Below are 57,671 nucleotides of genomic sequence, written 5' to 3'. Positions count from 1 at the left end.
TTCTCGCACTTTTCCATGGGTAACAATCTCTCTTATTATTTTTAATGTTTTAGTGTTTTTTTATCAAATTTCACTTGGACCTTATGTAGAAAAATTTGTTTTTATTTATGGTGTAGTCCCAAAAAGATATTTTCTCTATTCTAGTTTAAATTACTTTTTTGATAAATATATACCTCTTTTTACCTCTATGTTTCTGCATGGTGGTTGGTTTCATTTAATTGGTAATATGTGGTATTTATGGATTTTTGGTGATAATGTAGAAGATGCAGTAGGACATAAACGCTTTTTGATATTTTATATACTTTGTGGAATTGGTGCTGCTTTATGTCATATTTATACCCATCCTCATTCTACTATTCCTACTATTGGTGCAAGTGGAGCAGTTTCTGGTGTAATGGGAGCTTATTATGTGCTTTTTCCATATTCTCGAATAATTACCCTTGTTCCTGTTTTCCTTTTCCTTACATTAATAGAGATACCAGCAGTATTTTTCTTATTTTTCTGGTTTATGATTCAATTTTTTAAAGGTACTTTTGCTATTCTTACTCCAGGTATTTTTTATGAAGGAGTAGCTTGGTGGGCACATATTGGTGGTTTTATTTGTGGGATTATTTTAGTATTTTTCTTTAGAAAAAAACGTCGTCGCTGGTTTCCTGACGAATTCAAACCATGGTAGGAGACAAAAATGGGTTTTGGTTTTTTTGATTTACTTTGGATATTTTTTATGGTTTCTGCTATTACTCCTATCATTCAAAGAAAAATGCTTGAAGCCGCTCGTTTAAAATTGCTCCGTCAGCTTGAGAAGAAAAGAAGCAGTCGTGTAATTGCTATGATTCACAGACAAGAAACTATGAGTCTGCTTGGTTTTCCAATTGTTAAATATATTGATATCCAAGATTCAGAAGAAATCTTAAGAGCCATCCGGATGACAGACGCCAATATTCCGATTGATCTCATCCTTCATACTCCAGGTGGATTAGTATTAGCTGCTGAACAAATAGCATTTGCTTTAAAAGCACATAAGGCTAAAGTTACTGTGTTTATACCTCATTATGCCATGTCAGGAGGTACACTTATTGCTTTGGCAGCTGATGAAATTATTATGGACCCTTATGCAGTATTAGGTCCGGTTGATCCTCAATTAGGACAATATCCAGCAGCTTCTATTCTTAAAGTTTTAGAACAAAAAAATTTAAATGATATTGATGATGAAACATTAATTTTGGCTGATATTTCAAATAAGGCAATTAAACAGGTAAAAAAATGTATAAAAAATATCTTGATGGGAAAGATGCCAGAGAAAAAGGCAGAAGAGATTGCGGATTTACTTTCAAGAGGAGAATGGACACATGATTATCCTATTACTTATGAAGAAGCAAAGGAATTAGGTCTGCCTGTCTCTACAAATATGCCAGTAGAAATCTATCAACTTATGAGCCTTTATCCTCAACCTGTACAAAGACGACCTTCTGTTCAATATATACCTGTTCCATATAAAGGTGAAAATCAAAAGAGTAAGGTTAAATAAAAACTTCTCCTTTAATAGCTGCTCTTGTATAATCATTTATTGTTTTTATATAGACTCTAAAAGAAATTCTACAAAATGGATCCAAATTTTTATTAAACAATATTCTTTTTCTCCTTTCCGGATTACTAAAGAATTTATAATTACACCAAGCAGCTAATTTCCCCAATTCTTCTCTTGTTAAATATTTTGTCCTTATCACAGGATGAAAAAAGTCCCATTTGCTTAAATCCCTTTCTTCAATATAAGGTTCAATCTCAGAATACATAGGGATACCTGGTAATGGTGTTAACATTTGAAGAGAAGAGATATCTGGGTCAATTTTATCTAACCTTTCAAATCTCTTTTTAATAGTCTCTTCATCATCATCTGGAAACCCTACCATCCAAGAAATTAAAGTCCCAATATGATTTTCCCTACATTTTGCTACTACTTCTTCTACTTCTTCCACCGTAATCCCTTTCCCAATCTTTTTTAATGTCTTTTCATCTGTTACCTCAAGACCAAATAGACATTGAATAAACCCCGATTTTTTTAAATCTTTAAGTAAATCCTTATCTCTTAAAAAATAAGGCGCTCTTCCCATAAAGAAATATTTTACCTTAAGTCCTCGCTTAAATATCTCTTCTATTAATCCCTCAATCCTTGAACGATAAACATTAAAATCCTCATCCATCATTACTATATATTTCACACCAAATCTTTTTTCTAAAAACTCTAATTCATCTGCCACCCTTTTAGCAGATCTTATGCGATAATGCATCCAATCTTTATTCCCTCTTGGATCATAATTTGTCCAACCTACACAAAAACGACATCCATTTGGACAACCTCTAGAATGATAAGTCTCCATATATTTATACCTTTCCATTGGGAATAAATCATATGCTGGAAGTGGTAAGTCATCTAAATTTTCATATAAAGGGCGATAAGGGGTAACTTTTACTTCATCTTTATCCCAATAAGCAAGCCCTTTTATCGAAGGGATATCTGGCTCTTTCTTACTCAATTCTTTAGCTAATTCAGGCATAGTGACTTCTGTTTCTCCATAAATAATAAAATCAAATTCTTTTGTTTCTTTTAATATTTGGGGAGCATTTGCTCCATAAAAGAATCCACCTACACATATCTTTATATTTTTATTTAATTTTTTAATCAAACTAGCTGTCCTTTTATAACGGGGATGAGTAGCTGCCACACCATTTGTCTGTAAGGCATCTCCCATATAGACCAAGTCAGGCTCTATTTCTTTAATCACATCAAGCATCTTTCTTTCATCCATATCTAATGCCTTGCAATCCAATACCTTTATCTCTATCTCTGGATACCATTCTCTAAGATTTGCTGCCAACTGTGCATGATTTACATTAATAGCAACATGCTTTCCCCAACAAACCCAACTCCCAAGAGGAGGTTGTAAAAATAAGACTCTCATTTTTTCACCCCTTAAAAATTATGTTCTGTTCTTGCAATAATCTCATCCTGAACAGTAGGTGATAAATCTACAAAATAGGCACTAAATCCTGCCACTCTGATTAATAAATCTCTATACCTTTCAGGATACTTTTTTGCCTTTAATAATGTTTCTTTATCAATGACATTAAACTGGATATGATAACCACCTAAATCAGAATAGGTCTTAACAAGACTTAAAAATTTTCTCATTCCCTCTGCTGATTTAAAAATAGAAGGATTCAATTTTATATTAAAAAGCGTAGCTACTGCAGGAGAAGTATTTGCCTTTGTTGCTGATTTTATAAGTGCTGTTGGTCCATTTTTATCTGTACCAGGGTAGGCAGATAAAGAACCATCTGCAAAAGGAGTATAGGCTAAACGCCCATCAGGTGTAGCCCCACAGCCTATTCCATGAAAATAATGGGCAGTCACACCAAGATAAGCAGGGGCTATAGGATGATTAAAGGCATTTTTTTCTTTCATTACAATCTTGCTAATTTCTTTAAATAAATCCCCAAGCATATCATCCACTTCATCAATATCATTCCCATACTTAGGCACTTCTAAACAAATTTTTCTTATTTTACGGTATTCTCCTTCAAAATTTTTCTCTAATGCCTCTTTAAGTTCCTTCATGCTAATCTTTTTTTCTTCATATACTAACTTTTTCACAGCATAAAGTGAATTTACTGTTGTTACCATTCCTACGGGATATGTAGCAAAAAATTGATTATATCTTGCCCCACCACTATGAAGATCCTTTCCTTTAATAATACAATCAGAAATCAAACTTGAGTTAAATAGACAAGGGACAAAGTATGGTCTTATAGCTACCTGACTAATTTTAAAATAACTTACAATAATATGATGGATAAATTCAAATTGTTTAAAAAATGCATTTATAAAATCATTAAAGCTTAAAAATGTTTCAACATCTCCTGTTTCTATACCTATCTTTTTTCCAGTCTTTCTATGAATGCCATTTGTAAAGACCAATTCAAGGCAATGGGGAAGACTAATAAAACAGCCAGCAAATAGGGATGTTTTTCCAGGTATACCCATCTCTACACATCCAATAGGGGCAAACTCAATTACATCTTCTAATGGCACCCCATATAAAGGCAAAACAGAATATGCATAATTCTCACAAAAAATAGCAGGCTTTCCTCCACCTGTAGCAATATCTTCAGCGCATTTAAATAAAAACACTTCATTTATGCAGTCATGATACCTAAGAGAAAGTGTTGGTTGTGGTAATTTTAAGGCTGTATCAACCTCTACGATAAGATGAGATAATTCATTACTTGCATCCCTACCTTTATTATCTCTTCCTCCTATAGTGACATTTTGGAAATTGCTTGTTTGGGTAATGGCTGCTATGGAATACTTTGTTATCCAATGGATGGTATTAAATTTAAGCCATAAACAAGCCAATAATTCGGCTGCCTTTTCCCTTGTAATTTCTCCTTCATCTATGCTTTTTTTATAAAAAGGATATAAATATTGATCCATCCTACCTAAAGAATAACCAAATGAGTTATTTTCTATCTCTACACATAAGTGGATAAACCATAGTGATTGCAAGGCTTCATAAAATGAATTGGCTGGATTTTCAGGCACTTTTGAACAAATCTCTGCAATCTTCTCCAATTCTTTTTTTCTTTCTTTATTTTTTTCATTTTTCACCATTTCTCTCGCTAATTCAGCATGTCTTTTGGCAAAATTAATCACTGCTTCACAAGCAATGATACAGGCATCCCAGAAATAATGCTTATTTAAATCCTCTGTGGTATTTAAAGGTGTTTTTTCTTTCATTTGCTTTATTTCTGAAATAATACCCTTTAATCCCTTATTTAATACTTTTTTAAAATCTACTATTTGACGTCCATGTGCAGAGGGTCTGTCACCTGCAGTGATCCTTGAGATAAAAAGATTTTGCAAAAGATTCCATTTCTCAGAGAAAAAAGTTAATTGCCTATCAAATAAAGTTTTCCCTTTCCAAAATTCAATATCTTTCAATACAGTCTCTTTATCTCCAACTGGAACAAACTTACCTTCTCTTGAAGCAAATTTATCCCATTCTTCCTCTATCCAATCACAGCTATATTCTGGATAAAATGCACCTCCAGAAAGATACTTTGTCGGTGCTCCTACAATGAGTTCATCATCAAAAATCCTTATGCTTTTTTCTTTTAATACCTTATAAAATGCCTTTGCTCGCCTTATATAAATCTGCTCACCATCAGATTGCCGCCAATATTCAGTAAAAATATGATCCCTTTCCCAATCCCCATGAACAGGTGTTTTTCTGATTTTTTCTTTTATCCTTTTTATCCTTTCTGTTAAAATAGCCTCTATGGGAACAATATGCTTTATGTAAGGAAGCCTTATATTATTATGCATTTTAATCCTTTTTCTTCAAAAATTGTTTTTATCTCCTCAAGGGATTTTTTATTAGGTGATTTAATCTTTAAAGGATAATTTATCCCAAGTCTTTCATATTTTCTTATACCTAATCTATGATAAGGAAGGAGATTTACCTCTTTCCCTCCAATTTCTTTTAAAAATCTTGCTGTGGCTTCAATATTTTCTTTTTCATCGTTATATCCTGGGATAATAGGTATTCTAAAAATAGTTGGCACTTTGGCACTTAATAAATTTTTTGCATTATTTAAAATAATCTCATTAGAAACACCTGTTAATTTTTTATGTTTTTCAGGATCAATATGTTTAATGTCATATAGAACCAAGTCGGTATATTCTAAAATCCTTTTTAAAAAATCCCATGATGTATAACCACATGTATCTAATGTGGTGTGGATGCCTTTTTCTTTACAATTTTTAAAAAACTCTAAAATAAATTCAAACTGTTTTGTTGGCTCTCCCCCAGATAAAGTTACCCCACCATTAGAATTGCGATAAAATAAACTATCTTTTTCTACTTCTTGCATTAATTCTTCTATAGTAACAAATCTTCCCACTAATTTAATTGCTTCTTCTTCACATGCATCTATACAAGAATAATTTTTACATCTTTTACACATACGCCGATTAATGTCAATAAATCCATCTTGAAAAATACTAATAGCACCATTTAAACAGGCATCCACACATTTATAGCATTTATTACATTTATTTTTATCATAAAGAATCTCAGGCACAGGTTTTTGCCCTTCTGGATTAGCACACCATATACACTTTAAAGGACATCCTTTCATAAACACAGTTGTTCTAATACCTGGACCATCTTGGATAGAATAACGTTGAATGTTGAAAATCAATCCTTTCATTTTAACAATCTTTTTATATTCTCTCCTAATATCTTTTTCTTTTCTTCTTCAGAAATATTTAATCTTTTTATAGCCTTGATTGAATTGGATATATCAGGATTACCTGGGTAATCGCTCCCCCATAAAATATGATCTGTCCCTACCATCTCAATCGTGCACATAAGGGCAGAATGAGATGTAGTCCCACTTGTATCTACAATGAGTTTTTTTAAATATTCACTAGGCATAGCAAAGATGTCTTTAACTATATTTCTCTTTCTAAGCATTTTATATATGATATCAAACCTCTCTTTGATAAAGGGCATTACCCCTCCTAAATGGGCAAAGATAAATTTTAAATCTTTAAACTTTTTAAATATGCCTGCTACTATCAACTTTCCAATGCACATTGTAGTATCAAACACAAATTCAATGACAGGGGTAAGTAAAGGGTCTTTTATTCTTTCATAACCTATGGGATTTATAATCTGGGGATGAACAAAAATAGGCATGTTTAATGCCTCTAATCTTTCATAAAGAGGATAAAACCTCTCATCATCTAAATATATGCCATCAAAGCTTGTTGCTAAAGAAATAGCTTTAAATCCTAATTTTTTAATACGTTCAAATTCTTCAATCATTTCTTTTTTATCTATAGGCAGAATAGCTGCCCCAATAAATCTTTCAGGGTATTTATTTATTATTTCAGCGATAGCATCATTATAAACTCTAGCTACTTCTTTAAAACCCAACTTTTTATAGGCATCAGTAGTAGGATAAATAAGAAGTGCTTTATCAATCTTGAATTTATCCATTACTTCTATTTGTTTTTCAATATCTCCCCAAATATTTGAGAAAAAATGGGCATTTTCAATAATTTTTTTTGGTAGCCAGTGGGTGTGGGCGTCAAATATCATTTTTTTGGATGCTCCTGCTTATATGGAATGACAGGTTTTGTCCAAGGTGTACGCTGATTAATCACTGAAATCTCCAAAGGACAGACATTTGCCGGTACAGAAAGCGCAAACTTCACTGCATCCTCTATTGCTTTTGTGCCCATAAGACGAGATTTATCCACAGAAATGTCCTTTAATCCTTGGGTTAAAGCTGTATCTGTTACACCAGGTAAAATTGATGTCACTTTTATATTAAAATCCCTTAATTCCCAAAAAAGTCCCTTTCCAAAAGCCCTTAATGCCTGTTTAAGCGAGGTATAGACAATAAAGTTTCTTGGTGGGGGGTCTACTAAGGTGGAGCCAGAGACAATGTTTATAATAGCTCCAGCTTTATTTTTTATAAAATGATTAATAATTAAACGTGTAAGCATTACTGGACCAAAATAATTCGTATATATAAGCCTTGGGATGTCTTCTAATGGTTGTTCTTGAAATGGATATTGACTGCTAATACCAGCACTATTGATTAATGCATCTATCTTTTTAAATTCTTTAATCGCCACATTTACCAGATTTTCTAAATCAGCTTGTTTTGTAATATCACAGGGTACAGGCAATGTCTTTATCTTATATTTTTTAGAAAATTCATTTGCTATTTTTTCAAGCATTTCTTTATTACGGGCAGCAATCACTAAATTCATCCCCTCTTTTGCCAATGTTTCTGCAATCGCCTTACCAATCCCACCAGTTGCCCCTATGATAATAACTGTTTTCCCCTTTAATCCATTCATTTCTTTGCCTCTTTCTCTATCACTTCTTTAAATATCTTTAAATTTTCCCTTGAATGTTTATTAATAAATTCTTCAACCTGTTTATCATTAAATTTTGCCCCCTCTTCCATAGAAAAGTCTTGAATCCAAGTCATAAGTATCCCTTCAGGCATAGGGGTATAAAGCCAAATAATCTTCATGTATTTAAAAGGAAATAGAGGCTCTACTCTCTGGGCATAAGTAAAGTAATAATCTTTAAATAAGAGGCGAAAGGATTGCCAGGAATTTCCTCTATTATCAGTTAATTGAAATGTAATTTTATTCCCTTCCCTTTTTAATATCTTTGCCTCCTTGTATTCACCACCAAATAATTCTGTCCACCTTTCAATGTCATTTGAAATATCAAATACCAAATCATAAGGTGCTTTAATTAAAATAGAATTTACTGTGTGTCCCATTTTTTCCTCCTTTTTATTCAATAATCGCTACAGCCCTTACCCAGGCTGCACTTGCATTTTTTATCTTTATAGGAAAACAAACTACTTTAAAACCATAAGGTTTTGGAATCTTATCTAAATTAGCCAATCTCTCTATATGACAATATTCTTTTTCCCTTCCATAAAAATGGGCAGGCCAAAGATAACTGTTATCCTTTGTTTTTAAAAAATCTCTTATCATCACATGAAAAGGACGGTCAAAACTAAAGGCATCAATCCCAATAACCTTTACATTAAATCCTAAAATATAAGCGACTGCTTCTTTACTCATTCCTGGAAAATGGGAAAAATATTTTTTTGTCCCAAAAAATCTATCTGCCCCTGTACGAATTAACACAATGTCAAAGGGTTTTATTTCATATCCTATTTTTTTAATTGCCTCTTTTATATCTTCTTTTGTAATAAATTCTCCTGGTCTTTTATGAGAAAGGTCTAAAACAACACCATTACCATAACACCATTCTAAGGGAATTTCCTCTATCCTTTTTGCCCTCTTTCCTTGAGTTTTAGGGCCAAAATGATATGGGGCATCAAGATGAGTCCCTGTATGCACTGTTGCCTTTACTTGTTCTAAAGCTAAAAAAGCACCATCTTTAAAAGAAGAATGTGTAATCCTTTCTTTACCTAAAATATAATTTAAAATGCCCTTTATTCCTTTGGAAAGAGCCCATCTCAAACCAAATCGATCCCCACCCCTTTTATGCCCCCATCTCTTTATCTCTACTTTAAGAGGCTCAAAAACACTATCATCTATAGGGAGACTTAAATCTATAATCTTCATTTGATTCTATTCTTCACAATATTTACAACATCACTTACACAATGTCTTTTTTTAATCTCACCATCTTCAATATTAATCTTAAACTCCTTCTCTAATGCTACAGTAAGCTCTACTATTTCTGTAGAATCCATCCCAAGATCATCATTTAGATTTGCTTCTAAATTAACCTCTTCTGGTTTCATGTCAAACAATTTAACAAACAATTTCTTTACCCTTTCTTCGATATTTCCCATAATTTCACCCCCTTTCTATAGTTAAAACAGCATTTATACCTCCTCTACCCCTTGAGATAATAAGTGCCCTTTTAACCTCTTTAGGGCGACTTTTATTAGGCACATAATCCAAATCACATTCTGGATCTTTTGTTTGATAATTTATGGTTGGAGGGATAATACCCTCTTGCATAGCCAAAAGGGCAATAATTACATCAACAGCACCAGCAGCCCCAAGCAGATAACCAAACATAGTCTTTGGCGCACTAACAGGTATCTTTTTTCCAAAAACCTCTTTTATTGCCCTTGTTTCACTTATATCCCCTAACTTTGTTCCCACTCCATCAGCACAGATATAATCAATGTCTGTAGGCTTATAACCTGCCATATCTAAAGCAGCCTTTATTGCCTTTATAAGCCCTTTGCCATTTGGATCTGGCATGATACGGTCAACACCATCACAAAAACTTCCATAACCTGTAATAAATCCATAGATATTTGCTCCTCTTTTTAAGGCATGTTCTACATCTTCTAAGACCAAAATTCCTGCCCCCTCACCTACAACAAAACCATCCCTCTCTTTATCAAATGGACGATAAAGACCTTTTGAAAGTGAACCTTCTGTGCTACAACAAAGTAAAGCATAAGGAGTAACTGGTGCCTCTGTGCCACCAGCAAAGGCAATATTTAATTTTTTATTCTCAATAACCTTTGCTGCATAACCAATAGCCATTAAGGCACTTGCCCTATCTGCAACTACTGTTTTGCTATATCCTTTTATCCCATAAAAAATAGAGATCTGACCTTGAGGGGCAGCTGGAAACCAGGCACTAGCTAGATATGGACTTACACCATCCCTTCCTTCTACATAGAGGTCACGTAATTCTGTCTCAGCATAAAGCCATCCTCCTAAGGCATTCCCTATAAAGATACCTATATTATAAGGATCTTCTTTGGCTAAATTTAAAGATGCATCTTTTATTGCTTGCTCTGTAGCAATTAAGGCAAAGATAGAAAACTTATCTATCTTTTTTAAAAGACGACGAGGGATAGGATTTGTATTTAAATTCTCAATCTGACCTGCTACCTGTGAGGGATATTTTGAGGCATCAAACCTTGTAATAGGAGAAATAAAGGATTTTCCTGCTTTAACATTTTGCCAAAAATCTTCTTTACAAACACCAGGAGGAGCAACAATGCCTATTCCTGTAATCGCTACTTTCATCTTGAGTTCCATCTGCTCAATATCATAGAAGAATGAATGCCAGAGAAACCACTACTAGTTTTAAGAATATGATTGACCCTTTTTTCTCTTGCTTTATTTGCAATATAATCCAAATCACATACTGGATCAGGCACTTCTTGATTTATCGTAGGTGGTAAAATGTCTCTTTCAAAGACCAAGGCACAGGCGACAAGCTCTATACTATTGGCAGCAGCTAAAGGATGACCAATCATAGATTTAAGAGAACTTATAGGAATTTTATAAGCATTTTTACCAAAGACCTTTTTATAGGCATTTGTTTCAAAGACATCATTTTGTTTAGTAGAACTTCCATGGGCATTTATATAATCAATTGATTCAGGAGGTAATTTTGCGTCTTTTAAAGTAAAATTTATACAAGCAGCCATAGCATCACCATCTTCTGGTAAATCTGTCATATGATAGGCATTACAACAGGTGCCAAAACCAGTGATTTCACAATAGATATGTGCACCTCGCTTTAAGGCATGATTTAACTCCTCTAATATTAAAATGCCGCATCCTTCTGAGAGCACAAATCCATCCCTTTCCTTATCAAATGGTCTTGAAGCCTTCTCAGGTTCATCATTTCTAGAAGAAATGACATTTAAAACATCAAAAGCAGCAAAGGTAATAGGGCAAAGTGGTGCTTCTGCTGCCCCTGTAATCATAATATCTGCCTCTCCATTTTGAATGGCTTCATAAGCAAAACCTACAGCATCTGTGCCTGCTGTACATCCAGTAGAAACTGTTGTGCAAATACCCTTTAACTTGTAACGTGATGCTATTTCGCTTGAGGGAGTATTAAACATAGAGGCATCATAAAGGAATGGTCTTGCTTTCCTTGGATCAATAGGTTCCTTTCCAAAATTTGTTACCCTTAAAAATTCTTCTTCCATATATCTTGTGCCACAGATAGCATTGGCTAAACAAACTCCAATCCTTTCTTTTTCCTCTTTATTTAAAAGCAGCTTTGCATCTTCTATAGCCATCTCTACACAAGCTACAGCAAATTGCACATAGCGATCCATCCTTTCTACTTCTTCTTTGGTAAGCCCAAAGTAAAATGGGTCAAAATCTTTTATCTGAGCCGCAATCTGGGAATGAAATTGAGAGACATCAAAATCAGTTACCTTTCTTATTGCTGATTTGCCATAGACCATACCTTCAAAGAATGCCTCTTTACCAATACCATTGGGGGAAAGAACACCTATCCCTGTAACAACCACTCGTTTTTTCATAATTATTCCACCCTCCTTACCTTGAACCTAATATTTGCATTATCTGGACAGGTTACCCTGGCATTGGCATTTTCATCTTCAAATGGGAATTTTGCCCCAAAATTTAAGGCAAAAAGCACAGGGAAAAGGGCATTATAAGCCCCTCCACAAAAATCCTTTGGTGTTCTAAGTCCAATGACTTCGATTTCATCCCCTACTTTATAACCATAAAAACACTTTCCCCTTACTTCTTCTATGCTAATAATCATCTTCTTTGGTTTTGGTCCAGATTGTTCTTTTTTTTCCCTTATTTCTATTTCGCCTGTTTCAGTCAGCACCTGAGTAAAAAACTCTACCCTTCCTCCATCAGGACAACTTGTATGGATAGAACGAGGATTTTCTTCAAATGGAAATTCTGCCCCAAAGGTTAATGCATAAAGACAGGGGAATATGACTGTTGCTGCACCTTGACAAAAACCTTCAGGAGTTTTAGTAAAATCTTCAAAGATAAATTTATCTCCTACTTTATAACCCCGATAACATTCTCCCCTTACCTTTGTTACTGTCACTAAAAATTGCGGAAACTTTAATTCCATCTTTACCTCCTAAATTCATTTAAAATTTCTTCTGACTTAAAAAATTCACCTCTTTTTTCTACTGCATGCACCATCTCTACTACTTTTTTATTTAAAGGTGCGTCTATCCCTATCTTTTCACTCAAAGAGGCTATCTCTCCATTGATATAATCAATCTCTGAAGGTCTTTTTCTCTTTATGCTTTGAAGGATTGAGCCATAAAGTGGTTCTTTACTTAAATTTTTCATAATGTTTGAGAATATTCTTGCTGATTCTTCTAATGGCATATTTGTCAATGCATAAAGCCTTTCTAAAGGGAAATCTGGTAGAGATTTTAATTTGATTCCTGCCTTATCAATTACTGTTAATGCTTCTTTTAAAAGACGAATACTTAATTTACAAATCTCTAAGTCAGAAAATGTCTCTTGCATGCTCTTTCCGATTAAGGCAGGAAGACAATTATTTAGGTTTAAAAAGAGTTTTAACCATTTCATTTCTTTTATTTCTTCTGTAATATGGATAGAAAATGCCTTATTTAAAAGATTTGCTAATTTTTCCACTTCTTCATCATTTTTAGAAAATGCCTTACCAATAATCCAATCTCCTTCAAAGTTATGTAAAATCTTTCCTGGAGAAAGATATGTTGCCCCAAACATAACAACACTTCCGATAATCTTTTCTTTTGGGATATAGTTTGAAAGAATTTCTTCTGCCCTTACACCATTTTGTACTGTAAGGATGGGGATATTTTTTGGGATATCGTTTAAGACTGAAGGGATATCTTGTGTTTTAATAGCCAAAATAATAAAGTCTGCATTATTTTTTAATTTATCTTCAACATTAATTGGAATAACCAATTTTCCTCTTACCCCTTCTATAAAAAGCCCATTTTCTTTAATCGCTAAAACATCCTTTTTCTTACCAATTAAGGTAATATCAATCCCTTCTTTACTAAGATAACCAGCGACTAAACCGCCTATTGCCCCTGCACCAATAATAGCTATTTTCATTGACTTAAACCCAAACGTTTTATTGTCTCTTCTAAAGGCTTACCTTCTTTATCAAAGCCACGGAGCTGATAATATTCATCTAGCATTTGCTCAAATTTTTCTTTATCTAGCCTTAATCCATTTAAGGGTTCAAAATACCTTTGTGGTGGAAAATCATCTTTTCTTCTTATTCCCTCGCGCACAATAAACATCCTTTCTAAGGTGACAATTCTTTCTCCTATTTCAAAGATTTCTTCAGGTGTTAAATCAAGACCAGTAGCATAGTGAATAAGTTTTGAGAAAAATTCAAAATTAAACAGACCAGGACGACAATGAAAGGCAATAAGTTTACAGAGTCCTAAAGCATCAAATAAAGAAAGATATGTTTCCCACCACCAAATAACCCTACCCTTCCCTTCATAACTATGTGGATTAGCAGAGACATACCCACCATAAATGGCTTTTAATTGTTCTTCAGAAAGACCATAGGCCTCCCAAGTAGGGCGACTTCTTAAATGGTCAGAGCCCCTTGAAGCAACAGCATTTCCTAGGGCATAGGCAGGAAGATATCTTAAATCTACAGGGTCTGATTGAGGTAAATATTTTGTCCAGATAAGATATTTAGCTGTTCCTTCACCTAATTTTTTTATAGCTTCCTTTGCACCATCTGCTAAAAGATTGCCAAATCCATCTCTATGGGCAATCTGATGGATTAACTCTATAATAGCTTCTTCATTTCCCCAATCAAGCTTTAGCCCATTTGTTAATTTTTCATCAATGACACCCTTTTTAAATAATTCAATAGACCAGGCAATAAGATTTGATGTTGAACTGGCATCTAGACCATAGCGATTTATTAAATTATTTATATAAAGGATTGTTTCTAATCTTTTTATGCCCAAAACCGGACCAAAACTTGCTAAGATAGTATATTCTGGCCCTTCATTGCTTATTTTTTCTGTTTTGTATCTATGCTGACAGGTTACTGGACAGGAAAAACAGCCTGCCTTCCCTTTGTAATATTTTTCTTTTAATACCTCAGGTGAGATATCTTTATTATCAAATTTCATAGAAAGCCCATTATGGACTCTTCCCATACCAATCTTTTGATTAATCAGTTTAAAAAGATGGGCAGTGCCAAATTCACTGAGTACATTGACTAAAGGCTCTTCTTTTAGCCTTTTTTGAAGAAATTTTAATAAATCATTAAATCCATTCTCATCCTTTGGCTTTATTGATTTTTTACCATTTACCACAATTGCCTTTATCTTTTTTGCTCCCATAAGACAGCCAAGTCCTGTCCTTCCAGCAGCATTTTTTTTCCTATTAATGATGCAGGCAAAGCGCACCAAATTTTCACCAGCAATACCAATAGAAATAGATTGGCTTGAAGGGCCATAGCGTTTTTTTAAAATGGTATTAGTTTCTATAGTGTCTTTTCCCCATAAATCTTTGGCATCCTTTACTTCAATGCCTTTGTCATCCAAATAAATATATACAGGTTCTTTAGCTGCACCTATAATGAACAAATAATCAATTCCTGTCTTTTTCATAAAGGCACCAAAATTGCCTCCTATGTTTGCATCTCCTAAAAGACCTGTCTCAGGTGATTTTCCAGAAATATTGCATCTAGAAGCACCTATGCCCTTTAATCCAGTTAAAAGTCCTAAACCAATGATAAGGGGATTTTTTGGTGAAAAGGGATTTATTTCAGGTGTAACCTGATTATAAAGCAAATAAATGTTTATTCCACGTCCACCCAAAAACTTTTTGGTTATTTCTAAAGGGATTTCTACAATCTCGGTATCTAATCTATCTAAATTCAAATAGGCAATCCTTTGTGGTAACATTTTTTTCTCCTAAACCAATATTTCTCCTTTTGTAGCAGCCCCTTCAAAACGCCTAAGATTATCTATCTGATCCTTAAAACACAGTTTAGCTAAAGGATCATAATTACTCTCCATAATCCGCTTAATCCTTTTAGGATTGCTAAAAAACTGCTTTATTCCCCAGGCAGCTAAACGTCCTATATCTTCTATAGATAAATACTTTGTAGGCATAACAGGATGCTGAAAATCCCATAGTTTTAAATCTATATGATTGGGGTCAATCCATCCTCTTTTAACAGCGCTTTTCCAGATAGGTGAGCCAGGAGGTGGTGTAACAAAACCTATCCAGATAATGTCTGGGTCAATTTCATCAGCAAAGGCACATCTCCTTTTAATTACCTCTTCATTATCATCTTCAAACCCAACAAGTAATGTGCCTACAGTAGCAATGTCATTTTCCCTTAAAATATCAATGGTTTCTTTTACCTGAGAAGTGGTTATTTTTTTACCAATTTTCTTCAGTTCTTCATCACTTGCCACTTCTATTCCTACCAAACCCATAAAAAGACCTGCTTCTTTCATCAAAGGGATAAGCTCCTTTTGCCTTACCCAATCTCTTGCTATGCCAAGCATTACCCATTTTATGGAAAGGTTTCTTTTTAAAATCTCATCGCATGTCTCTTTTAGTCTATTTAAATCCACATTATAGGTATCATCCTGAATAACTACTACCTTTACGCCATATTGTTTTTCTAACACTTCTAATTCATCTACTACCTTTTTGGCAGACTTAGCCCGCCAAGTAACAAAGTCCTTTGGTGTGCGTGGATCAAATTGGCTCCATTCATAACAAAAAGAGCAGGCATTAGGGCAACCACGGGAGGTGATGATTTCTACAAAGGGTTTCCAATAGGTATGCCCCACATATTTATCCATGGGGAAGAGATCATAGGCAGGAAGAGGCAGTGTATCTAAATCTTTAATCAATTCACGATGAGGCCCAAGCACTATCTTTCCATCTTTTCTAAAAGCAAGACCAGGGATATTTTCTAAATCCTTACGTCCACTATCTAAGGCAAGGAGCAATTCTTCTACAGTAAGCTCTGCCTCACCTACATATACAAAATCTATCCATGGATTCTGTTCAAGGGTTTCTTTAAAATATCCAGAATACCAAAGACCACCAACAACAATCTTTGTCTTTGGACAAGTTTCCTTTATCAAGCGTGCAGTTTCATTGAAATACCACATCACCGCAAATCCACCATAGGAATGCACCATATCTCCTAGAATCACAATATCAGGTTTATTTTTCTTTACCTCTTTAAGCATTTCTTCAGTACTCATATCTAAAGCACGTGCATCTAATACTTTTATTTCACCAATATTTTTTTCTCTTAAATATGCACCAAGCTGAGCATAAAGCTGATTTGGCGCCTTATGTATCCCATGAGAAGCCCAAGCACCTACACGTGGCATCACAAATAATATCCTCATTCATGCCTCCATAAAAATTTATTAATAAAAATTTACTAATAAAGTTTAAATAGTAAATTTTTTCTAAATTGTCAAGAGAAATTTTATGAGGAGACAAAATGTTTATTAACAGGATCCTTATTTATTTTTTTACACTAAAGTACATTTCTCTTTGCTACATAGGCTTTGAAAGCGTATGAAGAAGGAAAAACAGAAATTTTGGACTTAGATAAATTATGATATCAAGAACTACGAAAGATTTTTAATTTTGGATAGGTTCTCATAATGATTATGAAAAAATTATCAAAAGAGTTAGGAGTCAACTATAAGCACCACAACCTTACCCACAATTGGGATGCTATTTTTGGTGCTATAAAAAGAACATACTGAGAATAAGTTTGATGAATTTTCCTCAAATTCAATGCAGCTAAAGCTTCTTTTTTATCATCCGTATTACCCACTTTGTATCATTTAAGGATTGAGAAGATTTAATCCAAATTTTACATATTTTTTAAACTCTTTATCACCTGAAACTAGTGTCATTTTCCGAAGAATAGCTTGCCATATCAGCATTCTATCAAATGGATCTTTATGTAATCGTGGAAGTTTATGGAAAGAGGAGGCTTCTCTAGGAGCGTGTTATCAATAAGTTGTATATTTTTTCAGATAATCTTTCCGGGTTAAAAAGAGACCATAAAACAGTGTGTGTATCAAGAAGATATTTCATGAAATCAGTTCTTCATCAGATATATCAAAATCTGACTTAATAATACATTTCCCTTTATTTTTTAAGATACCAAGCTTCCTTTCTGCTTTTTCTGTAGGAACAAACGGCTCTATTAGAATTATCTCCCCTGGTCTTTCTAAATACAAATAACCTTTTTTTCTTAACCAGTTTCTTAGCTGATGGGTTGTACCCATAGGAAAACCTTTTCTTCTTGCGTACTCTTTTAATGGTATTAACCTAGCTTTATTATCTTTATCTTTTATAGCAACAAAATGGGAATTACGCACAATTTACTCCTTTTAATTATAACAAGTTTGTTAACAAAATAATATAAATTTCCCATTAAATCAAGATATTAAATTAAATTTGTTATGTATTCTGTAAAATTTGAAGTTTTTGGTGGTTTTTAATTTTCATACCACATCCTTTATGTCTCACATAAAAATTTGTAAAAAAGCGTTAAAAAATAAGGCATTACTCCAAAATATTGATTAACTAAATTAATTATTTTTTAATAATTTGACTAAATTCTTGCATTCTTTTATTATTAAAGAATAAATATAGAGGTAAATTAAGATGATGTGGTTTGAATTTTCAAAAAAATTTCCTGAAATGATGGAAGAAAAAGGTTGGGCATTATATAATTATGAGAGTGGACTTTTTTCTTTAAAATACATGGAAGAAACAATTTCTCGTGGTAAAGTAAGGCTTTTGGAAATAAAAAAAAGATATCTTGTTCTTCCTTATGCTGAATCAGATTTATTAACAGATATTCTTTTTCTTATAAAAAAAACAGCAGAACCTCCTTGTTATCGACAACCACAAACTTCTCTTATATATCCAATTGATTCTTTAAGAGTTGTTACTCCTGGCATTATGCAAATTCTTATTGATTTTAGACTTTTTTCTTTATTTAATCCTGATTGGAAAGGGTCACTTCCCTTAGTAACTTTGCCATTTTTTATGTTAAAAGAAAAAGAAATAAAAGAAAGATTCAATTCCTGGGCTCCCAAATTTCCTTTAAAATAGTTATAAATTAATTTAAAGTTTTGTCCGGTATTTTATGCGCTGGAATACTTCAGACTTACAGGCTCTATAAACCCATTTTCCTACTGCACGAGCCATGTCAATAGCGCATTCATTTTCCTCATAACTAGGAAAATCCCTATCAAAAAAAGCCTTTATTTTTTCATTTGGGACAGAAAATTTACCATCTATACTATAGATATTTTTTATCTCTGGGTCTAAAAGGGAAATACCTGCACAGGCAACTGGTGTTGCTCCTAAGGCTTTTAAAATATGAAGTGGACCAAATAAGGCTCCTTCCAATCCAATAGCAGCTGCGACAGTTAAATTTCCTATTGCCTTCCCTGAAAAGGGATTGTTCTTTGCAGCTTTGATTTTTAAACCTGTTGCCTTTGCCCTTTCAAGTTCATGGAAAGGTCTTGTTCTTTGAAGTAGATTAATAATAATGGCAGGTGTTTGATATGCATAAACAGGATAAGAAAAGATTATGCCCTCTGCTTCATCTATCTTAGCAAAGATTTCTTTTGCATCGTCTTTTGGATCTTCAAGCAAAGGACATAATTTGCCACAAATGCAGAAATTACATGCTAAGCATGGTTTTATGCGATAATTTATAAGCCTAATTAATTCTGTTTCTGCCCCTAATTCTTCAGCGGCTTCAAGTGCCCTTTTTAAAAACCACTCACTTGCTGATTTTATATTCCCTCTCTTGTTTGTTCCACATATTCCTAATATTTTCATTTCTAATTTCCTTAACTTGCTTTCTCTTTAGCAATGATATTTGCTACTTTTTTTGCAGTATAAACACAGGATTCAAGATTTGGGAAACGATAAAAGTCTCCTATAACAAAGGCATTTTTTACATTGGTGACCACATCTACAATTTTTCCTCCTGGTGGCATGACTCCAATGGCAGGTGACCAACCAAGACGTTCAATAATTTTATATTCCTTAAACACTGCACTTAGATCTGCATCACGGCGGTAAAGAAGAACAGCACAAATAGAACGACCATCTGGCAAATGCTGCATTTCACCACCATGAATACCATGCTTATTGTCTACTTTAGGAAAGATAATTAATTCATATGAACGATATTGTGGACAAACAGCTTCTATAATATATCCTACTGTCTTAGCGGCCGGGACTTTAAAATCTATCTCTGGCATAATGTTTTTTACTGTTCTTTGGCCTGTAGCAAAGACACAATACTCATAATAACCTTCAAATTCAGCTACTTTCTTTTCTTTTCTTTTTACTTTTACCATAAAACCTTTTCCTTGCTCATAACGCACTTCAGTTATATGCGTATTTACTTGTACACTATCTCCTAATCTTTTCTTTAATTGCATGGCTACCTCACCCATGCCTTTTATTGGTGTAAAGGTAGGGGTAATAGAATAGGCAATAGAAAATAATCCTTTATCTGCTGCTAGCTCATGGGGTTCAACGTATTGAAAGCTGGCATAAAGTTGGGCAAGATAATTTATCATTTTATCAGTAAATTTCATTTTTTTACAAAAATCATAAAGAGACATATCATGCCATTTAAGAAGGCGTTCATCAGGGGCAGTATAATCAAAGTTAAGTGTTTGTACTAATTGCTGTAATTCCCCCCATAATTTGATTTCTTCTAAACTAAACAATCCACTTTCCAGCAATCCTTCTTTATTTAAACGAATAATTTTATCACCAATTTGCACAACAAACTTAGATTTTTCCATTTCTCTATAAGGAACCCCCAATTCATGAATTAGGGAAGTAAAACATGGATTGAGTTTTTTAGAAAACATTAAAGCTGCCCGATTAATGTAAACTCCATCAATTTTTAAAGTAGAAAATCTACCTCCTACTTCTTTTTTTCTTTCATATACAACAACATCCAAACCTTGTTTTTTAAGGAAGTAAGCACAAGATAGACCTGCAATTCCCCCACCTATAACTGCAATAGACATTATTTCTCCTTTAATAAAATTTTAATATTAAGTTTTTATCATAGAGTCAAGTTAAATGTCAAGACATTTATTAATTTAGTGAAGAGGGGTGTAAGATAGGATAAGATATTTTTTGTCTCATTAGTGCTTTGTAACTGCAGCAGATGAAATGTCATATTCTTGTGAGATTGATACTTGTTTTTCAGCCTCAGTCATAGGTAAACTAGCTAACATAAAATCAATATCTTCAAGAGTTAACCAGATACCAAAATAGCCACCAAATGCAATAAAAAATAAATTTGTTCCGTTTTCTTGAGCATCTTTTTTAATCTTTTGTAAAGCTCTTACAAAAGTGATTTTTTCAGCTTTACCGTGTAAATAAAAAGTAAATCGCCCTTCAGCCATTGTTAGAGCATAGTCTTCATCCCCTCTATCTGTCCTACATCTAATACGCCATCGGTCATTTTCTGCAATTAGCATTTTTAGCCTCCTTAAAGTTATTCTATTATAAATTTCGGAATTATTTAAAAATTTGTCCGATTGTATAAAATTTACAATCTTGACAATCAACAATACATTCCTTAAAAATTGGCTGTGTTAAAACGGCTTTTCCTTATAGATGGTAGTTCCTATATTTATCGTGCTTATCATGCAATTACCCCTCTTTCTACTTCAAAAGGTTTTCCTACACATGCCATTTATGGTGTTACAAATATGCTTTTAAAGATAATGCGAGAAAAAGAGCCAGATTATATTGCAGTAGTATTTGATGCCAAAGGCCCGACTTTTAGGCATAAAGAAAGTCCTACTTATAAAGCCAATCGTCCACCAATGCCAGATGATTTAACTCAACAGATTCCTTATATTAAAAAGATTATTAAAGCCTTTGGTATTCCTTCCTTAGAAAAAGAAGGTTATGAGGCAGATGATTTAATGGCTACTCTCTGCCAGCGATTTTCCAATAAAAATATAGAGATTATTCTTGTCTCTGGAGATAAAGATTTAAGACAACTTCTCTCTGATAAAGTAAGACTCTGGGATTCTATGCAGGACAAGGTTTTGGAAAAAAGAGATATTCTTGCCCAATATAAATTACCTCCTGCCCGCCTTAAAGAAATAATGGCTATTACTGGTGATAAAATTGATAATATCCCTGGAGTACCTGGTGTAGGAGAAAAAACAGCAATTAAATTACTTCAAGATTTTGGTTCATTAGAAAATCTTTTAAATAATCTTGATAAAGTTAAACCTCAACGTTTGCGTGAAAACCTTAAATCACACAAAGAACAGATTTTAAAAAATTTAAAACTTGTTAGTTTAGATGCATCTGTGCCGCTAGAAGTGAAACTTGAGGATTTACGTCCAGGTCCTAAAGATTTTGAAACTTTAAAAAAATTATTTGAAGAACTTGAATTTCGTAAATTTTTGAAAGAACTCTATCAACCTCTTTCTAAGGTAAATTATAATTATATCCTTAAAAAAGAAGATTTAGAAGAGTTAGTTGAGAAACTAAAAAAAGCAAAAGAAATCATTTTTAATCTAAAAACAACAAATAAAAGTATTGTTGGTTTTTCTTTTTCTTATCAACTAGGAGAAGCTTGGTATATTCCTGTGGGACATTTTTATTTGCTTGTTCCCAAACAGTTGTCTTTAGAATATGTGCTAGAGAAAATAAAACCAGTATTAGAAAATGAAAAAATATTAAAAATCGGACAAGATATAAAATATAGTATTTTAGTTTTACGTCAACATGGCATTAAACTTAAAGGCATCTCTTTTGATACCATGATAGCAGCCTATGTACTTAATCCTGGACAGAGTAATTATAATTTAGAGGAACTTGCCCAAATTTACCTTAAAATAAGAAAAAAAGATTTTAAAGAAATTATTCGAGAGGGTCGTAAAGAAATTCCTTTTTCTCAAGTAAAGATTGATGTTGCAAGTGATTATGCATGTGAAGAAGCAGATGTAATTTTGAGGTTAAAACCTATTTTAGAAAAAAAATTAAAAGAATCTAATCAAGAAGAGCTTTTTAAGCAGATTGAAATGCCTCTTTTATCTGTACTTGCTGATATGGAATGGTGGGGAGTAAAAATAGATGTAACTTATTTAAATCATCTTTCTCGCATTTTTACTGATAAATTGCGGAATATAGAAAGGCATATTTTTGAATTAGCTGGAGAGGAATTTAATATTAATTCACCTACCCAATTAAGACATATTCTTTTTGAAAAACTTAAATTACCAAGAATAAAGAAAACAAGAGGTAAAACCGCTTATTCTACTGATGCTGAAGTATTAAGTGAACTTGCCTTTATTCATCCTTTACCTAAAGAAATTCTTAATTATAGAACTATAATGAAACTTAAATCAAGTTATGTAGATGCTTTGCCTCACTTAATTGATCCTAAGACAGGTCGTATTCATACTTCTTATAATCAAGCAGTAACAGTGACAGGGCGTTTAAGTAGTAGTGAACCAAATTTACAAAATATTCCAACTAGAGGAGAAGAAGGAAAAAGTATAAGGAAGGCATTTATTCCTGAATCAGGCTGGTTTTATTTAGCAGCAGATTATTCACAAATTGAACTGCGCATACTTGCTCATTTATCTGAAGATAAAGCATTACTTGATGCTTTTTATCATGATAAGGACATTCATACTCATACTGCGGTTGAAATTTTTAAAGTAGCTCCTGAGGCAGTTACAGAAGATATGCGAAGACAGGCAAAGGTGATTAATTTTGGAATTATTTATGGTATGAGTCCTTATGGACTTTCAAGAGAATTGGGAATAGATGTAGGTTTGGCGAAGGTATATATAGAAGAATACTTTAAACGTTATTCAGGAGTTCAAAGATACATTGAACATACATTAGAACAAACAAGAAAAAAAGGCTATGTAGAAACATTATTTAAACGTAAAAGATTTATTCCAGAAATAAATAGTCGAAATAGCACAATGCGTAAGGCAGGAGAAAGAATAGCTATTAATACTCCTATTCAAGGCACTGCTGCTGAGATTATTAAATTGGCTATGATTAAAATTTGGAGACTTATAAAAGAAAAAAAATTAAAAACAAAAATGATTATGCAAGTTCATGATGAATTAATTTTTGAGATACCACCAGAGGAAGTAGAACAATTTTCTTCTTTATTAAAAGAAACTATGGAAGGTGTTGTCAATTTGAAAGTACCTTTAAAAGTCAATATAAAAATAGGAAAAAATTGGGCAGATGTAAGTTAAGGATTTTTTATAAAAAGCATAATTTCATCTTCTTCTGTAAGTCCCATTACTTCTCTAATTACTGCCTTTAAATAAACAGGATCATTTTTAAGACGATCAATTCGTTTTTTTAAAATTTCATTCTCCTTTATTAACTGTTGGTTTTTTTGATAGATTTCTTTTTGAGTTTGTTTTAAACGATAAAAGTCAAGGTAACCATTTTTACCAAAAATGAGCCATATTAAAGAGATAATAAAAATAATAATTAATACTAAAATTTCTTTTTTCATTTTTTTTCCTATAACATAAATTCAGTTGAATTGGAAGTATTATGTAATTTTTTATTACTTGACAAGCTAAAAAGTGATTATAGAATTTTGTTATGATTGGTATATCAACAGTATGGCGATCAAAAATTATTGAAAATGGCAAAGAGCTTTTAAAGGCATTATCATCATTACCATTTTCTGCTCTTGAGCTTGATTTTCGTATTTCAGAAAGTGCTTTTAAAGAGATAAAAAAGCAGCTTAAAAAGAACTGGCAAGTCTTAAGTATTCATAATTATTTTCCAAGACCTGACTCTATTCCTCTATCAAAAGCTTCAGGGGATATGTTTTTACTTACACATCTAGACAAAGAAGAAAGACTTTTAGCTATAAAAGCTACTATTAAAAGCATAGAAATTGCTAGTGATTTAGAAGCTCAGGCAGTAGTAATTCATTTAGGTAAAATAGAGATGGAGAATGAGTTTGATAAGTGGAAAGAACTTTTTATCTCAGGTCAGCTTGACGAAAATTTTGTTGAAGAGAGGAAAAAAGAACGTGAAAAAAAAGCAAAAAAATATTTAGATGCCGCCCTTTTAAGTTTAGATAAATTATTGCCTAGAGCTGAAAAGTTAGGAGTAAAATTGGGGATTGAAAATCGTTATTATTTTCATGAAATTCCAAGTTATGAAGAAGTTGGAGTTATTTTAAAGACATTTGAAGGTGCCCCTATTGGATACTGGCATGATGTAGGTCATGCTGAGGTCTTATCTCGTTTAAAAGTTTGTCCACATGAAAAATGGCTTTCAAGTTATAATAAATATTTAATAGGCACTCATATCCATGATGTAAATGATCAATTAGAAGACCATTTTGCCCCTAATAAAGGCACAATAGACTTTGATAAAATAATTCCCTATTTAAAAAATGCTCCCATAAAAATTTTTGAAGTCCAACCAAAGTCCACAGCTGAAGAAATTATTGCAGGCTTTGATTATTTAAAAGAAAAGGGATTATAATGCGAAATCAAGATATAGCTAAGATTTTTTATGAAATTGCCGATATGTATGAAATAAAAGGAGAAAATCCATTTCGAGTAAGGGCTTATCGTAGGGCTGCTCAAAATATTGAAAATTTGGCAGAAGATATTGAGAAAGTTATTAAAGATAGAAAAAAAATTCCTGGAATTGGTCAAGACTTAATGCAAAAAATTAAAGAAATTCTTAAAAAAGGTACTTGTAAGACATATGAAGAATTAAAAAAAGAAATTCCACCAAGCCTTTTAGAGCTTCTAGCTATTCCTGGTGTTGGGCCAAGAACAGCTAAATTGATTTATGATCATTTTAAGGTAACTTCTTTAGATGAGTTAGAAAGGTTATGTCTAGAGCATAAAATTCAAAGTTTACCTGGTGTACGAGTAAAAACAGAAGAGAACATTTTAAAAGGTATTCAATTAGTGAGAAAAGGAAGGGAGAGAAGACCGCTTGGTTTAATTTTGCCTTTAGCTGAAGAGATTATAGAAATTTTAAAAAAGCGCTGTCCAATAGATAGGATTGATGTTGCTGGTAGTGTTAGGAGGAGAAAAGAGACAGTAAAAGATATTGATATACTTGTTTGTTCTTCAAATCCCTGGCAGGTGATGGAAGAATTTGTAAATCTTCCTTTTGCTTCAGAAATAATTGCACATGGAATAACAAAATCAAGCATTCGTACTCAAGATGGTTTGCAAATAGATTTGAGGGTAGTGGAAAAGGAATGTTATGGAGCAGCTCTTTGTTATTTTACTGGTTCAAAAGAACATAATATTCGGATTCGGGAGTTAGCTATAAAAAAGGGATTAAAAATTAACGAATATGGAATTTTTGAGGGAGAAAAAAGAATTGGTGGGAAGGAAGAAGAGGAGGTATTTAGGGCAGTAGATTTACCTTATATTCCACCTGAATTAAGAGAAGATAGAGGAGAAATAGAAGCAGCAATGGAAGGTAAGTTACCAAAATTGGTGGAGATGGAAGAAATAAAAGGAGATCTTCATGTGCATTCTAAATATAGTGATGGAACAGCTACATTGGGAGAGATTGCTGAAAAAGCAAGAAAAATGGGACTTGAATGGATAGCCATCTGTGATCATTCTCAGAGTTTAAAAGTGGCTAAAGGTGTTTCTATAGAAGATTTGAGAAGAAAGAGAAAAGAGATAGATGAATTTAATAGAAAAAGTGATGTAAAGCTTTTATGTGGTACAGAAGTGGATATTTTAAATGATGGTTCCTTAGATTATCCAAATGAAATCTTAAAAGAGATGGATTTTGTTGTGGCAGCTATTCATACAGGTTTTAAACAAGATAAAGCAACTTTGACTAAGAGGATCATTAAAGCAATGGAAAATCCTTATGTACATAGTATTGCTCATCCTACAGGAAGGGTAATAGGAGAAAGGGATCCTTATCCCCTTGATATAGAAAAAGTTTTTGAAAAAGCTGTTGCTACAGGCACTTGTTTGGAAATCAACGCTTATTATAAAAGATTAGATTTAAATGATGTGCTTTCTCATGCTGCTAAAAATAAGGGAATAAAGGTTACTATTGGCACAGATGCCCATCTTTTAGACCAAATAGAATTTTTGCGTTTAGGTGTTTTTGTTGCGCGCAGAGGTTGGTTAGAAAAGAAAGATATATTGAATACATTAACTTATAAAGAATTAATAAAATTTTTAAAGAGAAATAAAAATTAAATTTGAAATTCTTTCCTAAATTCATTTGCTACTTCAATCATATTTTTTAATGAAGGTATAACTTCTTCCCATTGTCTTGTTTTTAAACCACAATCAGGATTTATCCAAAGCTGTTCTGGTCTTAATACCTTTAAACATCTTTTTAAAATTTCTCTAATTTCTTCTTTTTTTGGAATACGAGGACTATGAATATCATATACGCCAAGACCAATACCTTTTTCATAATGATAATCTTCAAATGTACTAATAATATCACCTTTACTTCGACTACATTCAATGGAGATAACATCTGCATCCATATCATCTATAGCAAAAATAATGTCCTGGAATTCTGAATAACACATATGAGTATGAATTTGTGTTTCTGGTTTGACTGGTGCATTTGTCAAACGAAATGCCTTTACTGCCCATTCTAAATATGCTTTTCTTTTTTCTTCCTTTAGTGGTAAACCTTCTCTAAATGCAGGCTCATCAATTTGAATAATTTTAATGCCTGCTTTCTCTAAATCTAATACTTCATCCCTTAAGGCTAATGCAATTTGGTAAGCTACTTCCTCTCTAGGTATGTCCTCTCTTACATATGACCAATTTAAAATTGTCACTGGGCCTGTTAACATTCCCTTTACTGGTTTTTTCGTTAAACTTTGAGCATAAGCAATTTCATCTACTGTCATTGCTTTAGGTCTACTTATATCTGCATAAATAATAGGGGGTCTAACACATCTTGAGCCATATGATTGCACCCAACCATGTTTTGTTACGATAAAACCTGTCATCTTTTGAGCAAAATATTCTACCATATCACTCCTTTCAAATTCTCCATGTACAAGTACATCTAATCCAAGCCCTTCTTGCACACCAATGCAAAAGGCTATTTTTTCTTTAATAAATTGTTTATATTCATTTTCATTAATTTCCCCTCGATTAAACATTGCTCGCATCTTTCTTATATCTTTTGTTTGAGGAAAACTGCCAATAGTAGTAGTGGGGAATAAAGGTAGATTTAATATCTTTTTTTGATATTTTCTTCTTTCTTTATAAGGTAAAGAACGTTTAAAATCTTCTTCTTTTAAATTAGCAATCCTTTCTTTTACTTCCTTTAAAGGATGTACTTCTGGACTACCAGTATAAGTGCCTTCAGGCAATTTTCCTTCTTTTAAAGCCTTTTTTAAAATCGCTACTTCTTGTAATCTTTCTTTGGCAAAGGCTAAAATATTTTTTATTTCAGGTGCAAGTTGTGTTTCTAATTCAATAGAAACAGGCAGATGAAGCAAACTGCAACTTGGTTGAACAAAAATTGCACTTGGTTTTGCTTTTTCTATAATTTCATTGGCTAAATAAAATGCTTTTTCCAAATTTGTACGCCAGACATTTCTGCCATTAATAATACCTAATCCTAAAACTTTGTCTTTTGGGAAGCCATATTTTTTTAAATTATTTAAATTATCATCTGAACGAACAAAATCTAAACCAATCCCTTTAACAGGCAAATTAACTAGTTCTTCATAAGCGCTTATACCTTCAAAATAAGTTTGAAGCATTATATTTATTTCAATATCTTTAAATTGATTATAAATATCTTTAACCATTTGAATTTCTTCTTTTGAGATATTCAATACTAAAGCAGGTTCATCAATTTGTACCCATTTTATTTTTAATTCATTCAATTGTTTTAAAATTTCTTTATAAACTTCAATTAATTTAGATAAAATTGAAAATTTATTTTTACCTTTACTTAATCTTAAAAAAGTATATGGGCCAACCAATACAGGTTTTGCTTCAATACCAATTGATTGTGCTTTTTTACAAAGGGATAAAAAATAATTTTCTAAAAGTTTTGGTTCTGTATCTATCTCTGGCACAAGATAATGATAATTTGTATCAAACCATTTTGTCATTTCTAAAGGAGGAATATCTTTTTCTCCCCTAGCCATGCTAAAATACATATCTAAATCATTTTTTATCCCATTTTTACGAAATCTCTTCGGAATAAGACCAAGCATTACAGTCATATCTAACATATGGTCATAAAGAGAAAAATCTCCTACAGGGATAAAATCAATACCTGCCTCTTTTTGTATCTGCCAATTTTGCAATTGAATCTGTATAGCGGTTTTAAGTAAAGATTCTTTATCTATCTTTTTTTGCCAAAAATCTTCTAAGGCTTTTTTTAATTCTCGTTTTGGTCCTATGCGAGGATAACCTAGATTACTGCTAAAAATCTCCACTTTTTCCTCCTAAGCTTTTTTCAAGTCTTCCAGAAGTTCTTTAATCAATGTTTTTACTTTGGTTATCTTTTTTGAACGATATGCATTACTTCCAGCAAATGCAAAGCCTTCTTCTAAATTACCTTTTTGAGCATTTATAAGAGCAATAGAGATACAATAAGGAGCTTTTTTAGGTACACATGTTTTAATGCAATGATAAGCACATTTAAAAGGAATTTTTTCTCCTTTTTCAACTGCTTCTAAAAACTTGTTTTTTATTGCCCGTCCAGGTAGTCCAACTGGGCTTTTAATAAAAATAATATCCTCTTTTTTTGCTCGCAAATATTCTTTTTTAAATGCTTCTGATGCATCACATTCTTCTGTAACCACAAAGCGAGTAGCCATTTGCACTCCACTTGCCCCAAGGTAGAGAAATCTGGCAATGTCTTCACTAGTATAGACTCCTCCAGCTACAATTATAGGAATAGGTCTTCCTGCTAATTTTACATAAGGATCTATAGCTTCTAATGTTTCCTTTAACAATTGTTCAAGTCGAAATTTATTTTTTATTAAATCTTCTAAAGAAAAACCAAGATGACCACCAGCTTTTGGCCCTTCTAAAACAAAAGCATCAGGCAAATAATTATAACTTTTTAGCCATTTTTTACAAAGTAAAACAGCAGCCCTTGCAGAAGAAATGATAGGCACTAAGGCTGTTTTGCTATATGGATATCTTTGTTTTAAACGAGGGAGAGAAAGAGGTAGTCCAGCTCCAGAAAAAATAATATCTGCACCATTTTCTAAGGCTGTTATTACTAAATCTTCATAATCAGTAAGCGCTACCATAATATTTACACCAATTATACCACCAGGAGCCAATTTTTTAGCTAAAAGAATTTCCTTCTTTAAGGCAATCTGATTAGCCATTTGAGGTGCTTTTTTAAAATTGGATTCACGAAATCCAATACATGCAGCAGCAATTACTCCTATACCACCATTATTTGCAACAGCAGCTGCTAAAGAATGAAGGGAAATGCCTACTCCCATTCCTCCTTGTATAATGGGAATTTCTGCTTCATGAACACCAATTTTTAATTTTGGGATAAGCATCTTTTAAACCAACCCGCCATTTTAGCAAAAATCAAAGTTAAATCAAGTCAGTGTTCTCTAATAATTTGCTGCCAAGTTTTTCCTTCCTTTATCCAATTAACTACTTTTTTAAGGTAAGCTCTTCTTTCGGCATCATATGGATGAGTAGCAAAGAAATTTTCAAGTAGAGATCTAGGAGCAGAACTACCTAATGTAATAAATGCTTTGCTTGCCAATTCAATGTCATAGCCACTTAAATATGTGAAATAAAGACCAAAAAAATCTGCTTCCCTTTCCTGATCTCTACTATATTTTGCCATAACACCAGCATATACAATATTTGCTAAATCTGAAATCCCAGTAGCTATGGCAATTCCAGTAGCCAAAATTCCAGTAATTAAATTTACTCCTACCCTTTTCTTTAAATGACCTCTTAAAATATGAGCTATCTCATGACTTATAACAAATGCAAGTTGGTTATCATCAGGCAAGAAATGACAAATACCTCGATGAATCACAATGAAATATCCATTTTTTCCCTTAGAGGCATAAGCATTTATTTCTTTTGACATAGAAACAAAAAAATGTATCCATATAGGAAATGCTATAGCTTTTATTTTTATTTCTTTGCCATTTACTAAATAAGTAAAAGTATGTTTTTCTTTATCAAAATTGAATTTTTTTGCAAAACTCCATGGTTTTATAAGTACTTCTGCTGGCATAGAAGGTAATGGAAGGAGTATATAACCATCTTTTGGCAGCATTTTACCTGTAATTACTTCTAATGCTTTATGGTCAACCTTATTTAATTTTTTTAATTCAATGTGTCTTATGCCATCATCCCAGAATGGCTTTTTTGAAGGAAATATTATTTTTCCTTTTAGTGATTCTTCAGCAGATATACTTTTTAAAATTTTATAAAAAATATTTGATACTCGTCTTAAATCATTATACCAACCTTTCCATTCTTCAACAGCAATTTCTACTTCTGCTTCAAATTTTTCCTCTGAAGTTACAGGTATTTTGACTGTTGTACAGGCAAAAACAAAACAGATAAAAAACAGAATGATTTTTTTCATATTCTTTAATTTAAAACTTTTTTCTAAATAAGCCAATATTCTCTTGCACAGACAAAAACAATATGATAATTAGCCCTCGTTTTGGAAATGAGTATGGTTGAGATTAAGCCTTTTAAAGGTATTATTTATAATCAAAAACGTGTAAAATTAGAAAAGGTAGTAAGTCCACCTTATGATGTTATTTCTGAAGAAGAAAGACAGCAATTAGCTAAACGTAGCCCTTACAATATAGTACATTTGATTTTAGGAAAAGGAAAAAATTGGCCTGAAGAAGCAGGTAAACGTTTTGAACAATGGTTAAAAGAAGAAATTTTTGTTTTAGAGTTAGATGAGGCTATTTATTTTTATACAATGGAATATGATTTAAAAGGAGAAAAAAGAACTCAACAGGGTTTTATAGCAAGGGTAAAGATTGAACCTTTTGAAAAAAAAATAATTTTACCTCACGAAAAGACATTTACAAAAGTAGTTGCTGAACGTTTACGTCTATTAAAAGCTACTAAGGCTAATCTAAGCCAAATATATGGTATTTATGATGATAAAGAAGATAAAATCATTTCAATTTTATCTAAAGTAGTACAAGATATATCTCCTTTCATCAAAATCAAATTTGATAATGTCACTCATTGCCTTTTTAGAGTTACAGATAAAAATGTTTTTAAAATATTGCAGGACTTAATGTATGAAAAAAAGATTGTTATTGCTGATGGACATCATCGTTATCGCACTGCTTTAGCTTATAAAGAAGAAATGCAAAAAAAATTTCCTGATATAGATGCTCCTTTTAATTATGTCTGTATGTATTTAAGCAGTTTTCGTCAAATAACTATTTTGCCTATTCATCGATTGATTCCTACAGAGGTTTTACTTGATTTTTCTTTAAAAAACTTTTTTAAAAAATTAGAGCAATATTTTGAGTTGAAAGTGTATAAGAAAGAAAAAATTTTTTGGAAAAAATTAAGAGAAAATAAGATTAAAACAGTTATTGGTTTGTATATTCAAGATATACCTGATAATTTTTTTCTTCTTAAATTAAAAAAACAAGATTGGACAAGAAGTTTATCAGAGACGTTAAAAAAAATAGATACAATAGTATTAAATCAATTAATTTTGAAAAAAATGTTTAAATTTTCAGAAACTCAATTAAATCAAGAAGATTTTATTTATTATATTAGCGATGACCAAATGGCCATTTCTCTTGTAAGAGAAGGAAAATATAAAATGGCTTTCTTATTAAATCCCCTATCACCTGAGAATCTAAAGGACGTAGTACTTGCTTCTTGTCTATTGCCTCGAAAATCTACATATTTTTATCCTAAAATTCTTACGGGCTTAGTAATAAATAGTTTAAGAATTTAAATGAAAGAAGATTATACTTTAGATATATTTTTTAATGGAAAATTAAAAGTCTATCAAAAGAAAAAAGGGTATCGTTTTGCTATTGATGCATTTATTATAGCAAATTTTGTCCAATTGAAAAAAGGACAAATTGTGGTTGAGTTAGGTACAGGATGCGGGATTATTGCTTTACTTTTAGCTTTAAAATATCCAGAAGTAAAAAAAATTATTGCTATAGAAATACAACCTTCTCTTGCTCTATTAGCTCGAAAAAATGTAAGTTTAAATAGATTTGATAATTTAATTGAAGTTATGGAAATAGATATGAAAAAATTACCTCAAATTTTTCCAGCTGCAAGCTGTGATGTGGTAGTTAGCAATCCTCCATATTATTCATTAAAAAAAGGTCGTATAAGTCCTGAAATAGAAAAGGCTATCGCTCGTCATGAGATAAAAGCTTCATTAGAAGATATTGTAAAAATAGGGCAATTTGTGTTAAAAGAAAAAGGGAAAATATATCTTATTTATCCGGCTTCCAGGTGTCAACATTTATTTATTACCCTGCGAAGCCACGGTTTGGAGCCAAAATGTTTGCGTTTTGTTCATCCTTATGTAAGTGAAGAGGCAAATTTTGTAATGGTTGAGGCTATGAAAGGGGGGAAAGAAGGATTAAAAGTTAAATTTCCCTTGATTATTTATGAAAGACATGGAAAGTATACACCTGAAGTAGCCGAATATTATAAAAAGGAGGGAAAATGAGACTAACAATAGAAATTTTAAGGAATGATTTTCAAACTCCTATCCTTCTTGCCTGTTGGCCAGGGATGGGATATGTAGCATTGAGTGTGGCTAAATATCTTAAAACACATCTTTCTGCAGAAAAGGTAGCTTTCATTCCACCAGATGAGCTTTTTCAGCTTCCTGGTATTTCTATTAAAGGAGGATTGATTGAACCTGTTTTTATTCCAAAAAATGAATTTTATTTTTGGCAATCAGGAGATAAATCTTTACTTATTTTTATCAGTGAATCACAACCAGTACCTGGTAAAGAATATCTTTTAGCTAATACTGTACTTGATTTTGCTCAATCGCATGGTGTTAAACAAGTTTTTACTGCAGCAGCTATGCCTGTAGAAATGAGTCATAAAGATGTTCCTGGAGTATGGGCAGTAGGATCTGATGAAAAGATAATTCAAAGACTCACAAAACAAGAAATTAGATTAATGCAAAGAGGTTCTATTAGTGGTATGAATGGTTCGCTTTTAGGTGTTGCTCGAGAAAGGGGATTTAAAGCTATCTGTCTTTTAGGTGAAATTCCTTTTTATACTGTGCAAATAGAAAATCCAAAAGCAACAAAGGCTGTGATTGAAGTTTTTGCTGTATTAACAGGTATATTTGTAGAAACAACTGAATTGGATGAATTAGGTCGTTATATGGAGAAGGAAGTAGATGAATATTTAAAAATTGCTCAAGAAAAAGGGCAATCTGTAATTCCACCTAAAGGGCCAGAAACACTTCATTGAGCTTTAAATAAAAATGTTTCTTTTGTTTTCTTATCAAAAATAATGCGAACAGTAAGGATGTGATATTTTGGATGAAAAAAACGAAGATCTTTTAAATAAAAAATTTTTTCTGAACTATCCACAATAGGGAAAATAGCCCACTCTAAAAATAACTTGGAGAGTGGTAAATTTTTTAAAAAAGCAATTTCTTCTGAGGTTTTTAAAAAATGTTTTTTAAAATAAAGTTTATTTTTTAAAAAATTAAAATAGAAATATTTGTATTCTTTTTCTAATTCCACAATTACCTTCCATTCAAATGGATTAAAAGGTGTAGGTAAAGCCATTATTTTGATATTTTTAGGATAAATAGAGTGAAAATGATTAGCTACTTTATAATTGAGATAACTACGAAAAAGAAAAAAATTTATCATAAAAAGTAATACAATTAATGAAATCTTCTTTTCAGAGAAAAGATTTAACTTTTCAATAAAAAATGAAATAAGAAGAATAATAAGCAATGGAATATCAATTACACAGACCCAATTAAAAGCATACCATCTCCCAAAAGGATAAAATAATTTGATTCCATAAGGCACTATCAAATCAAGAAGAAGATGACTGAAAATTCCAATTGATATAAGGGAAAAATAAGTAAAAAATTTACCTTTTTTATCCCAAAATTTTATAATTATAGCAAGCAAAAATGCAAAGAAAGGAGTAGTTATAAGGGAATGAGTAAAAGTACGATGATATTGTAAATAATAAACTTTTTTAAAAAGAATCACAATATGATCAATATCTGGGAAAATGGCACCAATAAGCACAGCTATAGTAGGATATTTTATTTTAAATTTTAAAAATCTTGATAAATGATAGCCAGTAAGAAGATGTGTTATGGGTTCCATTTTAAGTCAAATTAGCTAATGCTTCATAAAAACACCAAAATGGATCAGAAGAAATTGGTGTATAACTTAGTTGTTTTAATCTAAATCTAAAATATATACCAAGTAACATTGGCCCTTTATCTGTTATTATTTCTTCTCTTTTTTCTGACTGAGTTAAAAAAGAAACTTGTGTACCACTAAAAAGTTGAAATAGACCATCCCGCCAGGCAGGATGATAGCCTTTTGGATAATAAAGTCTGATCTCCCACCAACTATAAGGTCGATCTTTATCTGAAAGTAAAGATATGAAAAAAACTCGATATTTTGGGATTAATTTAACAATAGTTTCTGAGTTTACAGTTTCTCCTTTCCCATAAACCCCTAACCCCTTTATCCATCGAATATCTTTTTTAAGGGTTGTTATAGCTAATTTTAGAGTTGGCCCATTTGGATGGGTAGTTTCATCAAAGAAAAGAACAATAGTTTCAGGTACTTCAGAGAAAATGAATTTTAAAAATAATTTAAAATACTCAATATCTTTTGCACCTAAGCTAGAACGAATAAATTTATCAATAAAAGGTACTACAAGCCCTAATTTGCCTTTTTTAAGAAAAATTTTATTTGTCTTTAAAATAGCTATTAATAGCGGAAAATAATTTAAAAGACGATATTTTTCCTGTAAATACCGATTTTTTAAATAAAAATTCCATTTTTTATCTTCAACCATTCTTTTGAGCCAAATTTGAGTAAGAATTTCTGTGTTTTTTTTAAGTTTTTCTTTAAATTGTTTTAAAAAATACCATACCTTATTTTGCCATAAAGGATAAATTTCCTTTAATTGAAAATTAAAATCAGGAATACCCCAGCCAGAAGGAGCACCTAAAGTAGCATTGTGTAAAGTAAGGACTGGACGTCCACTAAACATACTTACTTCTTCTGCTAGTTTACGAGCAAGAATTAATTCTTGAGCATTTTTTTGTATGAGTTTCTCAAAATAAGAAAGATCTAAGTCTGGATAGGTAGGCCAAAAGATAAGTTTCACGCTTGCATTATAATGTGAAAAGGTCTAAAATGGCAACACTTTTTGGTTGAAATTATGTTGAAAGTAGGATTGATTGGATGTGGAGCAATTGGGGCAGTTATTGCGCAGGCGATAGAAACACGCCTGGCAGAAAGATATATTTTAAAAGCTGTGTTTGATCTTTCTATTGAAAAGGCAAAGGTATTGGTAAAACGTCTAAAGATATCACCTTTTATTGCTTCAGACTTTTTAAATTTTATGAAAGAAGATTTAGATTTGGTTATTGAAGCTGCTTCTCAAGAGGCAGTTGTAGCTTATGCAGAAAAAATCTTAAAAGCAAATCGTGATTTAATGATTATGAGTGTGGGAGCTTTATTAAAAAACGATTTATTTGAAAAATTGAGTAAGGTGGCTTATAGATATAAACGTCATATTTATCTTCCATCAGGGGCAGTAGCTGGTATTGATGCTTTAAAAGCAGCAGCTTTGGCAGGTCTTAAAGAAGTAGTTCTTACTACAAGAAAACCACCTTTAGGTTTAAAAGGAGCTCCATATATAAAAGAAAAAGGAATTAAACTTGAAGATATTTCTACACCAACACTTATTTATGAAGGGCCAGCAGAGGAGGCTGTAAAATATTTTCCAGCTAATGTTAATGTAGCAGCAATTGTAAGTTTGGTGGGACTTGGGAAAATAAAAACAAAAGTAAGAATTATTGTTGATCCAAATCTACATACAAATCAACATGAAATTAAAGCAAAAGGGATTTTTGGGGAATTGACATGTTTAACAGATAACGTTCCCTGTCCTGATAATCCTAAAACAAGCTATTTAGCTGCTCTTTCAGCTATTAAAACATTAGAAAAAATTAGTGAGGAAATAGTAATAGGAACATGAAATCTTTACAAAAAGAGATTCTTTCCCTTAAAAGACAAAAAAATGCTATTATTTTAGCTCATAATTATCAAAGACCAGAAATTCAAGATATTGCTGATTTTATTGGCGATAGTATTGAGCTCTGTCGTCATGCTCAAAAGACTAAAGCTAGGATGATTGTTTTTTGCGGTGTAGATTTTATGGCTCAATCTGCTGTTATCCTCAATCCTGAAAAGAAAGTAGTAATTCCAACAAGAGGTGCCCTCTGTCCAATGGCTCAAATGTTACCTCCTGATTATTTAGCTATTTGGCAAAAAGAATATCCTAATGTGCCAGTAGTACTTTATGTTAATACTTTAGGAGAAAGTAAGGCTCTTTGTGATATTTGTTGTACTTCTGCTAATGCTGTTAAGGTAGTGAAGAATTTATCAACTTCTAAAATACTTTTTGGTCCAGATAGTCATCTTGCTGCTTATGTTGCTAGAGAGACAAAAAAAGAGATAATTCCTGTACCTCCAAATGGTTATTGTCCAGTACATGTGTTATTTGAAGCAGAAGACATATTAAAATTAAAAAATAATTATCCTCAAGCTTTATTAATGGTACATCCTGAATGCCCTATGGAAGTGATTAAAATTGCTGACTTTGTGGGAAGTACTTCTCAAATGTGTCATTTTGCTCAAAAAACAGAGGCAAAATTATTTCTTGTTGCTACAGAAATAGGTCTTATTTATCGTTTGAAAAAAGAAAATCCTAAAAAGGAATTTATACCTGCCAATCCAGAAGCCATTTGTACAGCTATGAAAGCTATTACTTTAGAGAAAGTTTATCTTGCTTTAAAAGAAGAGAGGTATGTAGTAACTTTGTCTAAAGAGATAATTGAAAAAGCGCAAGAAGCTTTAGAAAAGATGGTAAAAATAAGCAGTTAATGTATTTACCAGAAACACTTCTTAAACAAAAATTATTAGATTTCCTTAAATCAGATTTAGCATGGGGAGATATTACTACTGACCTTCTTATTCCACCAGAAAAACAAACAGAGGCGTTTATTCTTATAAAAGAACCTGCAATACTTGCTGGTTTATATGAGTCAATCATCCTTTTTTCTGCTTTAGGTATCAAAACAGAATCTCCTTATCAAGATGGTGAAAAAATAAAAGAAAATACAAAAATCCTTTTTTTAAAGGGAAAAGCAAGAGATATATTAATAGTAGAAAGGACAGCATTAAATATTCTTATGCGTATGACATCTATTGCCACTCAAACTTACAAACTTCAAGAAAAAATAAAAAACATTGGTTCAAGAAGTAAAGTTGCGGCTACTCGTAAAACCCTTCCTGGATGGGGATATTTTGATAAAAAAGCTGTGGCTATAGGAGGTGGTGATACACATCGATTTAATCTGTCAGATTTAGTCTTGATAAAAGATAACCATCTTATTTTATTTGGTAATCTTATTAATGCTATAAAGAAAGTGAAAGAAAAAATAAGTTTTACTAAAAAAATTGAAGTGGAAGTATGTACGCCAGAAGAAGCCCTTTTTGCTGCACAGGCAGGAGCAGATATAATAATGCTTGATAATTTTTCACCTTCAGAAGTGAAAAAAACGATAGAGAAATTAGAACAAAAAGGATTGAGGGGAAAAGTTATTTTGGAAGTTTCTGGTGGGATTAATTTTGAAAATATTTTAGATTATGCCATTTATAATCCAGATATTATTAGTTGTGGTGCTTTAACTCATTCAGTAAAAGCTATAGATATGAGTTTAAAAATTATTCTATAAAATCTAACCAATAATGATATTTCCCTACCTTTCCCCTTACTACTTCAAAATAAAGAGATTGTAATTTTTTTGTTATAGGTCCTGGAGTTCCTGTGCCAATCTGTCTATCATCTACTTCCTTAATAGGAGTTATTTCAGCTGCTGTACCACAAAAGAAAGCTTCATCTGCAATATAAAGTTCATCTCTAGTAAAACGTTCTTCTTTTACTTCATATCCTAAATCTTTAGCTAAAATAATAATGCTATTGCGTGTAATTCCAGAAAGTGCAGAAGTTAAAGGTGGGGTTTTTATTATTCCATCTCGAATAATAAAAATATTTTCACCAGTAGCCTCACATACATATCCCTCTGTATCAAGCATAATAGCTTCATCATAACCTGCTTGAGTTACTTCCATTTTAGCTAAAATAGAATTAACATAATTTCCTACTGTTTTTGTTTTTGTCATCATAGCATTAACATGATGGCGAGTAAATGAAGAAACTTTTGTACGGATACCTTCTTTAAGTCCTTCTTTTCCTAAATAAGCACCCCATTGCCAAGTAATAATGCTTACTCGAATGGGGTTATTTTTTGGATATAATCCCATTGACCCTTCTCCAATAAAAACAATTGGTCGAATATAAGCTTCATTTTGTTCATTAGCCTTTAAGGTTTCTATAACAGCTTGGTAAATTTCTTTTTGTGTAAAGGGGATTTTAATCATCATACTATGAGCAGAATCAAATAGACGGCGTATATGGTCTTTTAGACGAAATACAGCTGAACGTCCATCCACACACTTATAACATCGAATACCTTCAAATACTCCTAAACCATAATGGAGAGTATGAGTCAAAACATGAACTTGTGCTTTATCCCAAGGGATTAATTTGCCATCCATCCAGATGTAATTTGCCTTCTCAACCATCATGACCTCCCATTTTAAATTTCTCTGCATAAGGTGGAGTAAAAATACCCTTTTCTGTAATTATTCCTGTAATATATTCCCATGGTGTAACATCAAAAGCATAATAGATGGCATTAACACCTTTTGGACAGATACACCTTTTTCCAATATAAGTTACTTCTTTCCCCTTACGTTCTTCTATTGGAATATAACTTCCATCAGGAATACCTAAATCAATTGTAGAAAATGGTGCAGCTACATAAAAAGGAATATGATGTTGTTTAGCCAAGACAGCTAAAGTATAAGTACCAATTTTATTGGCAGTATCTCCATTTGCAGCAATTCTATCTGCTCCTACTATTATTAAGTCAATTCTGCCCTGCTTCATTAAATAACCGGCTGTATTATCAGTAATTACCGTAACAGGGATACCTTCTTCCTTTAATTCCCAAGCTGTGAGTCTTGCTCCTTGCAAATAAGGGCGGGTTTCATCTGCAAATACTTCAAATTTAATTCCTGTTTCCCAAGCTGCCCTTATTACACCTAAGGCTGTACCATAACCTCCAGTAGCTAATGCTCCTGCATTGCAATGAGTAAGTACTTTCATATAGGGTTTTATTAGTGATTTTCCATATTTTCCAATCTTTTTATTAGTTGAGATATCTTCTTCTAAAATAGTTTGAGCTTCCTCTACTAGCTTTTTTTTAAGTGCTGTTAAATCTAATCTTTTATGATATTTATTAAATACAGATTTCATACGTTCAATTGCCCAAAAGAGATTGCGCGCCGTTGGTCTTGTTTTTGCCATCATTTCACAAATAGTTAAAAATCTTTTTTTAATCTTGCGATTTGACTTAAAGTAAAATACTCCCAAGGCAATGCCCATTGCTGCAGCAATACCAATAGCTGGTGCTCCACGAATAGCCATATTGCGAATAGCTGCTGCTACTTGGGAAGGTGTAGTACATTTTAAATAAACTATTTTTTCTGGTAAAAGTCGCTGGTCTAAAATAAATACTTGCCCTTCTTCCCACCAAATAGGTTTAACTATCAAGACCTTCTCCAAAAAATTTTGATTATTGAAACTTAAATTTTATCTTATTGTCAAGAGAGAATTCATTCAAACTTCCACCAACTTCGGTGTTGATTTAAAATACGAGTAATTTCTAGATTAGGTTTATAATGAGAGAGATTAGGTAACTTTATTTCCTGTCCTAAAAGGACTTTAATTACTGCTTCTACAGATTTTGCCAAACCTTCTAAATGATATCCGCCTTCTAAAAAGAAAACAAGATGATTTTCGCATAATTCAGCTGCTATTTTTCTTAATATTTGTGCCATAGCAGCAAATCCATTTACTGATACTTTCATACCTCCTAATGGATCATCCACATATGGGTCAAAACCAGCAGAAACAAGAATTAATTGAGGTTTATATTTTTGAGCAATAGGATAAAGTAAGTTTATAAATAAATAAATGTAATCTTCATCTCCATATCCTGGACTTAAAGGTACATTTACTGTAAATCCTTTACCTTCACCTTCTCCTATTTCTTCTATTCTACCTGTCATTGGATAATGAGGATACTGATGGATAGAAAAATAAAGTACACTTGATGAATCATAAAATGCATGTTGTGTGCCGTTTCCATGATGAACATCCCAATCTACAATTAAAATTTTTTGTACTAAATTATTTTTCAAAGCATAAGCAGCAGTAATAGCAATATTATTAAAAAGACAAAATCCCATTGCCCTTCTTCTTTCTGCATGATGTCCAGGTGGTCTTATTAATGCAAATCCATTATGGATTTTCCCTTCATATATAGCTTCTATTAAGCTCAATCCTCCTCCTACTGCTAGACGTGCTATTTCATAAGATTGAGGTGAGGTTATTGTGTCTGGATCAAGAGTAGTTTCTTTTCCAGCAGTGCCAGCAATAAAATCTATATATTCTGGAGCATGAATTAAAGCAATTTCTTCTTTTAGAGCAAAACGAGGTGTAATTTCTTCAAAAAGGTTTTTAATTTCGCTTTTCTCTAAATGAGTATAAATACTTTTTAATCTTTGAGGTGATTCTGGATGCCATATACCTGGATTATGGTCAAAATAACGTTTATCTTTAACAATACCTGTTTTAATAGACGAGGTTAACGATGCCATTGCTAATCTCCATAATATAAATTTTTTTCTTTACTTCCCCATTAGAAAGAAAACTTGTTAGACCTGTAACTCCAGGAAAATTTTGAATTGCTTCATAAGCGTTTTCAAGATGTAAATTTTTAAGACTTTTTAAATAAACCAAAATCCTTCCAACTTCATAGCCTTGAGCAGAGAGATAATTAGGAAAAATTTTATATGTTTTTCTAAATTCAGCGATAAACTCTTGTACCCATGGTTGTCTAGCTTGTAAGGTAAAACCAGTAGGAAAATAAGCAGCTTGACAATTTCCCTTTATCATTTGAGCAAATTTTGGATGTCCCCAAAGGGTAGTACCCAAAAATATTAAATCTCTAACATTATAATAGGCAAATTGTGAAATAATAAAAGCTGAATTTAAATAAATATCAGGAATAAAAACCGCTTCAAAGGGAAGTTTTGGTGGTTTTTCTAATAAAGTTTCTGGTTTTGCTTCAGCTATTTCCTTCCCAATCAATTTTTTTATTTGAGGACCAAAGTCGGTTGTCCCAGGCAAATATGTTATTATTGCCTTTATTTCTCCACCTTTTTTTTCTACTTCCTCTTTAAATAATCTTGAAAATTTCTGTCCATAGGTATCTTTTGGGCAGAATATAACAAAAGTTGAAAGACCAAGTTCAGCCATAACAAAATTTAAAAGATTTTCTATTTGAATTTTAGGAGTAATGAAATCACGATATATACCATCACCTAAAGGGAGATTTTCCTCACTTGAAAGTATAATAAGCGGAATTCCCAATGTTCTTGCTTTAATAACTGCTGGTAGGGTTGTTTTTTTCCCTAAAAGCGCTATAACCATTTCATAGTCATCTTTTGCTATTTTTTCCAAAGCTTGTGTAACTGCCATTGGGTTTCCTTCAGTATCATAAATTGATAAAATAAAATTAGAATCCTTTTTAAATATTTCCAAACCAAGCAAAAGCCCTTTTAAAGTATCCTGAGCAATAATTTTTTTTTCACCATTTAAAGGTAAAAGACAGGCTAAATGATACTTTGTTCTAAAATTAAAAAAATCAAAACCAAATGAGAAAACAAGGAAAAATAAGATTATTTTAGGGAAAATCCTCATTGAGTTTTGCCTTTAGCTACCACTACTAGCGCTGGGCGCAATAATCTATCATGTAAAAGATAACCTTTTTGATATACTTCTATAATTGAACCTTCTTCTACATCCTCTTTTTCTTCTACTCGAATAACCTCATGAAAGTTTGGATCAAATTTTTGCCCTTTTGCTTCTATAGGTTTTACACCAAATTTTTCGAGACATTGATTAAGCATTTTTAAAGTAAGCTTTACTCCTTCTAAAAGTCCTTTTAAATCATTAGAAGACTGTCCATGGTTTACAGCTCTTTCCAAGTTATCTAAAATAGGCAATATTTCTTTAATTAATTGTTCATTAGCAAACTTAAAATAATCTGAACGTTCTTTTTCCGCACGCTTACGGAAATTATCAAGCTCTGCTAATGCCCTAAGCCATTCCTCACGATATTTAGCAGCTTCTTTTGTTTTATCTTCTAATTCTTTTTTTATTTTATCAATTTCTTCTACTTTCTGTTCTTTTTCTTTTTTTTCTTCCTCACTCATAGTTATCCCTCTTTATTGAGTTTGTGCTAATACTTCACTTAAAACTTGAGCCATATATTCAACAAGTGGAATAACAATACTATAATCCATACGCATAGGTCCAATAACTGCAACTGTTCCCATAACAGTTTCTCCACTCCAATAAGGTGAAGCAACTATGCTACAATCTTTTAATTCTTTGCTTGCAATCTCAGAGCCAACAAAAACTTGCAATTTAGCGCCTTGCATAACACGTTCAAGTAAACGAGCAATAAGACTTTTTTCTTCAAATGCAGCTAACAGTGTTTTCATAACTTCTACATCAGTAAATTCAGGATATTTAAGTATATTAGCAGTTCCTTCAATATAAATCTTTTCCTTTTCTGGCTGAAGAACTCTTTGACTCAATTGAATAACTCTTTTCCAAATAACATCAAATTTTTCTTTGTCTTTTTTCATTTCTTCAATTAACTTTGCTCTTGCTTCCCCTAAAGTCAAACCAGCATAAAAAGTGTTAAGATAATTAGCAAATCGGTCTAAATCTTGTTGACGTATAGATGAAGGTGCAGAAATGATTCTATGATAGACCACCCCTGTTGCACCAACAATAATAGCAAGGATAGCATTTTCATTTAATTTTACAAATTCAATATATTTTAAAATAATGCGAGAAAATTTAGGTGCTGCTACTATCCCTGTTTGTTGAGAATAGGAAGAAAGAAGTCGAGAACTTTCAGTTAATACCTTTTCTAAATCATAGGTTGCCTCTTGTAAACTTTGTCTGATTTTTAATCTACATTCCTGAGAAAGTGGTCTTTTTTCTAAAAGAGTATCAATATAAAATCTCCATCCTTTTTCTGTAGGTACTCTACCAGCAGAGGTATATGGCTGATAAAATAACCCCATTTCTTCTAAATCAGCCATAATGTTTCTAATAGTAGCTGGACTCATAGGCAAACGATATCGTTTCCAAATCACACGTGAACCTACAGGTTCACCTGTTTGAATATACATATTTACTACTGCGCCTAAAACCTGTTTTGCTCGTTCAGATAATATTAAACTCACCATTTTAGCACTCTCTTAAGAAGAGTGCTAAATTTTTTTAACCATCTAAGTGATTATTGTCAAGTATCCCATTTTTCCAAAAGATATTGTTTAGTTTTCTCAAATATCTCACACTCATATTCTGTGAATTCTTCTGCTTCCTGAATAGACATACGTTGTGTTTTCTTTACATAAGAAAGCATTTTCCCAAAATATAAAGGAATAAGAGATTCAATAAGAATTTTTCTATCTCTTGTTTTTTTATAGCCAACAGCAAAATCATAAAGAATTTTTGCCCAAAGTTCTGTTGGAAAATCAAAAAATTCAAAATTTAATGTTTTGATTTCCCATAATTTATTTAAATGAGACTGATTCAAAAATTTTTCCCAAATTTTGTTATACTCTTCAAATCCTTTTAAAAATCTTTGATAAAGAATTTCTTGATCAACATTTACTGGTGGGGGAAGTTCTATTTCTCCTAGACCAAAACCAAAGATAGCAGTAGGTTTGCTCCATTTTACTTTTTTCCAATTTTCAGCAAATATTTCCATAAGGTCAAAGATAGTAATCATTATTTGAGAAAATATTAAAGCTGGATCTCGTGGTGGAGTTTGAACGTGGTGTATTTTCGGACGTCCCATAAAGGATTGACAAATAGTGGTGCCTGTATTAACAGCAATAGTTACCATCCAAATATCTATTCCAAATTGTCCAACCATCTCATTCCAATAATCGGTCTGAGCATAGACTTTGGCCAATCTACCTGAAAATCCAAAATCACCACCTACAGGTTGTCGTATGCGGCGACCATAAAGAGCTCGTGAAAGGGGATAGGCAATGATATTAGCAATCATATTGTCATATTTGTGACGTACATAAAGAGGCGAAACAAAACCAAAATTTTCAAATAATGGTTGACAAAGATTTCGGATCCATTTAGGTGTAACACTTGTTAAATTTGCATCTAAAGTGACAATTGCTTTTGCTTCCATTTCACATGCTTTATAAAACAGCATTCGCAAGGCATTTCCTTTCCCAGTAACATTCAAAGGTGTGGAAAGATAAATTTTTGGAATATCACCTGTGGGTGTATTTAAAAACACTTCTTTAGTGCCATCTGTAGAATTGGCATCACAATTTATAATAACCGAGGAATAGTTCGAAAAATATTGTTTTAATCCTTCAGCAGCTTGTTTTACAGGAATAGCAATAGTCTCAGCTTCATTAAGAGAAGGAATGCTTATAATAATATCAGCTTTTTTTATTTTATATGGATTGATTTCTGTACCAATAATTTCTTCCATATTTGGAAATTATAAGGGTATGTTAAAATGAAATCAAGAAAAATATTTTTTTGACTTTTTTTAATTTTATAATTATAAAGTTATTAAAATGAATGTTATTTACGCAAATCTTTGTCCTATTTGTGGTAAGGACTTAACAAGTGAAGAAATTGTATGTTCAAATTGTGAAAATGTTTTTAGTCCCCTTTGTGAATTTAAAGAAGACAAAGTTGTGAAGGATTTTCTTTCTTTTTTTAAAAAATGTATAGGAGAACCAAGAGCAATTCAAAAACTCTGGGCAAAAAGATTATTACGAGGAGAGAGTTTTGCTGCTACAGCTCCAACAGGGATTGGAAAAACATCCTTTGGAATTGTTATCTCACTTTATCTTTCTTCTAAGGGAAAAAAATGTTATCTTTTATTCCCCACTTCAATTTTAGTAAAACAAAGTGTTGAAAATATTCAAAAATTTATTCAAAAGATAAAAATTAAAGGAATTTCTATTGGATATTATCATAGTAATTTAAAGAAAGAAGAAAGAGAAAAATTTTTTGAAAATATTCAAAATTACAATATTTTAATTACAACTACTCAATTTTTATCAAGACATTTTGAAGTATTTAAAGACATAATTTTTGATTTTATATTTATTGATGATGTTGATGCTATTTTAAAAGCATCTAAAAATATCGAAAGAATCCTTCATCTTGTTGGATTTTATTGGGATAAGAAATGGAAGGGAGAAGCTAAAGGTTGTTTAATGGTTTCTACAGCAACCGCAAAAAAAGGAAAAAAAGCCGAGCTTTTTAGAAAGCTTTTAAATTTTGATATTGGCTCTTCAAACCTTACTGTTAGAAATATAGAAGATATTGTAGTAAATAAAAAAAATTTAACTATACTAAGCCAAATTCTTAAAAAACTTGGAAGTGGTGGAATAATATATACAAAAAGTGCAAAAGAAGCGGAAGATATTTATAATTTTCTTAAAAATAACTTTAAAATTGGAATAGTAATAGCCGGGAAAAATGAAGATTTTGAAAAATTTGAAAAATGTGAATTAGATTATCTTGTTGGAACTGCTTATTACTACGGTGCTCTTATTAGAGGGCTTGATTTACCTGAAAAAATTAGATTTGCAGTTTTTTACGGTTGTCCTGTTTTAAAACTTAAAATTGAAGATATTGAAAATACCTCTCCTAATATTCTTAGAATTCTTGCTTTAATTTATCGTAATTACCCAGAAATAGAAAAATATTTGCCATACTTAAATAATCTTGAAGGTAAAAAGGACATTATTGAACAATTGAGAGAGACCATAAAAGTACTTATAGAAAAAGGAGAAAAAGCAAGTAAAGATGTTGTTATTAAAAAGGGAGAGATAATATTTCCTGATATTAGAACTTATATTCAAGGTTCAGGCAGGACTTCAAGGTTATTTTCTGGTGGAGTTACAAAAGGAATAAGTTTTATCTTTGAAGAAGACACTGAAATTTTATCAGCTTTTCTTGAAAGAGCCAAATTTTATGAACTTGAGTTTAAAAAACTTGAAGAAATTGATTTTGATTTTATTAAAAAAGAATTAGATGAAACCCGTAAAAGATTTAAACGAAGAAAGGAATTTGAGTTAATAAGACCAACTCTTTTTATTGTTGAGAGTCCAACAAAAGCAAAACAAATTTCAAGATTTTTCGGAAAACCAAGCATTAAACTTCTTAATGGTACTGTAGTTTATGAAATTCCAATGGAAAAATTTGTTTTGCTTATAAGTGCAAGCATTGGTCATATAACTGATTTAATAACAAATAGAGGTTTTTATGGGATTGAAGTTAATAATGAATTTATCCCAATATATGCTTCAATAAAAAGATGTAAAAGTTGTGGATATCAATTTACAGAAGAAAGAAAAAATTGTCCAAAATGTGGTAGTCAGGATATTGATGATTCAAAAAAAAGAATATCTGCATTAAGAAAACTTGCCCATGATACAGAAAGAGTAATTATAGGTACTGATCCGGATGCTGAAGGAGAAAAAATTGCTTGGGATATTAAAAATCTTCTTTCTGGATGTGGGGTGGTTAAAAGGGCTGAATTTCATGAAGTAACAAGAAGAGCAGTTATGGAATCACTTGATAATTTAAGGGATATTGATGAAAATCTAGTAAAAGCTCAAATTGTTAGGAGAATTGAGGATCGATGGATAGGTTTTGGATTAAGTCAAAGATTGTGGAAAATATTTAATAATAAAAACCTTTCTGCTGGTAGGGCTCAAACACCTGTGCTTGGTTGGATAATTAACAGATTTAAAGAAAGTAGAAAAAAGAAAACAGTTGCAATAATAAAAGAAATGGATCTTACGCTTGAATATGATAAAGAAGAATTTGAAGTTGAAATTTTATTTATTGAAGAAAGAAGAGAAAAAAAGAATCCGCTTCCACCATATACAACTGATATTTTATTAAAAGACGCAAATCAAATACTTAAACTTTCTGTGCAAGAAACAATGCAAATTGCTCAAGATCTTTTTGAGAATGGTATGATTACTTATCATCGAACTGATTCCACCCGTGTCAGTGATGTAGGTTTAAAGATAGCAAAAGAGTATCTTAAAGAAGATTTTGCCCAAAAGGAATGGTTTATGGAAGGAGCTCATGAGTGTATTAGGCCTACAAGACCCATTGATCGAGACACATTACACAGATTGATACAAGAGGGCGTTTTACAAGTTGAAGGATTTAAATGGAGACATTTTATGCTTTATGATCTTATTTTTCGAAGATTTATGGCATCAGAATGTCAACCATATGAAGTGATAATTAAAAAATACAAAATTATTTTTGATGGAAAAAGTATTGAAGATGAAAGAATAATTAAGGCTGAAGGAAGAGCTTATCAACTTTACAAATCTGTTTATATCAAAAAAGAATTGCCTATAGGAAAATTTAAAGTAAAAGCTGAGCTTAAAAAAATACCATCAGCTTCTCTTTTAGCCCAATCAGATATAATTCATATGATGAAGGAAAAAGGCATTGGGAGACCTTCAACTTATGCTACTATTCTTAATAAATTGTTTTTAAGAAATTACATCTTTGAAAAAGGTGGAAAAATTATTCCAACATCCCTTGGTACAAAAGTATTTTCTTATCTTTTTTCAAGTTATCAAAATTTTGTTTCTGAAGAGAGAACAAAAATACTTGAGGAAAAAATGGATGCAATTGAAAAAGGACAATTTGATTATATTCAAGCACTCCAGGAATTATATGAAGAAATCAAATCAATAGGATGACTTTTTTAAATCTGCTATTTTAAATAATTTTTTGTTAAATATTATGGCTGCTTTTTGCAAATTTAAATATTGAGATTTTTGAAAATAATTTTTTAAAGGATAATAAATATATAAAGCTGTTCCCCCTTTAATTATATCAATAATCTTTTTAGCGCTCTGTAAAGAAACTGCAGGACATCCCCAACTTCTACCAATCCAATTGAGATATTTTGCCATCTTTCTATTCACATACCATGCACCATGCATAACAATGTTTCTTCTTTCAGCATTATCATTAAATCCTTTTTCCAAACCTCTTAATCTCAGCGAATAACCATGTTTTCCTATATATGGGTTTAAAGTAATGTATAATCCAATAGAGCTTTTTAAAGAGCCTGGCTTGTTTGAAAAATATCTAGCATATTTATTACCAGACATTTTGCCATGTGCTACAAGTTCTTTAAAAAGGATTTTTCTTTTTTTAAGATCAATTACAAAAAGTCTTTCTTTAGTAGAAGGTTTTGTATAATCAATAATTGTCAAGATATATGGTTTTTTAATATGCTTTTCACTTAAGGCAATATAATAAGCAGTGATTGAACATCTAAAAGCCCTAAGAGATAATAATCTTTCTGAAAAACCTAATTCAGAATAAAGCTTTTTTATATGTCGAACAAAATCTGCAGCTTTTAAAGAAGCTTCATTAGATAATACAACATTAGGCCATAAAAGAAAAATTAAAAAAATACGTTTAAATTTAACAGGAATCAAAATTATTTTTGGTAGCGGGGGTGGGATTTGAACCCACGACCTTCGGGTTATGAGCCCGACGAGCTACCAAACTGCTCCACCCCGCGCCTATTAATTTTTAATCCTTTTATTAAAAATTGTCAAGAATGGGGTGGGTGACGGGGCTCGAACCCGCAACGCCTGGGGCCACAGCCCAGTGCTCTACCCTTGAGCTACACCCACCATCAATTTTTTTCTAACACTTTTTAAAAAGAATTTCAAGGTGTTTTCCACCAAAATTCTTGTTTGTTCTACAAGAAACTGCAAGTGTGTTATAATATTAACTGTTTTGCCATTTACAGACAATAAACATAAACTTAAAACCTTTTTAGCACTTCTTCTTTCTTGCCATTATATTTGGAAAATAGATCTTTTTTAGCTAAGTAATCTTCAAAGTATTCATAAAGCTCAATTAGTTCTTTTGGAATTATTCCCCTTAATGAAAAAATCAGTAATAGATGGGAATAGACCTTTAGTATGAGCAATTGAGGCTTCTGCTCCTAAAATAAATGACCTTTTATTTCTCATTAATTAATCGATTATGAAACCAATTCCAAATGCGTTCAGCTTAATCTTTATCTCTTCTAAAACTAGCGAACCAGGAACGATACAAAGACCATATTTACCAACCTTTTGACCACTTCCTACTCTACCAGAAAGGGCATCATCTATCCATAATCTGCCTACAATAGGTTCAATATCCCCTATAAATTTTTTGTTAAAATTATTAATAATATTGATATAAAAAGGAGTGGTTTTGTTTTCACCAATAATAATTTTATCTTCTTCTATTTGGAATTTCCAAATATCTCCTACTTGTTGAGGGTATTGAGAAGATAGACTAAGTCTTCCAAAACCATATTTTCTTTCCCCACCTACTGAAATGTTTTTGATTATTTCTTTAAGAAAAAATAGATTTTTATTATATAAAATTTTAACATTTCCGTGTTCTTCTTTTATTTTATCATTTTTTATACCAATATAACCTTCAAATTCTAGGTCTTTACCTTTGACCTTGTTTTTTAAGAATTCTATCTCATGCAATGAACCTTCTTCGGCTGTTTTCATCTGTAAGGCGGTAGAGGTATAGGAGTCTAAGATAAGGGATTCAAATTCATATTTAGGATATTGACCATAATAAAAACCTTCTTTTTTAAATTTGGGTAAACAGACTTGATTCTCAATTACTGGATAAAAATTTGTAATAAAAAAATTTTTTTCTATAAATTTTTGAGCTTCTTGGTAATTTATCAAAGAATAATCCTTTATTATTTCCATATTCCTTTGTGCTAGATTTGCACTAATTGCTCCCCAAATATTTGTAGCTGGAATAAAATAACGGGTCTGATTAATAATACCTAATCTTTTCCCAAAGCCTATATGAATAGGTGAAATTGCTTTATACCTTATGCGATAAACATTCATTCTTCTTTCTCTTTAGTTTCTTTAACTTCCAAGGCCCTAGCACTATAAAGGGCGTAAGTAAGCATCTTTTCTAATATGCCTTTTACAAGAAACATTTGATAAATATTATGACAAATACCAGGATTTTCATTTTTACCAGTAAAAATCTCTCTTAATTCTTTATAATTATCTGAATTTTTAATAAATTCTTCTTTTTTTAAAAGTTCAAAGCTTTTTTGATGGATTATTTTTGCTACTTTTTCTTCAAGATCTTCGGGTTTAGACTTTAAAGAACCTTTATATTCAAGCCAGATTATATAGGCAAATGGCCCATCTGCACTTAAAACACCTATAGCCTTTGTAATGGTGTTTACAATTTTGCTTTTATCAGATTTTTTTAATTCTTTTACTAAATTTTTTGCTTCATCAGTTAAAGAAAAACCAAAGTCTGCACAATCTCTTTCTAAATTTTTAAAATTTAACATAAAGTTTCCTCCTGAAAATCTCCTATAATTTCTAATCTTCCAAATCCTCTTGTATTCATTCCTCCAATGCCTAGAATTTTAAAATAATCTGTCCCTGCTTTAACTACAGCCTTTGCCGCTTCTATTGCATTATCAGTAATATCTGAAAATTTCTTTTTAACTTCTTGGATGTAATTGCTGGCGTTATTAAACATATTATAATCCTGATAAACTGCTTCAAACCAAAATATAGTAGTTCTAGGTATTGCTTCGTAAGTGAAAAGCGCACCTTCTAAGGCAGCCCCTGTAAATGGGTCAATAGAGACAGATGTCCTTACCTCTAAATTGGCATTTACAATTAAAGGAAATATATTGTTTGGGACACAAACAACATTGTTTTTAATAATAGATGGGATGGGATCAAATTTAGTATGTGAAAGGGTTAGACATTCATCAACTTTAAATAAAACCCAGCCAAGATTTATCCTTTTATCAGACAGTTTAAGATCATTTACTGCTCTTATTTTTCCATCATCAGTATATTCTTCTTTTTTAAGAAATTCATTTAATCTTATTGGGCTTGTTACCCAAACTGGTCCTATCATGGTAGAGACAGGGAAAAATAGAATCCTTGCATCAGAAAAGGAAACCATGCTTATCCTTGCCTCAGTATCTTTACTAAAGCCAAAGGTGACACAGATTGGACAGTTAGGTTCCCCACATTGTCTGAGTCTTTCATCTTTAGGCTCATCCTTACCAGCACATCCCCTTTTATTGGGAAACTGCATAGCTGCATAAGAGCGTATCGCACCTGTAAGGGCTGTCCCTGGAATCTTTGGCACATTATCAAAGTCTCTAATAACAGTATTATCGACCCTTCCTAAACGATAACCTCCTGTACCAATATGGATAGGGTCAAGGGCTATTGCAAGGTATTTAATTGAAATCATCTTTTTCCTCCTCTAAAAAATTAAAGGCATCTAAAAAGAGTTCAAGCTCTAATAAATCGAATATTTCTAGGTTTTTACTAAAACATAAAAGAGTATCTAAAGTATTCTCCTTTTTTAGTCCTTCCATATTTTTGACTAAAGTATGTGCTAATTTTTCTATTAGCTCTTTGTCTTCATTTGTGGGAAAGTCTTTTTTATCTTTAAATAAACGATAAATTTCACTTGCTAGAATTTCTCTAAAATTTTCTAAGGCAGTTATAGTAGGTTTTTCTTTTTTAAATGACTTTGCAGCACTTATTAATTCTTCTATTTTTTGGATTCGATAAGGTCTGGTATAAATAAGTGGGAATAAACTACCTCTTTTTTGCCATTTATTATTCTTTTTCTTTAAAGTCAAATTTATCCTTATTTTTGAAGAATTTAGATATTCAAAATCAAAGATACCTGGAGCAAAGATGATTTCACAACATAAAGGAAGCTCATCAATATGAATAGGTTTTATCTGTCCATTAACTTTTCTTAAAAAATATGGATAAAATTTGTCATCTATTTCCTTATCTTTTCTGACTTTTAATTTGCGAAGTCTAGAATCAATAGAGATAATTTGATTTTCTTTTTCAAAGACATCTTCTTTAAAACTTAATGCAATTGTATTATTTTCTTTCTTACACAGTGCTCTTATTCCATAGGCTTTTATATCATTTGTTATAGTAAATTCTTTTTCTGTTATAAGATTATTTGCTACTTGAAATTCCTTTAGCATCCTTTTCCCTGCATCTAAGACCATATAAAGTGGATACTTATGGTCAGCATAAACTATCCCTAAATTTAAACACAATCTTCCTTGAACTTTATAATACCTTTCATTAAACTCTTTTCTTAATTTATTTGCTACTTTTAAGACTCTGTTTCCTGGGACAAGATACATAAATTCACCAGAAAAAGAATATATGGATTTAATTTTAGAGACTTCTTTGAAATTAAAATTATTTAAAGAAGTTATTTTTATCTTTAAAGATTCTCCATCTGTTTTACATTCAAATTCAATATGGTCATGATATTTTTCTAAATATGATTTTATTATTTCTATAGTAATATCAGGATAGGCTGCTACAGTTTCTGCTGTATCATCTTTTATAAAAAGGTCTAAATATGGATGTCTTCCTTGATATGTGATGATATTGATAATTTTTTGAGTTTTTTTATTTAAGTTAGAAAATTTTCCTTTTTCTTTTATAAAATATTCTTTAATGCAATTTTCAAGGAAATTTTTATTAAATCTATGGCGATAAATTTTATATTTTAGGTCTTCTTTTGTTTTTGAAATTCCTGAATATTTTACGCAAAATATTAGGCGTTTTATTTTAAATTCCTTTTCTTTTTTTAATTCTTTAATAATTTTTTTATCAAAATTATCTATCTCTTCATAAATGCGCATCATTCTTGAAGGAGAAGCTGGCTTTTTAAGATTTGTTTCTTTATTAACAAAGGTAGTATAAATATAGTCGCCATTTAGCCATTGATCCAATAATCCTACTTGTCCAACCAATAAGGCAAAACATTGATTTTCGTCCATAACTTCATCTATAAATTTAACTTCATCTTCTTTAGCTTTTGATTTCCTTCTTTCTTGGCACCATTTACAAATCTTATCATGATAAATAACATGTTCTTTTTCAGCAGGCATTTTAAAGCAGACTTGACAGATTTCTTTTTCTTCTTTCCACTCTTCAATCCAATTAGGTTTTATAAATCCCTCATCAAAATGATAACAACTTATCATCCCCTCAATATTTGACTCATATTCTTTTTTGAGCTCAATTATTGTTTTGCCAATTTGAAGTATTTTTCCTTTAATTTTACATTTTTCTATTTTTATGCGTGGGAGCAAAAGACCTTTAGTCTTTTCTTGGTAAATTTCAGTAATTTTGTTTAAAAGTTTTTCAATTTCTTCATCAGAAAGACTTGGGATCAAAAAATATTGACCATTAATATCTTCATAAACAAGATTCCCAAGAGGTATGTTAAATTCAATTAATTTGCGAATTTCATTTCTTATTTCTTTAAAAACTTCCCAACGACCATTATAATCTGGAAGACGATTTACCGCAGTTAAAAAATCCCTATTAGGAGATTGAACAGAAAGGATAGCTAAATTATCAGCAATTTCTTCTGGTTTTATAAGCTTATTTTTCAATAATGTATATGCTACTGTGGCTTTGAATATGGATGAAACCATATAGGCATGATTCCAAAGGGTAGTATCATTAAAAGGTGGTCTTGTATCGGCTGGGGCATTTGACCAAATGCCTTTAAGTTTACGAGCAAGATAAAAACATTTTTCAAAATTTTTATTTTGAATGCATTGGGCTATTTTATTTAGAATATTTTGTTGTTCTTTAAGCTCATATTGTGTGTTTTCTAACAAGCCAAATGGAGTGTGAAGCTTCGCTCTATATCTTGTAACCTTTTGACTTCCTTCTCTATCTTCAGCAGAATCCAAGTAATCAGCCTTTGAAAGCAATTTTTCAATATTATTTTCAGCTACAAGAAATTTATAAATTTTTTTGTTTTCATGATGGTACATAGCAAATTCACCAATAGATATGTCTAATAGGCTCTGCCATATGAAAGGAATGCTTAAAAGTGAAAGAAATTTCTTATTAAACACATCTGAAAATATTTGAAATGACTTCAAAGTATCTATAAGTACAACATATTTTCCCTTTGCGTTTAATAATCTATCTTTTTGAATTAATTGCTTATTTCTTAATTTTTTAAGATTTAGGATAAACGCTCCTATTGGGATGTGATAATTAGGAGAATATGTTTTATATTGATGTCCTTTCTTATTAATTGCTTTCACTTCCTCATAATACTTCCCTATATCATGCAAAAATGCTAATAATTCCATAAAAAAGATAAAATTGCGATGTTTTTCAATTTCTCCAAAATTCATTAATTCTTCTTCAATTCTTTAACTATCAAGTCTTTTCTCTCTTTAAAGAATTCAAATTTTGTAGATTCTATTTCATCAAAAGATAAAGAGACTCCATTCATAATAAGCTGGCAAGAATTTAACTCATCTTTAATTATTCCATACCCACTGCTCTTTTTGGCTGAAAATCCATATTTAAACATCATTTCCTTTATACCATTAATTACTATCTCTAAATCTTCTTTAGCAAAATCCTTTGCTTTATTTAGATCATTTTCCAAAGATACATACACTAAAGTAAAAGTCCCTTCTGTATTTTTAGGGACTGCCTCAATAAAAATAGGTCTTTTCCCTGCCTTTGTTCTTCTATCGTGGGGATTGATTACTTCTACATCAATATCAAAGAAAAAAGTAGGATAAAATACTAAATAGCCTTGATTAAAAGCTTCTGTTTCTTCTTTTTCATTACCAAAAAGACGAATTATTTGCTCATCATCTGATTTAAATGGCTCATCTGTTAATCCTTTAATCTTACGTATAGTCCAGCGCAAATTCCCTTTCCAAGTACTAGGAGAGACCATAGGTATCTTAAATACCCACTCCTTTTTTATTGGATTATCAAGGATATAAAATTCCCTGTCATCTTTACTAATATATGGTTTAGCCAACTTGAATTTAAATTGGATAGCAAAACTATATTTAGGTAAAATAGAAATGTAATTTTTATCAATTTTTGGAATGATTTTATCAAAAAGTTCTTTAAAATTTCTTTCTAATTTTTTAAATTTTTCTTTTTGATTCTTTAAATTTTTTATCCATGAAGTTTTAAGACTTTCAGCGTCTTTTCCATGTACTTTCATATATTGATAGAATAAAGCAGGTTGTTTTTGGCAAAGGTTGTCGTATATTCGGTTTAATTCATTTTCTATTTTCTTCTTTTCTTCTTTAGTAGAATCACTTTTATCTTTTTTAATCTCTTCTAATCTTATTTTTAGTTCTTCTATCTGTTTGATACTTTGTTTCTCTTCCAATAAAATTTGAAAGTAAAATTCACAAAACATTTTTGATATTCTCCCAAGTTAAAATTTTTATCTTTTCCCCTAATTGAGCCTGAATTAATTTTTTTATTTTTTCAAGTTCTTCTTGGCTTCTTACATAACCGAAACACCGCTTAGTTTTTTGAGGGTCACAAGAACCTTTACCATGAAAAGAGAAAATTTTTTTACTCATCCTTTCTATTCCTTCAGGACAGCATTTTTCTTCTTTAATGCAACCTCCAAGAGATATTTGGAATTTAGAAGGTCTTTGATAATATCCTTTATTGTCTCTGTTAACTAGCTGATTAATTTGCAAACGGTTTAAATAAGCTCCAGGAATAAACCAGAAGTATTTTAAATTAGGCCAATCAAGCTGATTTTCCTTATCAGAAGGCTTTTTTAAAACAATATCTTCTGTTTTATCTATTTTATATCCATCTTGATAGGTAATAATTCCGTAATCTAAATGATTTCTTTTAGAATAACTTGGTAAATTTTTATTTGAAATTTCTGATGGTTTTAAGGCTATTTTTGCACCTAAAGCACCATATTCAACAATAAGTTTAATAGTCTTTTTTAATAGCAATTTTTCTAATGGAGTAAATTTCTTTTTTTCGATGAAAATTAGATTAAAATTTGTATCTTTTTCTAATCTACCTGGTATTGGCTTACCATCGGGAGCTTGTATTCTAAATCTAAACTTCCTCCCCCACCCTGTACATCCAAATAACTGACAAGCAGGACAGATTTGTTCATCTAGGGCTTCTTGAACTGTTTTTCCTCTTTTAATTGCTTTATAAAATTTCTCTTGATTCAATTGACATCGCTCATCGCTAGTCGGATCACAAGCATACCCACCAAGCCCTCTTACCAATGCCTCATACCACCACCTTAAGCTACCAATGATGCCTGTTTCATGAAGCCGATCGCACTTGCCTTCTACTCCACCTGTCCATATTGGTGTTAAGGTTTTTAACTTAAATTCCATAATTTATTCCCTCTCAATTATCTCATACCTTCCCAAGCCAAATGTAGTGCCCTGACCAACATGGATGTATTGACCAAGTAATAGATAAGGCATAAAAGGAGTGAGATTGCCAGAAAAGGTAATGGTACCGATTAGGCCACCAAGTTTCATGCGGGTGTTCTGTCTGCTAGAGTAACGTTCCCAATCATACCAGCGCAGACTTTTTGCTTTTACTTTTATACCTTGAGCTTCTTTAAGTAATGCTTGATTTTCTTCAGGTGGAGGACCATTGCAGTAGAAGTAAGAAAGAACATCTATACGTTCTATTAAACGGGCAATAAATATGGGAAAGTTAAGATTGACAACCAGGTCTCCTTTTTCTTTAAGTCGCAATGGGGTTAAAAAGAGTAGAGTTAAAGAATGGGGAGGAGGGATGTCATTATTAATAAGCATATCCCAG

The 57,671-nt window shown here is 31.7% G+C and carries 52 protein-coding genes, 2 tRNA genes and 1 pseudogene (1 of these 55 running past the window's edge); 13 read left to right on the top strand and 42 right to left on the bottom strand.

Annotated elements, in window-relative coordinates; all coding sequences use genetic code 11:
- On the top strand, positions 1 to 676 hold the 3' portion of the coding sequence (locus LWW95_08060; protein ID MDL1956980.1) for a rhomboid family intramembrane serine protease. 26 nt of this gene lie to the left of the window's left edge; the window shows 676 of its 702 coding nt (coding positions 27-702); its start codon lies off the left edge, out of view; it ends in the stop codon at positions 674 to 676.
- Between the two features lie 9 nt (positions 677 to 685).
- Complete coding sequence (locus LWW95_08055; GenBank protein MDL1956979.1) at positions 686 to 1,528, top strand: ATP-dependent Clp protease proteolytic subunit; 843 nt, start codon at positions 686 to 688, stop codon at positions 1,526 to 1,528.
- Here the strand turns inward: LWW95_08055 and LWW95_08050 are convergent.
- The 16 genes and pseudogenes from LWW95_08050 to LWW95_07975 form a co-directional block, all read right to left on the bottom strand.
- Positions 1,521 to 2,960 (bottom strand): B12-binding domain-containing radical SAM protein, encoded by a 1,440-nt coding sequence (locus LWW95_08050; protein MDL1956978.1) that lies wholly within the window; start codon positions 2,958 to 2,960, stop codon positions 1,521 to 1,523. The genes LWW95_08055 and LWW95_08050 overlap by 8 nt on opposite strands.
- Before the next feature lie 11 nt (positions 2,961 to 2,971).
- Positions 2,972 to 5,383 (bottom strand): hypothetical protein, encoded by a 2,412-nt coding sequence (locus LWW95_08045; GenBank protein MDL1956977.1) that lies wholly within the window; start codon positions 5,381 to 5,383, stop codon positions 2,972 to 2,974.
- A complete protein-coding gene (locus tag LWW95_08040; protein MDL1956976.1) occupies positions 5,368 to 6,270 on the bottom strand; it encodes a glycyl-radical enzyme activating protein in 903 nt (300 codons plus the stop codon). The genes LWW95_08045 and LWW95_08040 overlap by 16 nt, the downstream gene beginning before the upstream one ends.
- Positions 6,267 to 7,166 carry an amidohydrolase family protein gene (locus tag LWW95_08035; GenBank protein ID MDL1956975.1) on the bottom strand — a complete coding sequence of 300 codons (900 nt, stop codon included), beginning with the start codon at positions 7,164 to 7,166 and terminating at the stop codon, positions 6,267 to 6,269. Before LWW95_08035 ends, LWW95_08040 begins: the two co-directional genes overlap by 4 nt.
- Positions 7,163 to 7,936, bottom strand: a complete 774-nt coding sequence (locus LWW95_08030; GenBank protein MDL1956974.1) for an SDR family oxidoreductase — start codon at positions 7,934 to 7,936, stop codon at positions 7,163 to 7,165. The genes LWW95_08035 and LWW95_08030 overlap by 4 nt, the downstream gene beginning before the upstream one ends.
- A complete protein-coding gene (locus tag LWW95_08025; protein ID MDL1956973.1) occupies positions 7,933 to 8,373 on the bottom strand; it encodes a polyketide cyclase in 441 nt (146 codons plus the stop codon). Before LWW95_08025 ends, LWW95_08030 begins: the two co-directional genes overlap by 4 nt.
- A 13-nt stretch (positions 8,374 to 8,386) precedes the next feature.
- Positions 8,387 to 9,193 carry a cyclase family protein gene (locus tag LWW95_08020; GenBank protein MDL1956972.1) on the bottom strand — a complete coding sequence of 269 codons (807 nt, stop codon included), beginning with the start codon at positions 9,191 to 9,193 and terminating at the stop codon, positions 8,387 to 8,389.
- Entirely contained in the window at positions 9,190 to 9,426 is a 237-nt protein-coding gene (locus LWW95_08015; protein ID MDL1956971.1) for an acyl carrier protein, read from the bottom strand. The genes LWW95_08020 and LWW95_08015 overlap by 4 nt, the downstream gene beginning before the upstream one ends.
- Before the next feature lie 4 nt (positions 9,427 to 9,430).
- Positions 9,431 to 10,630: a beta-ketoacyl-[acyl-carrier-protein] synthase family protein gene (locus tag LWW95_08010; GenBank protein ID MDL1956970.1), complete on the bottom strand. Its 1,200-nt coding sequence runs from the start codon at positions 10,628 to 10,630 to the stop codon at positions 9,431 to 9,433.
- Positions 10,627 to 11,889, bottom strand: coding sequence for a beta-ketoacyl-[acyl-carrier-protein] synthase family protein (locus LWW95_08005; protein MDL1956969.1), 1,263 nt, complete (start codon positions 11,887 to 11,889; stop codon positions 10,627 to 10,629). Before LWW95_08005 ends, LWW95_08010 begins: the two co-directional genes overlap by 4 nt.
- A gap of 2 nt (positions 11,890 to 11,891) precedes the next feature.
- A complete protein-coding gene (locus LWW95_08000; protein MDL1956968.1) occupies positions 11,892 to 12,464 on the bottom strand; it encodes a TIGR04076 family protein in 573 nt (190 codons plus the stop codon).
- 2 nt (positions 12,465 to 12,466) lie between these two features.
- Positions 12,467 to 13,453, bottom strand: coding sequence for a 2-dehydropantoate 2-reductase (locus LWW95_07995; protein MDL1956967.1), 987 nt, complete (start codon positions 13,451 to 13,453; stop codon positions 12,467 to 12,469).
- Complete coding sequence (locus LWW95_07990; GenBank protein ID MDL1956966.1) at positions 13,450 to 15,282, bottom strand: aldehyde ferredoxin oxidoreductase family protein; 1,833 nt, start codon at positions 15,280 to 15,282, stop codon at positions 13,450 to 13,452. The genes LWW95_07995 and LWW95_07990 overlap by 4 nt, the downstream gene beginning before the upstream one ends.
- Positions 15,283 to 15,291: 9 nt before the next feature.
- Positions 15,292 to 16,758: a radical SAM protein gene (locus LWW95_07985; GenBank protein MDL1956965.1), complete on the bottom strand. Its 1,467-nt coding sequence runs from the start codon at positions 16,756 to 16,758 to the stop codon at positions 15,292 to 15,294.
- A 450-nt stretch (positions 16,759 to 17,208) separates the two neighbouring features.
- A pseudogene (locus tag LWW95_07980) lies at positions 17,209 to 17,464 on the bottom strand (type II toxin-antitoxin system VapC family toxin).
- The gene (locus LWW95_07975) at positions 17,461 to 17,751 is read right to left on the bottom strand and encodes a hypothetical protein (protein ID MDL1956964.1); all 291 of its coding nucleotides are present in this window, start codon (positions 17,749 to 17,751) and stop codon (positions 17,461 to 17,463) included. The pseudogene LWW95_07980 and the gene LWW95_07975 overlap by 4 nt, the downstream one beginning before the upstream one ends.
- 289 nt (positions 17,752 to 18,040) lie before the next feature.
- Between LWW95_07975 and LWW95_07970 the strand changes: the two genes are divergently transcribed.
- The gene (locus LWW95_07970; GenBank protein ID MDL1956963.1) at positions 18,041 to 18,493 is read left to right on the top strand and encodes a hypothetical protein; all 453 of its coding nucleotides are present in this window, start codon (positions 18,041 to 18,043) and stop codon (positions 18,491 to 18,493) included.
- A gap of 12 nt (positions 18,494 to 18,505) precedes the next feature.
- On the opposite strand, the gene LWW95_07965 is transcribed toward LWW95_07970, so the two are convergent.
- The 3 genes from LWW95_07965 to LWW95_07955 all read right to left on the bottom strand — a co-directional run bounded on the left by LWW95_07965 (position 18,506) and on the right by LWW95_07955 (position 20,904).
- Positions 18,506 to 19,231, bottom strand: coding sequence for a flavodoxin family protein (locus LWW95_07965; GenBank protein MDL1956962.1), 726 nt, complete (start codon positions 19,229 to 19,231; stop codon positions 18,506 to 18,508).
- An 11-nt stretch (positions 19,232 to 19,242) separates the two neighbouring features.
- Positions 19,243 to 20,445: an FAD-dependent oxidoreductase gene (locus tag LWW95_07960; GenBank protein MDL1956961.1), complete on the bottom strand. Its 1,203-nt coding sequence runs from the start codon at positions 20,443 to 20,445 to the stop codon at positions 19,243 to 19,245.
- A gap of 120 nt (positions 20,446 to 20,565) precedes the next feature.
- The gene (locus tag LWW95_07955) at positions 20,566 to 20,904 is read right to left on the bottom strand and encodes a hypothetical protein (protein MDL1956960.1); all 339 of its coding nucleotides are present in this window, start codon (positions 20,902 to 20,904) and stop codon (positions 20,566 to 20,568) included.
- 114 nt (positions 20,905 to 21,018) lie between these two features.
- On the opposite strand from LWW95_07955, the gene polA reads away from it, so the two are divergent.
- Positions 21,019 to 23,670, top strand: coding sequence for a DNA polymerase I (polA, locus tag LWW95_07950; protein MDL1956959.1), 2,652 nt, complete (start codon positions 21,019 to 21,021; stop codon positions 23,668 to 23,670).
- Here the strand turns inward: polA and LWW95_07945 are convergent.
- Entirely contained in the window at positions 23,667 to 23,939 is a 273-nt protein-coding gene (locus LWW95_07945) for a septum formation initiator family protein (GenBank protein ID MDL1956958.1), read from the bottom strand. The two genes, polA and LWW95_07945, sit on opposite strands and share 4 nt — an antisense overlap.
- 92 nt (positions 23,940 to 24,031) lie before the next feature.
- Between LWW95_07945 and LWW95_07940 the strand changes: the two genes are divergently transcribed.
- Entirely contained in the window at positions 24,032 to 24,931 is a 900-nt protein-coding gene (locus LWW95_07940; GenBank protein ID MDL1956957.1) for a sugar phosphate isomerase/epimerase, read from the top strand.
- Positions 24,931 to 26,640 (top strand): DNA polymerase/3'-5' exonuclease PolX, encoded by a 1,710-nt coding sequence (gene polX / locus LWW95_07935; protein ID MDL1956956.1) that lies wholly within the window; start codon positions 24,931 to 24,933, stop codon positions 26,638 to 26,640. The genes LWW95_07940 and polX overlap by 1 nt, the downstream gene beginning before the upstream one ends.
- Here the strand turns inward: polX and metE are convergent.
- Genes metE through LWW95_07920 form a run of 3 tightly spaced genes read right to left on the bottom strand, consistent with a single transcriptional unit; the run spans position 26,637 to position 31,015 of the window.
- Positions 26,637 to 28,868, bottom strand: coding sequence for a 5-methyltetrahydropteroyltriglutamate--homocysteine S-methyltransferase (gene metE, locus LWW95_07930; protein ID MDL1956955.1), 2,232 nt, complete (start codon positions 28,866 to 28,868; stop codon positions 26,637 to 26,639). The two genes, polX and metE, sit on opposite strands and share 4 nt — an antisense overlap.
- Before the next feature lie 9 nt (positions 28,869 to 28,877).
- Positions 28,878 to 29,957 carry a nitronate monooxygenase family protein gene (locus LWW95_07925; protein ID MDL1956954.1) on the bottom strand — a complete coding sequence of 360 codons (1,080 nt, stop codon included), beginning with the start codon at positions 29,955 to 29,957 and terminating at the stop codon, positions 28,878 to 28,880.
- 47 nt (positions 29,958 to 30,004) lie between these two features.
- Complete coding sequence (locus tag LWW95_07920; GenBank protein ID MDL1956953.1) at positions 30,005 to 31,015, bottom strand: M48 family metallopeptidase; 1,011 nt, start codon at positions 31,013 to 31,015, stop codon at positions 30,005 to 30,007.
- 93 nt (positions 31,016 to 31,108) lie between these two features.
- On the opposite strand from LWW95_07920, the gene LWW95_07915 reads away from it, so the two are divergent.
- Genes LWW95_07915 through LWW95_07905 form a run of 3 tightly spaced genes read left to right on the top strand, consistent with a single transcriptional unit; the run spans position 31,109 to position 33,876 of the window.
- Entirely contained in the window at positions 31,109 to 32,374 is a 1,266-nt protein-coding gene (locus LWW95_07915; GenBank protein ID MDL1956952.1) for a DUF1015 domain-containing protein, read from the top strand.
- Positions 32,375 to 33,112, top strand: coding sequence for a tRNA1(Val) (adenine(37)-N6)-methyltransferase (locus LWW95_07910; protein ID MDL1956951.1), 738 nt, complete (start codon positions 32,375 to 32,377; stop codon positions 33,110 to 33,112).
- A complete protein-coding gene (locus LWW95_07905; protein MDL1956950.1) occupies positions 33,109 to 33,876 on the top strand; it encodes a PAC2 family protein in 768 nt (255 codons plus the stop codon). Before LWW95_07910 ends, LWW95_07905 begins: the two co-directional genes overlap by 4 nt.
- Here LWW95_07905 and LWW95_07900 read toward each other — a convergent pair.
- Both LWW95_07900 and LWW95_07895 read right to left on the bottom strand, forming a co-directional pair.
- The gene (locus LWW95_07900; protein MDL1956949.1) at positions 33,870 to 34,760 is read right to left on the bottom strand and encodes a metal-dependent hydrolase; all 891 of its coding nucleotides are present in this window, start codon (positions 34,758 to 34,760) and stop codon (positions 33,870 to 33,872) included. The genes LWW95_07905 and LWW95_07900 overlap by 7 nt on opposite strands.
- A 1-nt stretch (position 34,761) precedes the next feature.
- Positions 34,762 to 35,781 (bottom strand): hypothetical protein, encoded by a 1,020-nt coding sequence (locus LWW95_07895; GenBank protein MDL1956948.1) that lies wholly within the window; start codon positions 35,779 to 35,781, stop codon positions 34,762 to 34,764.
- A gap of 54 nt (positions 35,782 to 35,835) precedes the next feature.
- On the opposite strand from LWW95_07895, the gene LWW95_07890 reads away from it, so the two are divergent.
- Genes LWW95_07890 through nadC form a run of 3 tightly spaced genes read left to right on the top strand, consistent with a single transcriptional unit; the run spans position 35,836 to position 38,419 of the window.
- Positions 35,836 to 36,657 (top strand): aspartate dehydrogenase, encoded by an 822-nt coding sequence (locus tag LWW95_07890; protein MDL1956947.1) that lies wholly within the window; start codon positions 35,836 to 35,838, stop codon positions 36,655 to 36,657.
- Entirely contained in the window at positions 36,654 to 37,565 is a 912-nt protein-coding gene (nadA, locus tag LWW95_07885) for a quinolinate synthase NadA (GenBank protein MDL1956946.1), read from the top strand. The genes LWW95_07890 and nadA overlap by 4 nt, the downstream gene beginning before the upstream one ends.
- Positions 37,565 to 38,419, top strand: coding sequence for a carboxylating nicotinate-nucleotide diphosphorylase (gene nadC / locus LWW95_07880; GenBank protein MDL1956945.1), 855 nt, complete (start codon positions 37,565 to 37,567; stop codon positions 38,417 to 38,419). The genes nadA and nadC overlap by 1 nt, the downstream gene beginning before the upstream one ends.
- On the opposite strand, the gene LWW95_07875 is transcribed toward nadC, so the two are convergent.
- From LWW95_07875 to LWW95_07845, 7 genes are all read right to left on the bottom strand, one after another.
- Entirely contained in the window at positions 38,409 to 39,329 is a 921-nt protein-coding gene (locus tag LWW95_07875; GenBank protein ID MDL1956944.1) for a branched-chain amino acid transaminase, read from the bottom strand. The genes nadC and LWW95_07875 overlap by 11 nt on opposite strands.
- Positions 39,322 to 40,362, bottom strand: a complete 1,041-nt coding sequence (gene mtnA, locus LWW95_07870; GenBank protein ID MDL1956943.1) for an S-methyl-5-thioribose-1-phosphate isomerase — start codon at positions 40,360 to 40,362, stop codon at positions 39,322 to 39,324. The genes LWW95_07875 and mtnA overlap by 8 nt, the downstream gene beginning before the upstream one ends.
- Before the next feature lie 62 nt (positions 40,363 to 40,424).
- Positions 40,425 to 41,471, bottom strand: coding sequence for a histone deacetylase (locus tag LWW95_07865; GenBank protein MDL1956942.1), 1,047 nt, complete (start codon positions 41,469 to 41,471; stop codon positions 40,425 to 40,427).
- Positions 41,446 to 42,576 carry a penicillin-binding protein activator gene (locus LWW95_07860; protein ID MDL1956941.1) on the bottom strand — a complete coding sequence of 377 codons (1,131 nt, stop codon included), beginning with the start codon at positions 42,574 to 42,576 and terminating at the stop codon, positions 41,446 to 41,448. The genes LWW95_07865 and LWW95_07860 overlap by 26 nt, the downstream gene beginning before the upstream one ends.
- The gene (grpE, locus tag LWW95_07855; protein MDL1956940.1) at positions 42,573 to 43,091 is read right to left on the bottom strand and encodes a nucleotide exchange factor GrpE; all 519 of its coding nucleotides are present in this window, start codon (positions 43,089 to 43,091) and stop codon (positions 42,573 to 42,575) included. Before grpE ends, LWW95_07860 begins: the two co-directional genes overlap by 4 nt.
- A gap of 12 nt (positions 43,092 to 43,103) precedes the next feature.
- Positions 43,104 to 44,141, bottom strand: a complete 1,038-nt coding sequence (hrcA, locus tag LWW95_07850; protein ID MDL1956939.1) for a heat-inducible transcriptional repressor HrcA — start codon at positions 44,139 to 44,141, stop codon at positions 43,104 to 43,106.
- Between the two features lie 56 nt (positions 44,142 to 44,197).
- Positions 44,198 to 45,421, bottom strand: a complete 1,224-nt coding sequence (locus tag LWW95_07845) for a glycosyl transferase (GenBank protein ID MDL1956938.1) — start codon at positions 45,419 to 45,421, stop codon at positions 44,198 to 44,200.
- Between the two features lie 88 nt (positions 45,422 to 45,509).
- On the opposite strand from LWW95_07845, the gene rgy reads away from it, so the two are divergent.
- Positions 45,510 to 48,683, top strand: coding sequence for a reverse gyrase (gene rgy, locus LWW95_07840; GenBank protein ID MDL1956937.1), 3,174 nt, complete (start codon positions 45,510 to 45,512; stop codon positions 48,681 to 48,683).
- Here the strand turns inward: rgy and LWW95_07835 are convergent.
- From LWW95_07835 to cas6, 10 genes are all read right to left on the bottom strand, one after another.
- The gene (locus tag LWW95_07835) at positions 48,672 to 49,433 is read right to left on the bottom strand and encodes a murein L,D-transpeptidase catalytic domain family protein (GenBank protein MDL1956936.1); all 762 of its coding nucleotides are present in this window, start codon (positions 49,431 to 49,433) and stop codon (positions 48,672 to 48,674) included. The genes rgy and LWW95_07835 overlap by 12 nt on opposite strands.
- Positions 49,434 to 49,442: 9 nt before the next feature.
- A tRNA-Met gene (locus LWW95_07830) sits at positions 49,443 to 49,519 on the bottom strand.
- A gap of 40 nt (positions 49,520 to 49,559) precedes the next feature.
- Positions 49,560 to 49,634: transfer RNA gene (locus tag LWW95_07825), tRNA-His, on the bottom strand.
- A 348-nt stretch (positions 49,635 to 49,982) separates the two neighbouring features.
- On the bottom strand, positions 49,983 to 50,876 hold the full coding sequence (locus LWW95_07820) for a hypothetical protein (GenBank protein ID MDL1956935.1): 894 nt from the start codon (positions 50,874 to 50,876) through the stop codon (positions 49,983 to 49,985).
- Positions 50,873 to 51,340 (bottom strand): hypothetical protein, encoded by a 468-nt coding sequence (locus LWW95_07815; GenBank protein MDL1956934.1) that lies wholly within the window; start codon positions 51,338 to 51,340, stop codon positions 50,873 to 50,875. Before LWW95_07815 ends, LWW95_07820 begins: the two co-directional genes overlap by 4 nt.
- Positions 51,334 to 52,269 carry a type III-B CRISPR module RAMP protein Cmr4 gene (gene cmr4 / locus LWW95_07810; protein ID MDL1956933.1) on the bottom strand — a complete coding sequence of 312 codons (936 nt, stop codon included), beginning with the start codon at positions 52,267 to 52,269 and terminating at the stop codon, positions 51,334 to 51,336. The genes LWW95_07815 and cmr4 overlap by 7 nt, the downstream gene beginning before the upstream one ends.
- Positions 52,256 to 55,228 (bottom strand): hypothetical protein, encoded by a 2,973-nt coding sequence (locus LWW95_07805; GenBank protein MDL1956932.1) that lies wholly within the window; start codon positions 55,226 to 55,228, stop codon positions 52,256 to 52,258. Before LWW95_07805 ends, cmr4 begins: the two co-directional genes overlap by 14 nt.
- On the bottom strand, positions 55,228 to 56,268 hold the full coding sequence (locus LWW95_07800) for a hypothetical protein (GenBank protein MDL1956931.1): 1,041 nt from the start codon (positions 56,266 to 56,268) through the stop codon (positions 55,228 to 55,230). The genes LWW95_07805 and LWW95_07800 overlap by 1 nt, the downstream gene beginning before the upstream one ends.
- Positions 56,258 to 57,232 carry a type III-B CRISPR module RAMP protein Cmr1 gene (gene cmr1, locus LWW95_07795; GenBank protein ID MDL1956930.1) on the bottom strand — a complete coding sequence of 325 codons (975 nt, stop codon included), beginning with the start codon at positions 57,230 to 57,232 and terminating at the stop codon, positions 56,258 to 56,260. Before cmr1 ends, LWW95_07800 begins: the two co-directional genes overlap by 11 nt.
- Before the next feature lie 3 nt (positions 57,233 to 57,235).
- Positions 57,236 to 57,671: CRISPR system precrRNA processing endoribonuclease RAMP protein Cas6 (gene cas6 / locus LWW95_07790; protein ID MDL1956929.1), on the bottom strand; the 436-nt coding region annotated here is incomplete at its 5' end.

The sequence above is a fragment of the Candidatus Desulfofervidus auxilii genome, from assembly GCA_030262725.1.
In the GTDB taxonomy this organism is placed as follows: Bacteria; Desulfobacterota; Desulfofervidia; order Desulfofervidales; family Desulfofervidaceae; genus JAJSZS01.
Note: the sequence above shows the minus strand (reverse complement) of the source record. Positions and strands in the feature narration are given on the sequence as shown.

What these genes read in the sequence shown, in the direction of transcription:
- grpE (MDL1956940.1), bottom strand. Translation starts at nt 43,091, where the DNA reads ATGAGTGAGGAAGAAAAAAAAGAAAAAGAACAGAAAGTAGAAGAAATT.
- nadA (MDL1956946.1), top strand. Translation starts at nt 36,654, where the DNA reads ATGAAATCTTTACAAAAAGAGATTCTTTCCCTTAAAAGACAAAAAAAT.
- LWW95_08050 (MDL1956978.1), bottom strand. Translation starts at nt 2,960, where the DNA reads ATGAGAGTCTTATTTTTACAACCTCCTCTTGGGAGTTGGGTTTGTTGG.
- cmr4 (MDL1956933.1), bottom strand. Translation starts at nt 52,269, where the DNA reads ATGATTTCAATTAAATACCTTGCAATAGCCCTTGACCCTATCCATATT.
- LWW95_07845 (MDL1956938.1), bottom strand. Translation starts at nt 45,421, where the DNA reads ATGGAAGAAATTATTGGTACAGAAATCAATCCATATAAAATAAAAAAA.
- polX (MDL1956956.1), top strand. Translation starts at nt 24,931, where the DNA reads ATGCGAAATCAAGATATAGCTAAGATTTTTTATGAAATTGCCGATATG.
- LWW95_07970 (MDL1956963.1), top strand. Translation starts at nt 18,041, where the DNA reads ATGATGTGGTTTGAATTTTCAAAAAAATTTCCTGAAATGATGGAAGAA.
- hrcA (MDL1956939.1), bottom strand. Translation starts at nt 44,141, where the DNA reads ATGGTGAGTTTAATATTATCTGAACGAGCAAAACAGGTTTTAGGCGCA.
- nadC (MDL1956945.1), top strand. Translation starts at nt 37,565, where the DNA reads ATGTATTTACCAGAAACACTTCTTAAACAAAAATTATTAGATTTCCTT.
- LWW95_07900 (MDL1956949.1), bottom strand. Translation starts at nt 34,760, where the DNA reads ATGGAACCCATAACACATCTTCTTACTGGCTATCATTTATCAAGATTT.
- LWW95_07800 (MDL1956931.1), bottom strand. Translation starts at nt 56,268, where the DNA reads ATGTTTTGTGAATTTTACTTTCAAATTTTATTGGAAGAGAAACAAAGT.
- LWW95_08020 (MDL1956972.1), bottom strand. Translation starts at nt 9,193, where the DNA reads ATGAAGATTATAGATTTAAGTCTCCCTATAGATGATAGTGTTTTTGAG.
- LWW95_07820 (MDL1956935.1), bottom strand. Translation starts at nt 50,876, where the DNA reads ATGAATGTTTATCGCATAAGGTATAAAGCAATTTCACCTATTCATATA.
- LWW95_07945 (MDL1956958.1), bottom strand. Translation starts at nt 23,939, where the DNA reads ATGAAAAAAGAAATTTTAGTATTAATTATTATTTTTATTATCTCTTTA.
- LWW95_08015 (MDL1956971.1), bottom strand. Translation starts at nt 9,426, where the DNA reads ATGGGAAATATCGAAGAAAGGGTAAAGAAATTGTTTGTTAAATTGTTT.
- LWW95_07815 (MDL1956934.1), bottom strand. Translation starts at nt 51,340, where the DNA reads ATGTTAAATTTTAAAAATTTAGAAAGAGATTGTGCAGACTTTGGTTTT.
- LWW95_07805 (MDL1956932.1), bottom strand. Translation starts at nt 55,228, where the DNA reads ATGAATTTTGGAGAAATTGAAAAACATCGCAATTTTATCTTTTTTATG.
- LWW95_07985 (MDL1956965.1), bottom strand. Translation starts at nt 16,758, where the DNA reads ATGAGGATATTATTTGTGATGCCACGTGTAGGTGCTTGGGCTTCTCAT.
- LWW95_08030 (MDL1956974.1), bottom strand. Translation starts at nt 7,936, where the DNA reads ATGAATGGATTAAAGGGGAAAACAGTTATTATCATAGGGGCAACTGGT.
- cmr1 (MDL1956930.1), bottom strand. Translation starts at nt 57,232, where the DNA reads ATGGAATTTAAGTTAAAAACCTTAACACCAATATGGACAGGTGGAGTA.
- LWW95_07865 (MDL1956942.1), bottom strand. Translation starts at nt 41,471, where the DNA reads ATGGCATCGTTAACCTCGTCTATTAAAACAGGTATTGTTAAAGATAAA.
- LWW95_07860 (MDL1956941.1), bottom strand. Translation starts at nt 42,576, where the DNA reads ATGAGGATTTTCCCTAAAATAATCTTATTTTTCCTTGTTTTCTCATTT.
- LWW95_08000 (MDL1956968.1), bottom strand. Translation starts at nt 12,464, where the DNA reads ATGGAATTAAAGTTTCCGCAATTTTTAGTGACAGTAACAAAGGTAAGG.
- LWW95_08005 (MDL1956969.1), bottom strand. Translation starts at nt 11,889, where the DNA reads ATGAAAAAACGAGTGGTTGTTACAGGGATAGGTGTTCTTTCCCCCAAT.
- LWW95_08025 (MDL1956973.1), bottom strand. Translation starts at nt 8,373, where the DNA reads ATGGGACACACAGTAAATTCTATTTTAATTAAAGCACCTTATGATTTG.
- LWW95_07990 (MDL1956966.1), bottom strand. Translation starts at nt 15,282, where the DNA reads ATGTTACCACAAAGGATTGCCTATTTGAATTTAGATAGATTAGATACC.
- LWW95_07910 (MDL1956951.1), top strand. Translation starts at nt 32,375, where the DNA reads ATGAAAGAAGATTATACTTTAGATATATTTTTTAATGGAAAATTAAAA.
- LWW95_08035 (MDL1956975.1), bottom strand. Translation starts at nt 7,166, where the DNA reads ATGATATTTGACGCCCACACCCACTGGCTACCAAAAAAAATTATTGAA.
- LWW95_08055 (MDL1956979.1), top strand. Translation starts at nt 686, where the DNA reads ATGGGTTTTGGTTTTTTTGATTTACTTTGGATATTTTTTATGGTTTCT.
- LWW95_08040 (MDL1956976.1), bottom strand. Translation starts at nt 6,270, where the DNA reads ATGAAAGGATTGATTTTCAACATTCAACGTTATTCTATCCAAGATGGT.
- LWW95_07960 (MDL1956961.1), bottom strand. Translation starts at nt 20,445, where the DNA reads ATGTCTATTGCAGTTATAGGTGGGGGAATTGCAGGTCTATCTTGTGCT.
- LWW95_07915 (MDL1956952.1), top strand. Translation starts at nt 31,109, where the DNA reads ATGGTTGAGATTAAGCCTTTTAAAGGTATTATTTATAATCAAAAACGT.
- LWW95_07995 (MDL1956967.1), bottom strand. Translation starts at nt 13,453, where the DNA reads ATGAAAATAGCTATTATTGGTGCAGGGGCAATAGGCGGTTTAGTCGCT.
- LWW95_07940 (MDL1956957.1), top strand. Translation starts at nt 24,032, where the DNA reads ATGATTGGTATATCAACAGTATGGCGATCAAAAATTATTGAAAATGGC.
- LWW95_07905 (MDL1956950.1), top strand. Translation starts at nt 33,109, where the DNA reads ATGAGACTAACAATAGAAATTTTAAGGAATGATTTTCAAACTCCTATC.
- LWW95_07890 (MDL1956947.1), top strand. Translation starts at nt 35,836, where the DNA reads ATGTTGAAAGTAGGATTGATTGGATGTGGAGCAATTGGGGCAGTTATT.
- LWW95_07875 (MDL1956944.1), bottom strand. Translation starts at nt 39,329, where the DNA reads ATGGTTGAGAAGGCAAATTACATCTGGATGGATGGCAAATTAATCCCT.
- LWW95_08045 (MDL1956977.1), bottom strand. Translation starts at nt 5,383, where the DNA reads ATGCATAATAATATAAGGCTTCCTTACATAAAGCATATTGTTCCCATA.
- LWW95_07920 (MDL1956953.1), bottom strand. Translation starts at nt 31,015, where the DNA reads ATGAAAAAAATCATTCTGTTTTTTATCTGTTTTGTTTTTGCCTGTACA.
- LWW95_07925 (MDL1956954.1), bottom strand. Translation starts at nt 29,957, where the DNA reads ATGCTTATCCCAAAATTAAAAATTGGTGTTCATGAAGCAGAAATTCCC.
- LWW95_07955 (MDL1956960.1), bottom strand. Translation starts at nt 20,904, where the DNA reads ATGCTAATTGCAGAAAATGACCGATGGCGTATTAGATGTAGGACAGAT.
- LWW95_08010 (MDL1956970.1), bottom strand. Translation starts at nt 10,630, where the DNA reads ATGAAAGTAGCGATTACAGGAATAGGCATTGTTGCTCCTCCTGGTGTT.
- LWW95_07965 (MDL1956962.1), bottom strand. Translation starts at nt 19,231, where the DNA reads ATGAAAATATTAGGAATATGTGGAACAAACAAGAGAGGGAATATAAAA.
- rgy (MDL1956937.1), top strand. Translation starts at nt 45,510, where the DNA reads ATGAATGTTATTTACGCAAATCTTTGTCCTATTTGTGGTAAGGACTTA.